Source organism: Scardovia wiggsiae F0424 (genome assembly GCF_000269605.1).
GTDB lineage: Bacteria > Actinomycetota > Actinomycetes > Actinomycetales > Bifidobacteriaceae > Scardovia > Scardovia wiggsiae.
Map to the genome: position 1 here is coordinate 1499459 of NZ_AKCI01000001.1, position 51359 is coordinate 1550817.

General features: G+C 51.1%; 37 protein-coding genes, 2 tRNA genes and 2 rRNA genes (1 of these 41 cut by a window edge). 30 read left to right on the forward strand and 11 right to left on the reverse strand.

What is annotated here, in order from left to right:
• From HMPREF9156_RS0106530 to HMPREF9156_RS0106540, 3 genes are all read left to right on the forward strand, one after another.
• Positions 1-846: the 3' portion of a YhgE/Pip domain-containing protein gene (locus tag HMPREF9156_RS0106530; RefSeq protein WP_007147976.1), read on the forward strand. Its footprint begins 1842 nt before the window's first position; 846 of the gene's 2688 nt are visible here — the last part of the coding sequence; the start codon falls outside the window, past its left edge; its stop codon occupies positions 844-846.
• A complete protein-coding gene (locus HMPREF9156_RS0106535) occupies positions 843-3131 on the forward strand; it encodes a YhgE/Pip domain-containing protein (RefSeq protein WP_007147977.1) in 2289 nt (762 codons plus the stop codon). The genes HMPREF9156_RS0106530 and HMPREF9156_RS0106535 overlap by 4 nt, the downstream gene beginning before the upstream one ends.
• A 102-nt stretch (positions 3132-3233) precedes the next feature.
• On the forward strand, positions 3234-3818 hold the full coding sequence (locus HMPREF9156_RS0106540) for an HdeD family acid-resistance protein (RefSeq protein ID WP_007147978.1): 585 nt from the start codon (positions 3234-3236) through the stop codon (positions 3816-3818).
• A 176-nt stretch (positions 3819-3994) separates the two neighbouring features.
• Here HMPREF9156_RS0106540 and HMPREF9156_RS0106545 read toward each other — a convergent pair.
• The 7 genes from HMPREF9156_RS0106545 to HMPREF9156_RS07325 all read right to left on the reverse strand — a co-directional run bounded on the left by HMPREF9156_RS0106545 (position 3995) and on the right by HMPREF9156_RS07325 (position 10221).
• A tRNA-Leu gene (locus HMPREF9156_RS0106545) sits at positions 3995-4081 on the reverse strand.
• A gap of 101 nt (positions 4082-4182) precedes the next feature.
• A complete protein-coding gene (gene tgt, locus HMPREF9156_RS0106550; RefSeq protein WP_007147979.1) occupies positions 4183-5469 on the reverse strand; it encodes a tRNA guanosine(34) transglycosylase Tgt in 1287 nt (428 codons plus the stop codon).
• Between the two features lie 320 nt (positions 5470-5789).
• Positions 5790-6311 (reverse strand): hypothetical protein, encoded by a 522-nt coding sequence (locus HMPREF9156_RS0106555; RefSeq protein WP_007147980.1) that lies wholly within the window; start codon positions 6309-6311, stop codon positions 5790-5792.
• A gap of 60 nt (positions 6312-6371) precedes the next feature.
• On the reverse strand, positions 6372-7610 hold the full coding sequence (locus HMPREF9156_RS0106560) for a hypothetical protein (RefSeq protein WP_007147981.1): 1239 nt from the start codon (positions 7608-7610) through the stop codon (positions 6372-6374).
• Positions 7607-8845 (reverse strand): YcxB family protein, encoded by a 1239-nt coding sequence (locus tag HMPREF9156_RS0106565; protein WP_007147982.1) that lies wholly within the window; start codon positions 8843-8845, stop codon positions 7607-7609. Before HMPREF9156_RS0106565 ends, HMPREF9156_RS0106560 begins: the two co-directional genes overlap by 4 nt.
• A complete protein-coding gene (locus HMPREF9156_RS0106570; RefSeq protein WP_007147983.1) occupies positions 8842-10077 on the reverse strand; it encodes a hypothetical protein in 1236 nt (411 codons plus the stop codon). The genes HMPREF9156_RS0106565 and HMPREF9156_RS0106570 overlap by 4 nt, the downstream gene beginning before the upstream one ends.
• Positions 10078-10086: 9 nt before the next feature.
• On the reverse strand, positions 10087-10221 hold the full coding sequence (locus HMPREF9156_RS07325) for a hypothetical protein (protein WP_007147984.1): 135 nt from the start codon (positions 10219-10221) through the stop codon (positions 10087-10089).
• A gap of 317 nt (positions 10222-10538) precedes the next feature.
• Here HMPREF9156_RS07325 and HMPREF9156_RS0106580 point away from each other — a divergent pair, with 317 nt between their 5' ends.
• From HMPREF9156_RS0106580 to HMPREF9156_RS0106690, 22 genes are all read left to right on the forward strand, one after another.
• Positions 10539-10832: a WXG100 family type VII secretion target gene (locus tag HMPREF9156_RS0106580; RefSeq protein ID WP_007147985.1), complete on the forward strand. Its 294-nt coding sequence runs from the start codon at positions 10539-10541 to the stop codon at positions 10830-10832.
• A 181-nt stretch (positions 10833-11013) separates the two neighbouring features.
• The gene (gene essC / locus HMPREF9156_RS0106585) at positions 11014-15978 is read left to right on the forward strand and encodes a type VII secretion protein EssC (protein WP_007147986.1); all 4965 of its coding nucleotides are present in this window, start codon (positions 11014-11016) and stop codon (positions 15976-15978) included.
• Complete coding sequence (locus tag HMPREF9156_RS0106590; protein ID WP_007147987.1) at positions 15971-16249, forward strand: hypothetical protein; 279 nt, start codon at positions 15971-15973, stop codon at positions 16247-16249. The genes essC and HMPREF9156_RS0106590 overlap by 8 nt, the downstream gene beginning before the upstream one ends.
• A 174-nt stretch (positions 16250-16423) precedes the next feature.
• The gene (locus tag HMPREF9156_RS07290; protein ID WP_017147601.1) at positions 16424-18487 is read left to right on the forward strand and encodes a hypothetical protein; all 2064 of its coding nucleotides are present in this window, start codon (positions 16424-16426) and stop codon (positions 18485-18487) included.
• Between the two features lie 9 nt (positions 18488-18496).
• Positions 18497-19102, forward strand: coding sequence for a hypothetical protein (locus tag HMPREF9156_RS06960; RefSeq protein ID WP_233417609.1), 606 nt, complete (start codon positions 18497-18499; stop codon positions 19100-19102).
• Between the two features lie 9 nt (positions 19103-19111).
• Positions 19112-19705 (forward strand): hypothetical protein, encoded by a 594-nt coding sequence (locus HMPREF9156_RS0106605; protein WP_233417610.1) that lies wholly within the window; start codon positions 19112-19114, stop codon positions 19703-19705.
• A gap of 77 nt (positions 19706-19782) precedes the next feature.
• Positions 19783-20199 (forward strand): hypothetical protein, encoded by a 417-nt coding sequence (locus tag HMPREF9156_RS0106610; protein WP_007147990.1) that lies wholly within the window; start codon positions 19783-19785, stop codon positions 20197-20199.
• Positions 20200-20284: 85 nt separating this feature from the next.
• Complete coding sequence (locus HMPREF9156_RS0106615; RefSeq protein ID WP_007147991.1) at positions 20285-20554, forward strand: hypothetical protein; 270 nt, start codon at positions 20285-20287, stop codon at positions 20552-20554.
• Between the two features lie 217 nt (positions 20555-20771).
• Positions 20772-21251: a YwqH-like family protein gene (locus HMPREF9156_RS0106620; protein WP_007147992.1), complete on the forward strand. Its 480-nt coding sequence runs from the start codon at positions 20772-20774 to the stop codon at positions 21249-21251.
• Positions 21252-21487: 236 nt separating this feature from the next.
• Positions 21488-22222 (forward strand): WXG100 family type VII secretion target, encoded by a 735-nt coding sequence (locus HMPREF9156_RS0106625; RefSeq protein ID WP_007147993.1) that lies wholly within the window; start codon positions 21488-21490, stop codon positions 22220-22222.
• 44 nt (positions 22223-22266) lie between these two features.
• Positions 22267-23628 (forward strand): hypothetical protein, encoded by a 1362-nt coding sequence (locus HMPREF9156_RS0106630; RefSeq protein ID WP_007147994.1) that lies wholly within the window; start codon positions 22267-22269, stop codon positions 23626-23628.
• Positions 23629-23692: 64 nt separating this feature from the next.
• A complete protein-coding gene (locus HMPREF9156_RS0106635; RefSeq protein ID WP_007147995.1) occupies positions 23693-24157 on the forward strand; it encodes a hypothetical protein in 465 nt (154 codons plus the stop codon).
• Positions 24158-24449: 292 nt separating this feature from the next.
• Complete coding sequence (locus tag HMPREF9156_RS0106640) at positions 24450-25019, forward strand: hypothetical protein (protein ID WP_007147996.1); 570 nt, start codon at positions 24450-24452, stop codon at positions 25017-25019.
• 302 nt (positions 25020-25321) lie between these two features.
• The gene (locus tag HMPREF9156_RS0106645; protein ID WP_017147605.1) at positions 25322-25822 is read left to right on the forward strand and encodes a hypothetical protein; all 501 of its coding nucleotides are present in this window, start codon (positions 25322-25324) and stop codon (positions 25820-25822) included.
• 27 nt (positions 25823-25849) lie between these two features.
• Positions 25850-26560 (forward strand): hypothetical protein, encoded by a 711-nt coding sequence (locus tag HMPREF9156_RS0106650; RefSeq protein WP_017147606.1) that lies wholly within the window; start codon positions 25850-25852, stop codon positions 26558-26560.
• Between the two features lie 101 nt (positions 26561-26661).
• The gene (locus tag HMPREF9156_RS0106655; RefSeq protein ID WP_007148000.1) at positions 26662-28233 is read left to right on the forward strand and encodes an FHA domain-containing protein; all 1572 of its coding nucleotides are present in this window, start codon (positions 26662-26664) and stop codon (positions 28231-28233) included.
• Between the two features lie 59 nt (positions 28234-28292).
• Complete coding sequence (locus HMPREF9156_RS0106660; RefSeq protein WP_007148001.1) at positions 28293-30023, forward strand: serine/threonine protein kinase; 1731 nt, start codon at positions 28293-28295, stop codon at positions 30021-30023.
• Positions 30010-30519, forward strand: coding sequence for a hypothetical protein (locus HMPREF9156_RS0106665; RefSeq protein ID WP_007148002.1), 510 nt, complete (start codon positions 30010-30012; stop codon positions 30517-30519). Before HMPREF9156_RS0106660 ends, HMPREF9156_RS0106665 begins: the two co-directional genes overlap by 14 nt.
• A gap of 33 nt (positions 30520-30552) precedes the next feature.
• Positions 30553-34509, forward strand: coding sequence for an Ig-like domain-containing protein (locus HMPREF9156_RS0106670; protein ID WP_007148003.1), 3957 nt, complete (start codon positions 30553-30555; stop codon positions 34507-34509).
• A gap of 174 nt (positions 34510-34683) precedes the next feature.
• A complete protein-coding gene (locus tag HMPREF9156_RS0106675; RefSeq protein WP_007148004.1) occupies positions 34684-36237 on the forward strand; it encodes a ferredoxin--NADP reductase domain-containing protein in 1554 nt (517 codons plus the stop codon).
• Positions 36238-36245: 8 nt separating this feature from the next.
• Positions 36246-37184, forward strand: coding sequence for a zinc metalloprotease HtpX (gene htpX / locus HMPREF9156_RS06965; protein ID WP_007148005.1), 939 nt, complete (start codon positions 36246-36248; stop codon positions 37182-37184).
• Between the two features lie 220 nt (positions 37185-37404).
• A tRNA-Gly gene (locus HMPREF9156_RS0106690) sits at positions 37405-37478 on the forward strand.
• 20 nt (positions 37479-37498) lie between these two features.
• On the opposite strand, the gene HMPREF9156_RS0106695 is transcribed toward HMPREF9156_RS0106690, so the two are convergent.
• A complete protein-coding gene (locus HMPREF9156_RS0106695; protein WP_007148006.1) occupies positions 37499-38749 on the reverse strand; it encodes a hypothetical protein in 1251 nt (416 codons plus the stop codon).
• A 489-nt stretch (positions 38750-39238) separates the two neighbouring features.
• Complete coding sequence (locus HMPREF9156_RS0106700; RefSeq protein ID WP_007148007.1) at positions 39239-39868, reverse strand: sugar O-acetyltransferase; 630 nt, start codon at positions 39866-39868, stop codon at positions 39239-39241.
• Positions 39869-40115: 247 nt separating this feature from the next.
• On the opposite strand from HMPREF9156_RS0106700, the gene HMPREF9156_RS0106710 reads away from it, so the two are divergent.
• The 3 genes from HMPREF9156_RS0106710 (at position 40116) to HMPREF9156_RS0106720 (ending at position 43183) form a co-directional block, all read left to right on the forward strand.
• Positions 40116-40670: a TM2 domain-containing protein gene (locus tag HMPREF9156_RS0106710; protein WP_007148008.1), complete on the forward strand. Its 555-nt coding sequence runs from the start codon at positions 40116-40118 to the stop codon at positions 40668-40670.
• A gap of 55 nt (positions 40671-40725) precedes the next feature.
• The gene (gene fbaA, locus HMPREF9156_RS0106715) at positions 40726-41784 is read left to right on the forward strand and encodes a class II fructose-bisphosphate aldolase (protein WP_007148009.1); all 1059 of its coding nucleotides are present in this window, start codon (positions 40726-40728) and stop codon (positions 41782-41784) included.
• A gap of 97 nt (positions 41785-41881) precedes the next feature.
• The gene (locus HMPREF9156_RS0106720) at positions 41882-43183 is read left to right on the forward strand and encodes an adenylosuccinate synthase (RefSeq protein ID WP_007148010.1); all 1302 of its coding nucleotides are present in this window, start codon (positions 41882-41884) and stop codon (positions 43181-43183) included.
• A 198-nt stretch (positions 43184-43381) separates the two neighbouring features.
• Here the strand turns inward: HMPREF9156_RS0106720 and HMPREF9156_RS0106725 are convergent, their stop codons facing one another.
• Positions 43382-45091: a ClC family H(+)/Cl(-) exchange transporter gene (locus HMPREF9156_RS0106725; RefSeq protein WP_007148011.1), complete on the reverse strand. Its 1710-nt coding sequence runs from the start codon at positions 45089-45091 to the stop codon at positions 43382-43384.
• 53 nt (positions 45092-45144) lie between these two features.
• Positions 45145-46005, reverse strand: coding sequence for an SIR2 family NAD-dependent protein deacylase (locus HMPREF9156_RS0106730; protein ID WP_007148012.1), 861 nt, complete (start codon positions 46003-46005; stop codon positions 45145-45147).
• A gap of 691 nt (positions 46006-46696) precedes the next feature.
• On the opposite strand from HMPREF9156_RS0106730, the gene HMPREF9156_RS0106735 reads away from it, so the two are divergent.
• Positions 46697-48236, forward strand: a 16S ribosomal RNA gene (locus HMPREF9156_RS0106735).
• A gap of 443 nt (positions 48237-48679) precedes the next feature.
• Positions 48680-51359: ribosomal RNA gene (locus HMPREF9156_RS0106740) — 23S ribosomal RNA — on the forward strand; the annotation flags it as partial.

Consider the following 51359-nt stretch of genomic DNA (forward strand, 5'->3'; position numbering starts at 1 on the left):
TATGCATTGTCAACAACGTTCAAGCATATTGGCAAAGCAATCGGCGTACTTTTAGTGATTGTGCAGATACCGGGCTCTTCGGGGACATACCCCATTGAGCTGATGCCCAAGTTTTTCCGCAATATTGAGCCATGGCTCCCCTTCACGTACGGGATCAACGCGATGCGGGAAACCATCGGAGGCCTGTATAAAGCCGCATATTGGCACAATATCGCGATGCTTCTCCCGTTTATTATCGGCGCGTTCCTTGTGGGCATCTATGTGCGCCCGTATATGCTGAACCTTAATGCTTTATTTGACAGGCGCCTGGGCGAGACTGACCTGTTTATTGCGGAAAAGAATAACCTGACGAATTCCAGGTTCAGGCTGTCCAACATACTGCAGAACCTTTTGGACAGTGCCGGATATAAGGAACGGATACGGAAGAGGTCCCAGGCATTCCTGCGGGTATATCCCCGCCTTATAGCGGGCGGGATCGCTTCCATAATCATCATACCTATTATTTTCCTGGTTCTTATGTTCGTTGTGCCTGTAAAAATAGGTTTCCTTATAGCATGGATAGTTTCCATCATCGTCATAGATATGTTCCTGATAATCCTTGAATATATGCGCGAATCATACACCCGTGAGCTGGGGCTGTCGGAGATGACTGGCGAACGTATGCGGACCAGCGTACTCGACCATATACGCAGGCGCTGGTTCCCTGCGGATGACAGTACGGATGCTCAGGACGGCGCTGATGATGCGGAAAGGGATACGGGCGCCGATACCGGCAGTAGCGGATCCGGAGCTGCCGGTCCGGCCGCAGAAGGCGGCACAGGCAAGGGGAGAGGAGGCCGCTCATGAAACATATCTGGCGGATTTTCGTACGCGACCTGCGCAATGCTACTAAAAACGTTATCGGCATAGTGGTGCTTATGGGGCTGGTGATCGTCCCTGCCATGTACGCATGGTTCAATATTGCGGCCAGCTGGGACCCCTACGGGAATACCAGAAACCTCAAGGTGGCAGTCGCCAATTCCGATAAAGGGTATAAGTCTGACCTCATCCCCGTCACTGTGAATGCGGGCAACACTATTGAAGCCGCCTTGCGCACGAATAAACAGCTAGACTGGCAGTTTGAAAACGAAAAAGACGCGATAGACGGCGTAAAATCAGGGAAATTCTATGCGGCGATCATCATCCCCGGGTCTTTCAGCAAAGATATGATGACCCTCTTCTCGCCCCATGCCACGCGGGCAAAACTGACTTATTACATCAATGAAAAATCGAATGCGATCGCGCCCCATATAACAGATAAAGGGGCGGATTCCATCGTTGCGCAGATAGATTCCACATTCACAAAAACACTGGCAAATATTGCGCTGGACCTGGCAGGTTCGCTATCCAGATATTCCAGTAACGGGAACCTTGATTCGTACGTCACGAACGCCGTCAATAATCTGAATTCTATGGCGGACGGCCTGGAATCAGCATCAAACCAGATGACAGCATATTCCGGGCTGCTGGGCAGCTCTGCAGACCTTATCAAGTCTGCCCAGGACCTTATGAAGCAGACCGGGCAGGGGGCGTCATCCCTGAAAGATGCACTGAAAAACACAGCGGCATCCGCAAAATCTTTGAGATCAGCTCTGAACACTTCCGGATCTGCTATGGAGAAGGCTTTGGATTCCAGCGAGAAAAGCCTGTCGTCGTTAAGCAGCCAGGTTGATACGCTTATGGACGGAGTCTCGGGCAGGGCAGGGACGTGGAGATCGGATCTGGACTCGCTGTCTGCTGCGGTACGGGACCAGGCCGGCAAATATACTGTTGCCGCAGATTCGCTCCAGAGGCTGCGCGATTCGATAGCATCTGATGCATCCCTGAGCGCCGCAGCACGTTCCCAGATGACGGGCGTGCTTGACGCCCAGGTATCGCAGCTTAAATCTGTGGCCCGGGACCATACGGACCTGGCTAAGGCCCTCAGCGATACAGGTACAGCACTCACCACTGCAGATTCGGCTGTCAGCACGCAGCGCGCCCGGATGAAAAAGCAGATAGCAGACATTATTTCTTCTGTCCGGCGTGCAAAAAAAGATTTCAACGATACTGTCAGACCGCAGCTGGACCAGCTGTCCGGCTCTGTTTCCAAGGTTTTCTCAGGCCTTGATTCGATCAATGCCGATATGTCCGGTGTGGCATCGGATATTTCAAACTTCAGCTCTACGACATCATCCAGCATTGCGGATATCCGTAAATCGCTGGATTCAGGTGCGGGCAACCTCAGCAGGACTGCGGCCAGGCTGCGCGCTTTTACAGCAAAAATAGCCAATACAGGGGTCAAGGGGCTTCTTTCGCAGCTCGGCTCAAGTAAGAATATTGATGCATCCCTGCTCGCCAGCCTTCTCGCACAGCCGGTAGGGCTTGAGCGCCATGCCGTATACCCTATGGAGAATTACGGCTCACAGATGGCCCCGTTCTATACAGTCCTGGCTATCTGGGTTGGAAGCGTCATATTGGTGGCAATGATGGAGGCAAAAATCTCTGATGAGGGGAAGGCTGCTGCCCTGAAACTGAAAGAAGTGCCTGTACTGGTGGGCGGTAAACCGCTGCGGGCTGAAACGCCGGGGAATATGCGTTTCCTTGGGCTGCATCTGAACGAAGAATATTTCGGACGCTATATAATATTCATGCTTCTTGCCCTCGCCCAGGCAACACTGATATGCATGGGGGACCTGTGGTTCCTGAAAATACAGTGTGAAAAACCGTGGCAGTTCTTTGTAGCGGGATGGCTGTGCGCATTCGTCTTTTCCAGCCTTATGTATGCGCTTACTGTGGCATTCGGTGCAGCGGGCAAAGCTATAGCTGTAGTCCTTCTTGTCATGCAGGTTGCCGGTACCGGAGGGACATTCCCTATACAGATGCTCCCTGAACCGTTCCAGGTGATCTACCCGCTGTTCCCCTTCCCCTATGCTATCAATGCAATGAGGGAGGCGATAGCAGGCCCCTACCGCGCGAATTACGGCATATATATGGCCCAGCTGTCTATTTTTGCGCTCGCTGCCCTGTTTATAGGTGTTATCCTGCGCAGGCCGTTTATCCTGATGACAACATGGTTCACAAGGCAGGTCGACAGCACCAAAGTATACTGATACTGCCGGCAACACCGGCAGCCGTATGCTGAAGGCCCTGCCTGAGTATCCTGCTGGTACAGCAAATCAGTGATTATATTAGTGACTATAAGGAGGCAAAATATGTCACAGCAATTCGATCATATCCCGGATTTCTTTGAAACGGTTACTGATGAACTCGCCAGAGTCGTCCGCAGGAATACTATTATCCTGAGTATCGTAGCCATTGTGGCAGGTGTCTGCCTGCTGGCCTGGCCGGGGCACACACTTGCAGTTGTTGCTGTTATCATGGGGCTTTATTTTATTGTCGATGCCATTGTGCGCCTGGTGGCATTATTCCGCATCAAAGGCATATCGGATGGATGGAGGGTACTCCAGATACTGCTCAGCATACTTCTGCTGATCGCGGGTATTTCCGTCCTTCGGGCACCGTTCATTTCCGGTGCATGGCTTGCAGTTTATATGACGATTTTTGTTGGAATCTCATGGCTCATTGAAGGTATGATGTCATTCGCTACAGCTGCCACACAGCTTGCACCGGGCTGGTCCATATTCTACGGGCTGCTTTCTGTTATAGCTGGTATCGTTGTTCTGGCATCACCGGCATGGAGCACAGAGTTCTTTATCATCTTTGCGGGTATAGCGCTCATTGTTCTCGGTATCTCTGCAGCAGTGCGGGCTTTTGCAATATCGAAATCGCTGAATTAAATGCTGCTGGCAGTACGATAACAGGATCAGCTGAATGGCTGACCGATAATAACTGGTAATGGATATCTAAGGATGCCCCGGAAATTTTCCCCGGCATCCATTTTATTTATTTAGTGAACTTTTATTTAACGGACTTTTATTTAACGGATACTGGGATATCAGGTGTATACAAATACTGGTGCGCACGGGGGGAGTTGAACCCCCACGGCCTTAACGGCCACTGGCACCTGAAGCCAGCGCGTCTACCATTCCGCCACGTGCGCGTACCTGAAAAACTTTAACACGCACCCACCCCAGACCCTGCATGGGTGCCCGGGCTGGCGTGGCGCGATCTCCGGGACAGTTATTTTCTATGGCCTGTATCTTATCCCCTTGACCCGTGCGCATAAAAACGTGAGAGGGTATCATTTTTGAACTCGGTGAAATACCCGCCGTCGATTGAAGCGCGTATATCATCAAGGAGGCGTATAAAGAATCTTTCATTATGGATCGTTGCCAGCGTTGCGCCGGCCATTTCCCCGGCGTGCAGAAGGTGGCAGACGTAAGCGCGCGAATAGTTTTTGCATGTGTAGCAGTCGCACCCGTCTTCTATCGGCCTGAAATCGTTGCGCATAGCTGAACGCTTTACGTTCCAGCGCCCGTCGCGCGTATAGACTGCACCGTTTCTGGCTGTACGTGCAGGCGCAACGCAGTCGAACGTATCCCCGCCGTTTTCTACACATGCAAAAATGTCATCCACAGCTGCAATGCCGAGGACATGACGGGGCTTGCCCTCGGGCAGTTCGTCGCATATCCATGAACAGATATCGCCGATAATGCGTTTTTCAATGGCCCCGCCGATGCCGAAACCGTCAAATCCTAAAGAACCGATCTGCGAGGCAGCTTTTCTGCGCAGATCCTCGTAATTCGCCCCCTGGACTACACCGAACAGAGCCTGATATGGTTTGCCGGTGCGCTCCGCCGTCAGCTTCTCGTGCTCCGCTATGCATCGTTTCGCCCACCGGAAGGTCCGTTCGACTGATTTCTCCTGATAGTGCCGGGTATTCATCAGCGTTGTCAGCTCGTCAAAAGCAAACATGATGTCTGCGCCGATCTTGTGCTGTATCTGCATAGAGATTTCAGCGGAAAAGCGTTTCTGTGCACCGTTAAGCGGGGATTTGAAGGTTACCCCGTCCTCATCGACGAAAGCCAGCCGGTTCTTGCCTTTGGCTATCACATCGTCGGATTTCTTCCCTTCAGTATCCATTGCCAGCGTCTTCTTGAAACCGGCTCCGAGGGAGAGCACCTGGAAACCGCCGGAATCTGTGTATGTAGGCTTGTCCCAGTGCATGAATTCATTCAGCCCGCCGGCTGCGTCAAGGATATCTTCGCCCGGGCGCTCAAAAAGGTGGAAAGCATTAGACAGCATGCATTGTGCGCCAAGGGCTTCCATCTGTTCGGGGAGCACTGCTTTCATGGTACCCTGAGTGGCGACGGGAACGAACGCGGGAGTGCGGATATCGCCGTGCGGTGTGCGGATCATTCCCGTGCGGCCATGGTGCCCGGGCAGCTGCGTGGAAATCTCAAATCCAAATGCAGAGCGGTCGCCGGGCTGTCCCGGGCGCGCACCCCGCGGTACGGGAAGTTTGGCTGTCTTTTCGTTCTTCATCATTCTGTGTTTCTGTTATTTGTTTTGTTATCTGTTGTTAAGTGCCCTGCGGCTGTCTGCTCCTGCTGTTGAGCAGCTCAGGACTGATCCGGTTCCGGCCCCGGTCTTCTGCAGGCTTCAGGTTTTATGCTTCCTGACTATTGTGCACAAACCCCTCTATTTTATGGCTGCCGGTACCAGGCCTGTGTGCGTTTTTATAGTATCCGGCCGTGTCTGCTCAGATGCTGGTGGTAAAACACGCAGATACAAAAACAGAAATTGTGGAAAACAGCCGGAATGAATTTTGTATCTGCGTGTTTTACCACCAGCAGGTCCGCAGCCGTTCATTCACACACAGTGATCGAATTCGATATGCTCAGGAAATCAACCATTGCCTGATCCGCATCTTCGGCTGTACATACCATATTGATTAGTGCTTCCTTACCGTTGACAGGGAATATAAGAAGGCTTGAATACCAGTCCTGTTCAGGTGTGGCGAATGCATAGCGTATCTGTCCAATATACGCACCGTTTTTATTGAGCTGTTTATAGGTCATATCGTAGTTTTTAAAAAGCGGAAGGCTGCGGGCAAGAAGCGCGGAATACATATTGAGCCTTTCTTCCAGCTTTTCCGAGTGCCAGTCCTCAGGAGTTTCCACTCCGATTATTCTGGTATTTTTATTGCGGGTGCTTTTGAAGCTCAGGCCTGGTGAGGAAACAGGCAGGTTGGCTGCATCCGGATCGCTGCTGTTCGACAGCAGCAATATCAGGGATCCTGAATCTGCCCCAGCTCCGGGCTCTTTAATATCCCACGGTTCGTAGCCTTCAGGAAGCTCAATAGTTACCTGCCCGTTAAACACTTCCATAAATGTCCTCCTTGCTTTCCTATTTTGGAAATCAGATTGTATAAAGGTTTATTAACGTTATTAACGTTTTTGTGAGTCCACTGCAGTTTTCAGGTTGCGCAGGAAGGCCTGTGCGTTAGGTGAGCAGTCCGATTTTCTGATGGCATAAACCGTATTGTAGGTAACGGAAATATAGTAATATCCTTTTGATTCATGGAGGCCATATAAGGTTGTGTAGGGCAGTTTGTGCGTGTACAAAGAATTGAGTTTCCTGTTACGCTGTCCTGCCGGGATGTCAGAGTATGCCAGGTAGATGCCTGATACCGTGTATCCTGAGTCGAATAAGAATATTGAATGTTTCTTTTGTAAAAGCTCGTTGGAATTATGCAATAGCTTTAGTATTGGTCGATACCCCAGCACGAGCAGGATCAATACCGAAAGAATAATCCAAAGGAATATGCATAGTTCATATTCTTTTTCCGCAGTGCAGAACACAGCGAGAATTAACGATACCGGTACATATAAGCCTACAGCTATTTTCCACCACATCGGAAGGGTCGCGCTTACTGATCTGCAGAAGCCTTCAGCTGATGTGTCTATAGGGATAAGGAAATAGTTGGTATCGTCAACTAAGCCAATATCCGGAATATCTGTTCTTGGGATGCTGTTTTCGCTGCCCATCTGGGGAGAGCTGCTTTTTAACGGCAGATCCTGTGCGTTAGCTGTCTGGCGGTTATCCTCAGCAAAGCTGTTTTTCGATTTAGATGTATTATTTTTGAGTGTGCTCAGGAAATCCAGGGCATTAGATGAGCAGTCCTCTTTTTTGATTGTTAAACCGCCATATTGCAGCATAAAGAAATAGAAATCCTTATCTGACTCACTAACGGAGCTGAGGGCACCGTAAGGTGTTATCTGTGAGTATAATTTGCTGAGTATCTTGTCCCGGTCAGATACAGGTATATCAGAATAAGTCAGGTAGTCATCGTTTATTATGAATCCTGAATCGAACAGGAAAACGGAAAATGACTTATTTAGAGAATAAGGACTGATAGAAGCATGAGAATTCTTCTGCCGGTTACGGGTCAAACCCACTACAGATATTATTGTCAGAAAAATAATCCACAGCATCCATCCGGTAAACTGAAAGCCCGAATACACTATAAATATCGTACCGGTAATCGGAAGCAAGGCTAAAAGCAGGCAGAAAATCACTCTGGTTTTAATCGAAGCTGTGTAGGCTGGCCGTCTCTGGAACCCTTCGTATGAGTAGTCTATAGGGACAATGAAATAGGTGGAATCGTCGATAAAACTGGTGTTCATTTCTTTCGTTTCTTCCTTGAATTTACTGCGGTTTTCAGGTTGCGCAGGAAGGCCTGGGCGTTAGGGGAACAGTCTGATTTTCTGATAATGTATCCGCTGTTGCCTGTTGTGAAAAGATAATAGTAATCCTTTGATTCGCGGATACCATGTAAGGTTGTGTAGGGCAGTTTGTGCGAATATAAAGAATTGAGTTTCTTGTTACGCTGTCCTGCCGGGATACCAGAGTATTCCAGGTAGACATTGGGTATGGTGTATCCTGAATCAAAAAGAAGCATCACACATTTCTTTTGCAGGATTTTGCTTGAGTTATAGATTTTGTTTGTCTTTATCCGGTAGAGGATCGGCAAAAGACATAATAACAATAAAGATATCCAGGCGATTGGGCTTAGTTCATATTCTTCTTTATCCAAGGTGCATATAATTGCTAAGAACAGTGATGCCGGTATGCATGTATATACCAATATTTTTATCCATAATGGGATAGCAATACTTCGCATTTTGTAAAATCCCTTAGCGGAAGTATCTATCGGGACAAGAAAATAATTCGTATCATCAATAAATCTGATATCTGAAGGCTTATCTTCCTGCCAGTCATCGTGAGCTATTCCCTGAGAAGATCCACGTATATGCCGGGTCTGCATGCAGGCCTGCTGGTTATTTTCCGCAGGCTGGGGTATTGCTTCGGGGATATTATCTTTAAGTGAGCTAAGGAAACGCAGGGCGCCAGGCGAACAATCTTCCTTTCTGACTGTTAAACCGCCCCGCTCCATTGTAAGAAGATAAAAGTCTTTTTCTGCTTCCTTAATGGAACAGAGATCGCTGTAGGGGGTCCTTTGCAGATACAACTTGTCCAGTATGCTGTCCTTCCTGTCTGCAGGGATACTGGAATAACTTGAATAATTGTCAGTAGCTATAAATCCTGAATCAAATAAAAATAGGTATACCGGATTTGGAAGCTCAATATGATGGTTACCAGGCTTATTTTCCCGTACTCTGAGCAATCCTGCTATAAGTATCAGTATCAGGGACGCGGACAGGACCGTCCAGCCGGCAAGGTGAAAGTTTGTGCATACTATAAGGAATATACCAATGAGCGGCAAGGAGGCCAGGAACAGATATCTGTAAATCCCGACTCTTCGCGGAGTTATATTGGATGCTTGCCTCTGGACCCCTTCGTATGAGTAGTCTACGGGGACAATGAAATAGGTGGAATCGTCGATAAAACTGGTGTTCATTTCTTTCGTTTCTTCCTTGAGCCCACTGCAGTTTTCAGATTGCGCAGAAATTCCAATGCGTTAGGGGAACAGTCTGATTTTCTGACAGCATAGCCACTGTTGATTGATATAAAAAGATAATATTTCTCTTTTGAATCATCGATTGTGTATAAATTCTCATACGGAATGGTATGTGTGTATATCATATTCAGCTCGGTTTCGCGGTGTGCCGGTGGGATGTCGGAGTATGACGAATAAAGATTAGTTACACTGAAACCTGACTCAAAAAGGAAAATAGAGCGTTTCTCCTGTAAGAGTTTACTGGAGTTATAAAGTTCTTTTAATTTTCGCCTATAATACCATGGGGCAAAGCACGATATGAGAAATAACACAAAAAACAGCAAACTGACATTATAATTTTTTTGTAAAACATAGATGACAGTAACAGCCAATAATATGGGTACGCATGCCCACAGAATGGGCTTTAGCCATTTTGGAAGGAAACCGGTAGATAACTTATAAAATCCATTGGCTGAGGTATCCAGCGGAATAAGAAAATAGTTGATATCATCAGCAAACTCCTGTGCGTTTTTCGATATATGGTTATCCTGGCGAAGAGGGCTCTTTGTATCCGATAAGGTATGTAAACGATTAATATTTGTTGCCGGCTGTCTGTTTTCTATTGTATTTATTGCTGTTTGCGGTAGAGAGTATTTGAGGGTGTTTAGGAATTGCAGCGTATTAGGGGAACAGCTAGATTTTTTGATAGTGTACCCTGTACTCTTCGTTTCAAGAAAATAAAAATCATTTTTTGATCGATGGATGGAATAAAGGTTGTTATAAGGTATTGTTTGTGAATACATTCTAGAGAGTATTTTTTCATGTTCATTAGCCGGAATATCGGAATAAGCTAGATAGTCATCACTTAGCGCAAACCCTGTATCAAAGAGGAACATAGATAAAGGCTGCTGGGCCAGCTTATTCGAAGTGTATGATTTTTTTCTTTGCAGCCGAGTTAATCCGATTGCCAATATGCTTATTAAAAAGAAGATACAACTTATCCAACCAATAGAAGGAGAGTTTGAATGAAGTATAAGCGTCAGCCCTAAAACCGGTAAAACCCCTAAACCTGAGTATGCAAAAACCTTTAACCCAACAGGAATTGAAGCGTTCAGTTGCCTTTGGAACCCCTCAGATGAATTATCAATAGGGACAATAAAATAGTTCAGGTCGTCAGTGTAAATTTGGCTCATTATGGTACTTTAATTGTTGTGGTCTTCCTCAAGCTCTTTGATTTTTTGCCGTACCTGGGAAAGTTCGGCGGAATACCCGCTTATCCTCCTGTCAATATCAGTGATCGCCGCCTGCACCTGCTGCGTATATGCAGTATCATCCATACAGCCCCCTTTCCGGTCCTGCCGCGTGGCAGTACCCACTTGAATACTAACGGTATCGCCGTACTTGGCGTGAGAGGGTGACGCTGTGAAAGCCGCAGATACACACCTGTACGTAGAGGCAGTCGAGTGGATTTTTGTGCCGCGAAACGCCCGGCATACCGTGTATGGGGGTGACAATATCGCCCATAGCGGCTAAAATAATACGTGAAGCGGGTACAGTTTGTATCATTTATAGTTGCAGTTTGTGCCATCTTCGTAAAATAATAAGGTATTGTGCTCTTAACGGGGCGCAATCTTACAGGAAGGATTCCGTTAATATGGCAGGACAGATTAGGATTACTCCGGATCAGATGCGTTCTCGTGCAGGCGAGTACCGCGCTCAGGCAAATACGGTCCAGGAAGTTATTTCCAAGATGGACACATTGCTCAATACACTGCAGGGCGAATGGGAAGGCCAGGCCTCGCAGGCGTATGCACAGCGTTTTTCAGAGCTTCGTCCTGGCTTCGTCAAGGCAGAGGATCTGATCAATGAAATTGCTCAGAGCCTGGATGCAGCGGCTCAGACTCTTGAGACCTCGGATCAGAATGTTGCGACCGGATTCCGCGCGTAATCAGCCTTTCTGATTCTAATAATCTATAGTCGCTTGGCTTTAGGGCAAGGTCTGATACGGCAGGTGTTGCCGGATTGGTCTTGCCCTTTTCGTATGTATAACATTTCAGTGCTTCATCAATACTTGACCTGAATTAATAAGTAATTAAGTAATAATAGATCGTTTTAGACAGGCTGCATACATGGATTCTGCATTATTGATCTCGGTATATGATTCCGGCGGGGAAACAACAAATAAATTTATGCTTGGGACAAGTGCCCTGCTCCCGATATATTCCATGGCGGGAACCAGGCATATGGTTGCCAAAATGCATGGCGCCCGTACCGGTGCAGTGCTCGCCGCAGAAAAGGGGTATGAGCTCAGGCAGCTGGACAGCGATCCCGCAGCTGCCCATACTGAGCAGGATAAGGCTTCGGAGCATCAGTTTGCCATAGACCCGTCCAAGCGCGCTGTGTATACCGCTATATACACAGCAGGTGATGCTCCGGCCGGCTTTTCGTCGGGTTCCGGCCAGCAGCCTGCTGTCCCTCAGCCTTCACGTATTTATATCCGCCGGTCTACAAGAGGGATGCGGCATTATCAGAAAGTAGCTTTTACTTCCGATCAGGCTGTCAGGTTCGGTTCTTCGCCGGACAGCGATATGCGGTATTCCCATCCGCTGGTGTCATCAGACAGTTTTACCCTGCAGCTCCGGGAGAGGCATTTCATGCTCCAGCTGCGTGCGGGAGGCGATCCGCTGTATATCAACGGGGTACCTGTTTCAACGCAGGTAGCCTACAAGCTGAATGTTGGCGATGTTATTTCACTGGCAGACCTGAAAATAGGGATAGGGGACAGGTTCATCACCATCAACCAGCCTTCCGGCCTGGAGGCCAGCGAGAGGACAATGTCCCTGCGGCCTTTGCCTCACAAGGATATCTACGCATCCAGCCCCCAGCCGCAGGATGATGATACGGATATAGATGAGGAAGATAACGATGGCAGCAATTTCTTCCCGGCACCCCGCCTGATGCAGAATATCCATAAACGTGTTTTCAAACTGGACGCGCCGCCCACAAAAGAAGGGGAAAAAATCAGCCCCGCGATCATGCAGATAGGGCCTTCTTTTATGATGGGCCTGGCATCAGTCTTTATGGCAGTTGCATCAATATCCCGCCTGAGGTCGGGGGAGAATATCATGAATGTGCTGCCAACTATTGCAATGGCGGGCGCTATGGTCATAGGCATGATCGTGTGGCCTGTTATCAGCAATTTTTACGATAGGCACCGCAGAAAGAAAGCTGAAGAAAAACGTATCAACCGGTTTACGGACTACCTGAACCGTGTTGAGGCGGAACTCCGCCGGGAGAGCGGGCTGCAGGCAGCTATACTCCGCAGCAACCGTGTCCTTCCCGAAACTGTTATGCAGCGCGCTTACAGCAGGTCTCCGGAACTGATGAACCGGAGCTCGGCGCACAGTGATTTTATGGAATTAAGGCTTGGGGTCGGCAGCGAGGAGCTGAAGGCGGAAATCAAATATCCGGAAAACAAATTCACGCTGGACAGCGATATCCTTTCCGACAGGGTGTCTGAAATGCGCAAAAACCGTCCTGCGGTTTCAGACGTTCCCATTGCCCTTGATCTGAAAAAAGACCGTACGGTGGGTTTCGTCGGCACCAGGAACCTGATATGGCCTGTACTGCGAGGCCTTATGGTCCAGCTCAGCGGGCTGTATTCTTATGACGATGTCAAGATCATACTGATTGGCGATAAGGAGGATTCAGGGGAATGGGATTTTGCCAGGCGCCTGCCCCACACATTTTCCGACGACAGGGATATGCGTTTCCTCGCCTGCGAGCCTGAAGATATGATACGGGTCGACCGCTTCCTCCAGAAGCTTTATGATGAGCGTTCTGCACATACCAGGAGCAGCCAGGATACTGTTTTTCCCGGGACATATTATGTTGTTTTCTGCACTGACCGCGATCTGGCATCACGGTCCCCGGCTCTGGCAAAGTGGATGCATGCGGGGAATGATCTCGGGCTGTCAGTGATCTTTAATGCCAATACCCTGAGCGACCTGCCCAGCGAGTGCACAACCGTAGTCAATATTATAGATCCGCAGGAGGCCCGGCAGACCGGCGCTACATCATCTTTCTTCTACAGGGATGATGTGGACGGGACATCCAGGGCATTCATCTGCGACATCATGGTCAGCGCGGCCGAGAGCGAAAAGTATGCTTCTGCCCTCAGCGGCGTAAGGATGCGCCAGGTGGGGACCAAGGATGTCGGACTGCCAACATCCCTCAGCTATATGGATATGCAGAAAGTCGGCAATGTCGGTGATCTGAATGTTGCTGAACGGTGGCGCATGCATGATGCCAGCCGTACCCTGGCCACCCGGATTGGTACCGGCGCCCATGGACAGCCTTTTATCCTTGACCTCCATGAGGACTCCCACGGGCCGCATGGCCTTATAGCAGGGACTACGGGATCCGGCAAATCTGAATTCATCATTACATATATACTTTCTATGGCGCTTGATTATGCACCCGATGAGGCTGCTTTTGTGCTCATCGATTATAAGGGCGGCGGCCTTGCGGGCGCATTCGCCAATGGGCGTTTTGTACTGCCGCATCTGTCCGGGACTATTACCAATCTTGACGGTTCGGCAATCAACCGGTCCCTGTCTGCCATACAAAGCGAGCTGCAGAAACGCCAGCGCCTTTTCAACGTTGCGCGTGAGGCTACAGGCGAACCAACGATGGATATTTATAAATATCTCTCTTATTACCGCCAAGGTGTAGTCAAAGACCCTATGCCTCATCTGTTTATAGTAGCCGATGAGTTCGCTGAATTGAAGCAGCAGGAGCCCGACTTTATGGACGAGCTTATTTCTGCAGCACGCATCGGCCGCTCGCTTGGAGTCCATCTTATACTGGCAACGCAGAAACCATCCGGTGTAGTCAATGACCAGATATGGAGCAACTCCCGCTTCAAGGTCTCCCTGAAAGTTGCGGACGGCCCCGATTCCAAGGAAATGATCAGGCGGCCCGATGCGGCAGAGCTGAAGAACCCCGGGCGTTTCTATCTGCTGGTCGGTTTTAATGATTATTTTGCCCAGGGGCAGAGCGCTTACACAGGGACCCGGTATACCCCGCATCAGGAGTTTGAGGAACATCATGATGATATGGTTACCCTCATCGGGAACACTGCTGAGGCGCTTGCATCGCTGAAACCCCAGACTTCCGGGGAAGCTTCCCGCCTGACTGAGCTTGATGCCGTCCTGGAACAGATATGCGAAACAGCAGATGATATGGATATCCATGCAGAACAGCTGTGGCTGGATCCGCTCCCGGACCAGATAACAGTGGACGAATTCCGCAGCCAGTACCAAGGCGCCATCAGCGAAACCTCTGCTAAAGAAACAGATGCCAATACCTGCGTGGCAAAAATCGGCATTATTGACGATCCGTCACGGCAGAACCAGCATCTTCTGGCGGTTGACTTCGGCAAAGCCGATAACCTTATTATTTACGGCCAGACGTCATATGGTACAGAAAGCATCGTCTCAACCGTTTTTGATTCCCTTATAAGGGATTACAGCGCCGAAGACGTCAATATCTACGGCATGGATATGGGCGACGGCGGGCTTACCGCTTTCAACCAGGCTCCGCAGGTCGGCGGGGTCACGGTTATAGATGACCGTGAGCAGGTGACAAGCCTTATGCATTTTATTTCAAGGAAAATCGCCCACAGGCGCAGGGTCCTCAATGCTTTTGGCGAAAGGTATGACGACTATGTTTTTGAGTACCGTAAGCAGAAAAACGTGCCGTCTGGACAGGCGGATACCTCCGGCAGTGAAGCGCCGCGCGAACCAATGCCGCGTGTTATTGTCGCTTTAACGAATATAGCTGCTTTCAATGAGGCATACCCGCAGTTTACTGATATGCTTACTGATATAGCCCATGAAGGGCCGCGCTATGGTATCCACTTTATTGTGACTTCGGCGAATTTCAATCAGGTAGGCTGGCGTCTGAGGGCACTGTTCGGCATGTCGCTTGTGACAGCTTTCAACAATGTGGATGAGTACGGCAGCGTCTTTGGAAGTATGTCCGGGGTCACGCCGCCGCAGCATTATTTGCGCGGGCTCCTCCTGGAGGGTGATGAGAAACACGAGTACCAGGCTGCTGATGCCGGTACAGGCCGCGAAATACGGGAGCGCTGCCAGGAGCTGGCTTCTAATAATAATGATGATCTGCAGGCTGAGGCGGTCCCCATCCCGCGCCTGCCGCAGTTCGTTACACCGGATATGTTCGTGGGCGATGCCGTAGGGCAGGAACGGGATATCCCGCTTGGCTACGACAAGCAGCAGGTCTATCCGTTCACTGTTGACGGAAGGAAGTCGCCATCATTCATTATTACAGGTAATGATGCTGAAGCCCTGGGATACTGCGCTACTGCCCTGAGTGCCACTTTTGCGCTTATCTCTAAAGATATTGCACGAGGCACCCTTGTTATTGACCCCTCCCATATGGTCAAAGGTGTGCCCGAAGATGCTGAGAATTTCCATCTTGCTTCTGATATAACAGATATCGATATGCGGATACAGCAGGTGATTTCAGGGGAGGTTTCCCCGGCTACGGTAATTTTTACTGATCTCCTCTCAACTTTCGCTAAATTGCCGGCTGAAACTAAAAATAATCTGATGGGGTATATTGAGCGGGACGAATACAGGGATACGACGAATTTTGTTTTCGTCCTGGAACGCTGGCGGCTTGAGAACGTCTATGAGCCGTGGATGAAGGCTATACGCGCAAATCCGCAGGGTGTGTGGGTAGGCGAAGGCATCAAGACCCAGTCGATTTTCCCGAATACGCATATGCCCCCTGAAATGAACCAGGCGCAGGCCCAGACCGACGGCTGGGTATTCTACAGGGGCGGCAGGTACGGCATCCGCCTTATCCACCAGGATGCCGAAGGCGGTACCGACACCAGTACGGGGACTGCTGCCGGTGTAAGTATTGCTGATATTATCCCCGGCGGGAATGTTGCATCTGTATCTGCCGGCGCAGGGCATGCTGCATCTGCGGGTGCAGCAGCCCCCGTGCATGCCGGTAATGGAGATCCGGCAGATATGAGAGTATTGGAGAAGAACAATGAATGAATATATCATCCTTAACGTGCTCCTGCCTGCAACCGGGGAAAGCTACGAGTTCCGTGTCCCTGAGGAGTCAACGGTAGAAGAGTCCATAAGGCTTATCTCCACTATCCTGGCTTCGGTTGAGTCTGAGTTTTATGAAGACAGCCAGGAAGGCGATCTGGTGATCCGCCAGCCCGGGGATACGCAGGGCATTATGCTCAATCCAAAAGAAAACTATCGGAACTTGGTGAAGCAGGGGCTGCTCACCACTGGAGCAAGGCTTATGCTGGCATAGCACTGCAGTACTTATGTGTATTTATGTATAAATATGGGACGGTAGGCGGAAGCTGCAGATGAGAACCGGCATTTCTTAGGGTCACAGTCTTTTAGAGCTGCTACTATAAGTAATAAATTTTTTGCAGATGAAGAATTAAATTGCCGGGGATCCCGGCAGGGGGACAGATATATCATGAGGATTCGGATTGGGGCGTTGAAATCTTCGTTGTCTGAGGAGATCAGTGCTTTGGAGGTGAAGGCTTCTGATTGCCGGGTGTGGTTGGAGAAGATGGGTTCGTTTGATTTGAGTGTGTTTGGTTTGGAGGGTGAGGGTTTTAAGGTGTTGTCTTCGCGTGTACAGGATCAGGGTGTGTATGTGCGCGGGTTTTTCCTTCTTGTTGATGCTGTCCGCCGGGGTGATGAGGCCAATAGGAAGGCTGTGGGGATGTTGGAGCCTTCGGAGCCTGACGGGTCAGTGGATGTGGACCATTTGATGTATTTGGCTGAAGGATGGAGAAAGGTCATGGGTAATCAGAAGAAGCTTCTGGAGGAAGCGGAGGCAGGCCAGCATGGGCAGTGGGGCCCTGTAGTAGCTGAGGGTGCCCGGCGTAATATCGAGCGGTATTCGGTGTTCTTACAGGAGTATGAGCGTAAGTTGGGTAAGGTGGTGGCGTATGAGAAGGCGTCTGAGTCGTTTTATGCGGAGGCTGAATCGTTATCTCCTGTGGTGGGGATGATGGAGGCTGCTATGATAGCGGTGTGCGAGGGAAGGGTTCCCGATCTGTCGTGGCAGAAGGATGTGGATGCCAGGTGGGATAAGTGGGTGCAGGCTAATGGTGATGAGATAAAGAGTTATATGACTGATAGCCAGAAGAAGGCGTTTGATAAGGCATGTGAAAATGGGTGGCAGGAGGCTGATTTTTATCGGGATGGCAAGCTGAATAAGGATTTGTGGCAGGGGCTGGCACGGGTGCCTAAATGGCTCCTCAGCAGCACCATCGCTGCGGCGGCAGTGTGCTCGCAAGAACGGATACTTGAACATAATGATATAGCGCTTCTTCAACAGATTGCTTCATGGATGTATACACCGACAGGAGACAAGCGTGTGACTTCGTTACTCGGTGTGGACGCTAGCCAAAATGTTAATGTAAAGATTTATGGTTATAAAAAATGTGGCTTCTTAGAACGTATGCTTGAGGAATCAAACCGTTTCCTTTCGCTGCAAAATCCTGAAGAGAGGAAAAATGGTACGAATCCAAGATGGAACATTCGCTTGGCTATTAATACATTATTACATATTGAGAATAATGTTAAGCCATTGGCGGGAACAGATCAGGTTTATGGCAAAGGGAAGAATGGGCTGGAAATCAATATAGGTTATTCATTGGATGAGGGGCATCCAGAGTCTTCCTCCCGGATGTTCGTTGTTGCTGTAGAACCCGATATGAAGGTTGCGGACGATCATTTTACATCTTGTATTGCTCCAAGTTTTTCGCCATCGGTATACCGTGTTTATGTTGGTGTTTCAGGAGGGCCTTCTGATGCGGCAACTTTCTTGCATGATTTACAGAATAATGAGGGAATGGATAAATATAACTTCTTCTATAGCGTGGGTTCTTCGGTTCTCAAGGTAGCAGTGAATGAAGCAGTTTCTCGTAGTATAAAGAATATTCCTGTGATTGGCAAATATTTAAGTCAAGCAACTACAGTAGGTAAAGTTATTACATCAATTATTGATTCTGCCTATTCGGATTGGGATGGCCATGAAAGGGCTTCGCGAGTTAATTTACTTAATCGCGCTTCGACTGGGATGGCGAAAAATGATTTGTTTACAGATTCCCAATTTTCTATGGTATTTGCTGGATCTTCAGGTAATCATGAAGGAGATTATACTCATCCTGAGGCCCGTTTTATTTTAGATGATAAAGCAAAGGTGTATGTACAGAAGGCGATAAACGCATATAACAAGCTTCATTCTACGAACTATAACCTGAATAAATTACAGTCTGTTATGGCAAAAAATGCTTTTACCCTCTATGATGTAAATAATCATGAGAATCAGGATACTAAGAAGTTCCTTCAGTGGTGTGCTCAGCCTGCTGATTTGGTGTATAAGCGGGATGTTACTGATGATGATGGGGTTGTCCATCACAAAGGAGAAGAAGTAGTATTGGGGAATCCTCCTAGTAATTATGGATATATGAGGGGTGCAAGCATGGAGTATAGGAATTATGTGTTTGCTTCGGCGGTGAAGTAGGTGAGTGGTGTGACAGTGTGGTTGAGGTCTTATGGGCATCGTGTTGTTGGTGTGGTGGTGTGTGTGCTTGTTGTTGGTGGTGTGCTAGCTGGTGGTGTGTGGTCCCGGTGTGCGGCTCAGCGGCGCCGTGCTGCCAGGGAGAATGCGTATGTGGCGTCGGAGATGATCCGTGAGTTTGTGGGTAGGGGTGTTCCGTTTCGTGATGCTCCGAAGGGGTTTTCGTTTGAGTCGGATCCTTCCCGGTGGCCTGAGGATCCTATTCCTGCTGATCAGGTGGAGGGGGTGAGGGCTGCTGTGTCTTATTATGATTCCCGGTATCCGCAGAGGGCTGTGACGGTGGATAGTTTGCGTAGGGCGTATGGCAGGGATTTTGCTCGTAATATCCGTACCCGCCGTCGTGGTATGTGGGTGTATGACGTGAAGGAGTATGAGTTCATCACATGGTGCAGAAAGCCTGCTGATTTGGTGTATAAACGGGATGTTACTGATGATGATGGGGTTGTCCATCACAAAGGAGAAGAAGTAGTATTGGGGAATCCTCCTAGTAATTATGGATATATGAGGGGTGCAAGCATGGAGTATAGGAATTATGTGTTTGCTTCGGCGGTGAAGTAGGTGAGTGGTGTGACAGTGTGGTTGAGGTCTTATGGGCATCGTGTTGTTGGTGTGGTGGTGTGTGTGCTTGTTGTTGGTGGTGTGCTAGCTGGTGGTGTGTGGTTCCGGTGTGCGGCTCAGCGGCGCCGTGCTGCCAGGGAGAATGCTGTGCTGGTTTCTGAGATGATTGAGGAGTTTCCTAGTAGGAATACTCCGTTTATTAAGGTTCCTGAGAGTTTTGGTGTGGGGTCTGATGTGTCTGAGTGGCCTGAGGATCCTATTGATGCGGGTAAGATGGAGGCTACGGAGAGGGCTGTTTCTTATTATGATTCCCGGTATCCGGAAAGGGCTGTGACGGTGGATAGTTTGCGTAGGGCGTATGGCAGGGATTTTGCGCGTAATATCCGTACCCGCCGTCGTGGTATGTGGGTGTATGACGTGAAGGAGTATGAGTTCATCACATGGTGCAGAAAGCCTGCTGATTTGGTGTATAAGGAGGATTGTTTTGATCAGATTGATGGGAAGTATCATAAGGCTGGTGAGGAGGTTCGTGCGTCGATCTCGAATTATCAGTATGTGACTAATGCTTATACGGTTTATACATTTGCTTCGGAGGTGAAGTAGGTGAGTAGTCGAGTGTAAGCAGCAATAATTATCGCAGATAAAAAAGGTAAGGCTGATGAATACGGAAGGCAAAGACTATGGATAAAGCACTTCAAAAAGAGCATAGCCGGCGGTTCGCTTTGCTGCATGAGAAGTATGCAGCAAAGATGGAAAGTCTGTCAGAGCGTGAAGAAGACTGCAAAAGGATATCCAATAATATAGATCAGCTTAGTGACGAAATAGCCTACAGGCTCCGCTGTGATATGGATTCCCTCCGCGAACAGATAGCTACGGGAGCCCTTGATCCTAAATTCAACAGCGATATCACCGAAATGGAGGCATACTTGCATAAACTCATGGTCCAGGCTGAGGAGGAGAAAGGGAGGCTGGCCTCTGAAATAAAGGGTATCCGCGATGAGATGGCAGATGAGGATATCGCGTATGGCCATGCTGTCCGTTCCCTTGATGAAGAATTTGACAGCAGGAAACGGTCAGGGGGAACTTTAGCACCTTAATCTGGCAACATCTGCTTTATACATAGCCATGCATGCAAAACATTAAAATAAAAATATCAGAATCAAGTATACAAGGAGATCCGCAATGGAAGGGACCATTAAATCAAGTGCAGCTGCGGCAGCTGTTGCCAGGGATAAATTGGGTGACGGCGAGGATACCTTTACCGGCCTGAAAACGAAGAAGCTGTCCGATTCCGGGGAAGTTGAAGGCAACCGTATACATGACGGTAAAATTGCTGAAAAGATGAAAGGGTTCATGAAGGCATGGCATGAACTGGTCGATACTGATAAGAAAAATATCACTGCCGCCGCCGATGCCCTTGAACAGGCAGACCGCAATGCCGCCGTACGTTAACGCGCTGGTACGATGCGGCAAGAAGCTGGAACCAAGGCAACTCAACTCAATGCAACGCTAAGAACGGCATTCCTACGCATACGCTGATTTGCAGGGCGTAGCCCCGCGCCCTGTTTTTTGATAAAATCTTAGCCACACCGTTGTGGATTGTAAGGATTCCCTGTTATAATAGAGCGTGAAAGAATAGAATCTGTAAGAAAAGAGAAAGGGTACTTCCATGGGGGATAACCAGCAGATTCAGGCACAAATTGACGATCTGGCAAGCAGCAGAAGCACTCTGCAGTCAGAAGTTTCAGGCCTCCAGTCGCAGGTAAATGACCTGAATGGCCAAATATCTGCAATCAACGCTAAGCTCACTACTGCGAGAACGTTTCTTAATGATGTCGATACATCATTTACAACGAAAAAGACTAATCTTTCAACTAATCTGGATACGAGTGCGAATCTGTTCCAGACGGCGGTTGACGATACCACAGTCGGTGAGGCTCTGAAGAAGCATAACAGCGATATTGATACGAAGATTTCCGCTGTTAAAACAGCTGTCCAGGCGCTTATTACCCGCCTGCAGAACCAGCTGACCACTGCAACGACAAATCGGGACACAGCACAGAATTCGTTGGATTCAAAACAGTCGCAGCTGAGCTCGACCCAGTCTCAGATCAATGACCTCTCTGACCAGCTGACCACTGCTGAGTAGGTGCGGCTGTTGCTGTAAGCGGCCGCATGCGGCGGGCAGCTCACAAGGCCGGTAGCTTAAGGAGGTAACACTCTGACAGTAATAAAACTTATTGATCTTATCGATAGTGAAACAAAAATATAGGGTACAGCATAATCATCAGGATTAGCATAGGGAAATATTTCTATATGCAGCTGTAACCGTTAACGGCGGAAGCTGTTAACAACCAGCAACAATAATGAAAGCAGGTAGAAGATATGTCCAGTTCAGAAGCAAAAGGCGGAGAATCAGGGTCCTCGGGTTCCTCCGGGTCAGGCGGCGGCGAAAGCAGCAGCGGCTCAACGGGGTCAAAAGGAAAGACTTCCAGCACGATCACCATGAAGCCAGGGGAGGTCAGCGAGGCTGGCGGGGATTTCAAAACGAAGGCAGATGATATAGGTACCCTGGGCACTGACACCCAGGGGCTGACAGATACCCTGTCAGGCTGCGAAGGCGCCGCGTACAATGCCCTTGTTACGCGGATCGGCCAGGTTGCTACAGCTGCTGACGGTATCAAAACCGCGCTGACTACATATTCTACTGCCCTGACTAATGCTGTCACTACTTTCACGAATGCTGACGGGGAGCTCTCTTACCAGTTCAGCTCTTCTGATGGCAAGAATTCCTTCTATGAAGAAGATGGGAATACAATCGTTCGCGGTGCCCACCGAGGGAAGGAAAAATCAACCACATACGATGAGAATGGGAATGTTACTGAGGAGAAAAACAGTGAAACCCGTACATATCGTGACAATGATGGTATGTACTCCACTTCTGAGGAGCGCACAGATACGCATAACCCTGGAACTGGGGAAACAAATGTTTCCACCTCAAGGACTACCCGCACCAGCGGTCCGGACGGGTCAGTTTCAACCCGCAGTGAATCCAACAATACAACTTATCCGGGGCATGGAAGCACCAGTTCACGCCGTTCATCAGGCAAACATAAGTAACTGGACATCATCAGCTAACAGATCTTATTGAAAGGAGTACCACAATGTTTCGTATAAATACGGATAATATCAAATCGGTATCAGATTCCGTCACTGAGGCTAAAACCAGTTATGAAACTAAATTTAGCGATGCCCGGAAGAAGAATATTGAAACTTTGCAGGGGCAGGACGGCAGATGGGCGCAGGCGGCTGAGACCAGCTATAATGCTGCAGATATTAAAATGAACAGCTTCAAGACTGCATACGGCACTTTTGCAACCTCCCTGTCTAACGCGGCTTCGGATGCGACTGATTCTTTACAGCCTAAGTATAAGGACGTGTTTACAGAAGCAGGGACCAGCCCTCAGAATGAAAAGCAGGTTAAGTGCAATCCTGACAGCAATTTTGGCAACAGCCTTGAGGATGCGGCAACTTCTGCTGATTCGTTCGCTACTGAGGCAAATAATTTCGTCACGCGTGCCAGTGAGCTTGATAATGAGCAGGGGGAACGGGACACTATTATTTCTTCCCTTAACGATGTGCACACGTACACTACTGATCAGGCCACCAAATACCGCGATATTAAAACGAAGTGGACTACATTCAGCACGGCTGTCAGCGATTTTGACGGCAAATACTCTTCTGAATTTTCCGGTGAATTTGTTACCCCTGAGATTACCACAGCCGCCCAGCAGGAGACTGCCCAGATGCTTGCTGATAACTTCAGTTTCGATGCCCATGGCGGTACTAAAAAACTGTGCACGGATGGTTCCAAGAGCGGGAGCATAACCGTAGATAAAAATGGGAACATGTCCATTAAAGGTGAGGCTTCAGGGACAGCCACCCTATTCAATGCATCCGGGGAGGCAAGTGCACATGGCAGTGTTTTGGGTATGCGTTCCAGTGCTACGGGCAAAGCGGAATTTGACGTTTCTGCCAAGGGCAGTGCGAGCGGAAGCATAGGTCCCAATGGATTAACCGGGGAAGCTTCAGTTTCTGCCGGAGCAACGGTTTCTGCCGATGGCAGTGTCCACCTTGGAGAAGACCTTCCCTTCGGCGGAGTTGGCGCTTCCGGCCATGCTGAAGGCTTTGCCGGTGCGGAAGCTAACGGCAAGGCAACAGTTGGTAAGGGTGATGACGGGTCGGTTGGTGCTTCTGTAAGCGGTGAAGCCTTTGCCGGTGCGAAGGCTGAGGCCAGCGGCCAGGTTGACCTTGGTCCGCTTTCGCTTTCCGGTGATGCTTCTGCCCGTGCCGGTATAGGCGCCGATGGCCATGCCGGTATTACGTTTAAAGACGGGAAGCTGACTGTCAGCGCCGGAGCCAGCGGTACTCTTGGTGTAGGTGCCGGTGCCCACGGGACAATAAGCCTTGATGTAGGTTCCATAGTTGACGAAGGGGAACATTTCTTCAAGGGATTGTTCAGCTAATCGGAGCTGATCAGAACACAAGTATAAAATATAACTGATAACGCATACTGTATTGGAGGTTTGTATGTTGTTTTTTCCGAGTAAAGAGACAGTGGGTATTCCGGGGTTTTCGTTTGAGATTCCGGAGGGGTGGTCTGTGACGCATCCTGATCATGTGCTGTTTTGTGTTATTCATCCGCAGGAGGTGTTTTCGCCTAATACTGTGGTGGCTTTGGATCGTCGTTCTGGTGATATTGCTGGTGATGTGATTATGGGGGAGATGTCGGAGTATGTTGCTTCGTTGAAGAATTCCCATGTGACTGGCCAGCAGTCTGGTGTTAATGATTTGGGTCAGGAGTGGAGTGTTATTGAGTATACGTATGATCATGAGATTGGTCCGTTGGCGAGTTCTTTGGCGGTGTTGACTGTCCGTCATGATGGTGTTGCTGATGTGTATCGTTTCCATTCTACGGTTGCTGGTGAGGGTGCTGCTGAGGATTTGAAGAAAATCCATGGCTTCCTGTCATCAATCCGCATAGCAGAAAAGTAAAGGATAGGACGAAGCATATAAGGGTGTTCCCGAAGTATACGGAAATTATGTGCTGGCTGGCCTGAGGGTATGCAGTAATTGCAGGCTCCCAGGCCAGCTGTTATCAGGACCCTTTCCGCCTCGCTTCTCTTCCTTTTCCTTTCCCTCCTCTCCACCCTTTCCCCCTCCCTTCGGAGCCGCTGGGAATCGGGAATAGTCAGGATTAGCCTCTTCCGCCAAATTCAGAAAGTAATCAGGAAACTTGTGTATCCTGACAAAGGGTATTAAGTTATATATGAATTTCGGAGGAAAAATGAAAAAATCTTTAATTAAAGTATATGCTGCTGCAGCATCTGTAGCTTTACTGGCAGGATTGGGCGCGTGCAGCATAACATTTACCCCTAATTCGCCATCCTCCAGCTCAGCTGTCCGCGCTCCGAAGGGATGGAAGAAATTCACTTCCACTGAGCTAGGGTATTCCATTTATTTTCCGGGAACTCCTGAGAGGGATACTTATAAGGATAATGGCGGCAGTTATATACGGTATTCAACCCTTGGCGACGGTGAGGATATTAATTATTCTGTATCTTTTACGGGATTTTCTTCCTCGCAGAAGGCAGATGCAGAAAAATTCAATGAAGCGCAGAAAAAGAAAGTCCTTACTAATTTTGCAAAGTTGATCGGCTTAGAGGAGAGCGATATTACTTTCACCACGGTTGACGGGTATCTTGCGTTTACATATGTTTCTCATGCTACAGAAAACTCGTCACTCGTCCTCCGCCGTGCTGTTGTATTCGGCACAAAAGGCCTTTATGGGCTGGAGTCTTTTGGCGTGTCTGAGACCCAGGCCAATACTTTCAGGGATACTTTCCGTATACTGTAGAATCCTCACCAGAACCGCAGATATATAATCCATTGTGAAGGGTCGAATGCCTCTGCGCATCGTTGTTTTCGGCGGGATATGCAAAGAATATATAATTTATACTATAAATTATTTTGTGGCGGATCCTATGGTCTTCATGGGTTTTTGTTGTTTTAACACCGGTTTAGACGGTTGGACAGAATAGGCAGTAATTCTAGATTGGAAATATTATGAAGAAGCAGTTGCAGTTAAAGAGGCAGTTAACGAGAATATTGGCGGTTCTTGTTTCGTTACCGTTGTTTGCTGGTTTGGGTGCGTGCAGTGTGAGGTTTTCTATCGGGTCGCCGCATCCGGTTTCCAGTTCTCCGGTCAATGCCCCGAAGGGGTGGAAGAAATTTATCTCTAAAGAGTATGGATTTTCTATTTATTTCCCCGGAACCCCCATCAAAGATATGTATAAGGATAGTGGCGGCAGTTACAACCGCTACGCGATCGTTGATGATAACAATATGGTGAAATACTCTGCGTCGTATGCCCATTTCCCCGCTGATGATGATGCAGATACGGATACTTTTACTGAGCAGCGGAAAAAAACAATCTTACGTAATTATATAAGGCTCCTCGGCATTAGTGATGATAGAGCTGCCTACACTAATATTGGCGGCCGTACAGCTGTAACATATGCAACTTCGATGGCTGAAGACAATTCAGTAACTGTTTACCGTGCCGTTGTTTTAGGCAGGCATGGTTTTTACGTGCTGGATGCTTTCGGGGTTTCGGAAGTACAGGCGAAGGCTTTCAGGGATACTTTCCGGACTTTATAAAATAGATGAAACAGCAGATTATTTGAAATGGAAAGAGGCATTATGGTTCTCGCTTATCATACTGAATATTCGTATCATGCGGAACAGCCTTTGCCTGCATGGGCTGCAATACTTTTGGGCGTCGTCATGGCGATTGTAATTGGTGGAGCAGCCGTTGCTGCGGTTTTTGGGGTTCGTGCTGCTCGGAGGTCTGGTGGCGGTGGTGTTCGTGTTGCGAATGGGGCGAAGAAGGCGAAGGGGGTTGCCCGTCAGCTGGGTGGGCGTTTTTTGTATAGTGTGGGGAATGCTTTGAGTGGCAGTTATGCCCAGGTGCAGGACCGTCATGCTGCTTTTCATTTTGTGCAGTTGAAGGATAAGTTTGAGGAGTATTGTTTCCGTCAGAAGGTTTGGGTCCCTCTGGGCTACGGGCCTTTTGCTTCAGGGAGTAACCGGTATCTGCTTAATTATGTGGAGGTCCCCCGTCCGTATGGGCATATTGCTGCGTATGAGTTTCGGTATGATGATCCTTCTGTGGACTGGCATTTGGCGGTTGTATATGATATTGCTGTGGATGAGGGGCAGACAGATGCGTCTGTTGCCCATGCTGACAGGGCGGCTTTGGTGGATGCGGCCCGGGAGCATGCGTCGCGGTATTATCCTGTTATGGTGGAGAATGTGGAGGGGCACGATATAATTATGTCTATTGATTGTATGCCGGCGGGTATCAATGCGCATTATGCTGCGCTGCTTGATCTGTAAAACCCAACCAGCACACCAAAAACACAGATGGCAATATACCATGCTACTTGCCGCATACAGGAAGACATAACGCAGTAAAAGGGCGTTAGGGGGACAGCATCATGAAAGTTCGAGTTGTCAGGGACTGGCGTACAAAGGCCAGGACGGTACGTGTCACTCTGACTGGCCGGGAGACCCTTAATTATGCGCTGGCGGAACGGCTGAAGCATACAGATCTGCCCTTTTTGCCGCCTTTCAAATATCAGATAAAAGGCGATTCTGCTGTCCTGTTTTATGATATTACCGGCTGCATGAAAATCAGGAAATTCATGGAGGCAAAGATATCCGTCGGGCAGTACCAGGATATTATCCAGTCCGTAGCAGATATCACCGATATATGCACTGAGGCTTCAGCGCCCACTGAAAGCGTGCTGTGGGATAAAAAGTATATTTATATCAGCCAGCCTGTGCCGCATCCCGTGTATATCATTGTCCCTGCGCACGGAATTGCGCCGGGGCATCCGACTGCCAACGACCTGCTGATGTATCTCAGTGATGCTTCAAAAGTACATTTCCCTAATGACGATGGGAATATTTATGTTGAGATCGTACGTGATTATGTGCGGCGCAATCCGATATTCTCTTCAGTTACGCTGCGGGACTGGATGGTGAAAAAAGGGGTGATAGCGCAGGCGGGTATGTCCTCCGGGCAGTTCCTCAGCCCTGATATGGGTACCGCTGCGCAGAACCGGCAGCCGGCAGCACAGGCGATGCAGCTGCAGCCTCCTCTGCCGGTCCCCCCCGCTGCCTCTGTGCCGGCCGACGGTTTTGCGCAAGAGCCAGGCTGGGATCCTGTAGGGACTGTCCTTGGGGAAAATGGTGCTGTGGAATACGGCTCTTTAGGCGAGTCTGTTGTGAAAGAAGTTTCCCGGGTACCTGATACATCACGGAAAGATGATAATGCATATACTCCGGTTGTGGATTCAGCGCTGCTGACGATGATGCCGTCCGCAGGGGGCGCAGGTTTTGCCCAGGCGGGCAGTACAAGCTCATCGCAGCTTGTTGCCCGGCAGGGCACTGCGCAGGCTTCTGCAGGAGCGGCGCAGGGCAGTCCGGTACAGCAGTATTCCCAGCAGCCATCCTTATACGGCCTGCAGGAATCGCAGCCGATGGTACAGCAGCAGCCTGGCCTGTACGCCTCAGGCGCAGCGGTGCAGGCTCAGCCGCTCCGGCAGCCTGTCTCTCCGTCAGGCGTGCCTGCCCAGGCGGCCCGTCAGGCACCGTTGGCGTATCCACAGATGCCGCAGCAGCAGGTATCGCCTGCGCAGGCACAGCAGCCGCTGCAGGCGGCGCCCCCTGCGGATCAGCATGGCAGCACTCCTGTCCATATTCCGGTTTTTACAGTAATACGCCAGCGCGATGGCTATACAGCCCGCATGAAAGCGCTGAGGGCGACTATCGGGCGTTCTGAAACAGCGGATATCCATATGGGCGGCGAAGCTACAATGAGCCGGATACATGCAATACTTGAGTATCTTAGCGCAGATGCTTTTGCCCTTATTGACAATAACTCGCCGAATGGTACCTTTGTAAAAGGGGTCCGTTTGCCCTCAGGCGGCAGGACAGTTTTGCGGAGCGGTTCGACTTTTTCGCTGTCTGATGTAGAATTTGAAGTAGTAATAACTTTTGACTGAAAACAGCCAGCCAAAAGCGGCACAATAATTAATGGGACAAGAAGTGAAGAGGATTCATTATGACCCGTGAAAATGACATAGTCGGCGGACGGTACCGTATCATCGCACAGATCGGCACCGGCGGAATGTCTACTGTCTACCTGGCAATAGACAAGACCCTTAACAAGCAGTGGGCTGTTAAGGAGATCCGCAATGTCGAAGACAAGCATAAACGCGAGGTAATTGTCCGGAGCCTTGTAGAGGAAGCCAACCTTATCAAAGCCTTTGACCATCCTGCGATCCCCCGCATCGTTGACCTTGTTGACGAGCATGGGAGCCTTTATGTAGTCATGGATTACATTGAGGGCCGGACCTTGCGAGAAGTGCGTCGCGAGAAGCAGCAGTGCACCGAGAAGGAAGTCGTTGACTGGGGTATCCAGCTGTGCAGTGTGCTTGACTATATTCACCGACGTAAGCCCCCTGTCGTTTTCTCAGATATGAAACCGTCCAATGTTATGCTTAAGCCTGACGGTACCGTTATGCTGATCGATTTCGGTATCGCGCATATTTCAGGCAAGCCTGTCCACTCAGCGGAAGAGGCCGCCCAGGGGATACTCAACCTGGGTACACCCGGGTACGGTTCGCCTGAACAGTTCAGTAAAGGTGCCGTTACAGATGCCCGTTCCGATGTGTATTCGCTGGGCATGACCCTGCATTTCCTCCTTACAGGGGTTGACCCTACTCAGCAGGTCTATCCGATCAGGCAGTACAGGCCGGAACTTTCTGAGGGGCTTGAAAAAGTCATCGACAGGGCTATTGATAAAAATCCCGATAAAAGGTATCAGAGCTGTGCAGAATTCGCTTATGCGCTCAGGCATTACAAAGAGGAAGATGACGCGCATATCAGGGCCCTTAAACGTAAGTGGTATTCCTTCGTAGCAGTCCTGGTGGCTTCTGTCCTGTGCGCTGTGCTGGGCCTCGGGGCGCTGGGCGCGGAAGCTATCACAAGGAATAACAGTTTTGACTACTGGATGGGGGCCGCGCGCCAGGAGCCGCGGAAAGCTGAAGCGGTAAATTTCTATAAAAAGGCTGCCGCACTCCGCCCGAAGTCCATAGAACCTTTCGAGGGGATGCTTAAGCGGTACAGGGCTGATGGGAAGTTCACGCCCGATGAGGCTGTCCAGTACACGGATGCAGTCCGGGCTAATGAGGGGGTCCTCAGAACAGATGAAATCCATTGGGCCCAGCTGTGTTATGACACAGGACTGCTGTACTGGTTCTATTATGCGGATGCCCAGTCTGACAGTGCACAGGCGGATCCGATTTCCCTGCAGTATGAACGGATCCGTTATTCGCAGCAGTGGATGCGCTATGCGGCCGACACGGGGGCATTCAAATATCAGAAGCAGGCGCAGACTTATGCAGATATTGCAGCTTTCAATACCCAGGTTGTCCCTGAGATAGTCCAGGGTACGGATAAGGGCAAATTCAGAGGCTATTTCACTGAGCTTGAACAGCTTGTAAATACTGTGCAGAATGAAAGCAACGAAGTTATGCGACTTTATGTTTCCCAGTTCGTCCAGAACGTCCTGAGCACGTATACACGTAAATTCCGTGCAGATAAGATCGACAAATCCCGCATGCTTGCGCTTGCTGAGCGGTGCATGGCAATAGCGAAGGATACTTCAACGACTTCCCATGCCACGGATGAACTGAAAGAGGCCATCCTCAATCAGGAAAACAATACCAGGCAGTCCATTATTGATGGCTTCGTCGACGCCAGGAAAGTAGGTAATAATGAGGCCCGATAGTTGGCATACGATAGCAATAGTCCTTTTCTGCCTTGCCGCAGTCCTGGCAGTTGCTGCCGTTATCCTCTTCTTCGTCCTGAAGATCAGGATAGTGTACAACCGTCTGAGCGGAAAGACGGCTGAGCGTGAGATCTCCAGCCTGAGGCGTGCGCGCCATGCACTGTGGCGTGCAGAGGCCACAGATTCTTCATCCAGGTCAGGGAGCAGGGGATCGGGAACCGGCTCTTCCGGCGGGAAACACAGCCTGATCCAGATGCGCGTGGCTAAAACCGGGCAAAGTTTCCCCAGCCCTTCCCTCTCCGATGATGAGGCGCTGACAAGCATCCCTGATGATAACAGGGATACGGGCGATGAATCTGAAACAGTTATTGGCGTGCCTGTGCGGCCTGCCGGCCCTGATAGTGAAGCGGGGACTGTTGTCAGGATACAGGATCCGCCGCTTTCGGATGACAGTTCTGACGGGACTGATGGGACAGAGGCTGCTGCTTCTGAGTAAATAGAGAAAAGACAAAGATTAAGGAACAGGATAATGAACAGCAAACAGATCAGCCAGATAAAAAAGATACTCCTGCGTGCAGCCGTAATCATGGGTGCAGTGCTCGGCCTGGGGATTTTGGCGTCCCCGGCGCCGGCATCATATGCGGCACCTGATGAACCTGCAATCACAGAGGTCTCGTACTCGATGGCAGATAAGAATAATGCTGTAGGGGCATATCTGGTCTCACCCCTGCATTCGGAACTGAAACTTACCGTATCAGGGGCTTCAAAGCTGTCCGGCGTGAACGCGCGGTACCAGTATACAACTGTTGACAGTGAGGGCAATAAGCATAAAGTCCCGGACCAGCCGCGTACTGTCCCTATGGATGAAGTACGGCAGGAAGCTGATGGGGATAATACAAAAACCTTCCGGCTCGGGCTGGATGACGAAGGCATCTATGCATTCGGCGATATACAGTTCACCCTTACTTACACGGATACTGCGCAGAAAACCAAAAAAACAGTGGTTAAAACTTTGTCCAGCCTTATAGCAGAAAGCAAGTCCTCCCCACAGAACCCGTCCGTGAAGGCCACAGAATCGCTGCAGGGCAGCGGCGTCAGCTCCTTCCTCCTTACAGATACCGATAAAGGCATATCGCTCAATGTAACAGATGCAGACGGCAAAACTGTTGACAATGATGCTACGATTACCGCCGCTTCACGCCTGGACGGGGCTAAGGCTTCTGCAAAAGTCAGCAATACGTATATCAGCAAACTTGATGACCTCAAAAAAGCATGGATCGCAAAGCATACTGTTACAGTGGCTAATAATGACACAGGCGCCCAGGTCCAGCTTTCCGGCGATGACCTGGCAGTCAGCGGGCAGCAGGACGGCAGCTTCACTGTTACCGCACAGCTGTCGAAGGCAAAAGAAAAGCTCGGTGGCTCTTTTGAAGATGCCGCATATACAGTTAAATACGGCATTGGGTCTGATATAGGGAAAACATCAGATTTTACTGTTGACACAGGCACCCCGAAAATATCTGCTGAGGTCCCACATGCTGAGGCGGGCAGGGATCTGGCCGAAAAGGTGAGTATACGCCTGCAGCAGGCTAACGTCCTGATCCGGGGCTCGCAGCCGAAGATCAGGATCACCGTCAATGACGGCGGCGGTATTGATCTGAAAAGCGTAAAAGTTACGGTGAAAAAGGCGGATTCGCTGGATGGCAGTCCCCAGCCGGCAGATGCCTCCTCATGGCTGCGGAAGGTTTCCAGCACACGCAGGAACAGAAAGGTCATTTATGAACTGACACTGCGCGATGACGGGCTTTATAACCTGTCTGATATTGCCATACAGGCGCGCAACAGGGCGGGACGCCCGCTGGTTGCCGACCCTGACGGGCAGACACTGTCAAACAGCGTTGCCAGCAAGCAGTATGACGCTATACTTGTCAACAATGGTGCGGCCGAGTCGCTTAAGCCTGCAATCACCGTACGGCCTTCCGACGGGAATACCCGGCCGAAAGAACATAACGGCGTCAAGTATTACCGGGGTGAAGTCGTTGAGACCGTTACCGTTACAGATAAATGGATAGACGCATACAGGCAGATCACGGGCCTTAAAGTAAAAGTTGCCACAAAGGCTGGTTCTGCAGATCCGCAGGTGTCTGAAATACCGCTGACCGATTTCAAGTTCACATCCCACGATAATACGGTTTCAGCAGCCTATGAGCGCAAGGTCAGTGATGAAGGCAGATACCATGTTTCCGCAAGCCTCCTTGAAGGCGTTAATGATGAAGGCATTGAATTTGTTATTGACCATACTGCGCCGAAGATATCGCGGATGACAGTAGAACCGGCAGGGGATCCGGTGTGGAACTGGCTCTTCTCTGACAGACCCGTGAAAGTTACTTTCAGCGGGATGGCAGACCATCTTTCGGGAATAGACCCGGATGCAACCGGATTCACCAAGTATAACGGGCACGATGCAGACAGCAGCACGCCGAAGCTCAACATAGATGATGACACCATATCGTTTACGCTTGAGAAGAATGGAGACAGGCTGGCATTCGCTGATACCGATATCACCATAACTGACTTTGCCGGCAATACAGCCACATTCAAGCTTTCGGATTTCGTCAAAAATGACAGGAACGAGGCAAAGTATGCTTCCAATATCGCCCAGAAAGGGGTGCGCGGCGTTATTGTGCAGACCGAAAAGCCGGTTATCACTGTTACCTACGATAACGATTCCGTGCGCAACGGAAAGTACTATGCTTCAGGCCGTACTGCAACAGTTACGGTGACCGACCCTGTATTTGACCTGATCATACAGAATGACCCTCAGCGGGCTATCGTTACAGTAGGGCATGATGGCAGCAGCACAACGGTGGCCGCAGAGAAGTTCACACAGGTCCCGGGCAGGCAGGATACGTGGACTGCACAGGTCAAATGCGACAGCGACGGTGAATGGAGGCTGTCGGCACAGCTGACTGATCCAAGCGGGCTTTCAGCTGACCCTTATGAGGCTGAGTTCATCGTTGATGCCACTAAACCGTCTCTGACCCTCACTTTTGACAACAACAGGTCCAAAAACGGCAATTACTATAACGCCAACAGGACGGCAACCGTCACTGTGTCTGACCGCAACTTGGACATGGGCAGCACCCATATCGCTGTAACAGCGAAAGGCGACGACGGACGCCCCCTGCCTGCCCCCGCTGTGAGCCCATGGGCGGTGAAAGACGGCGGCGCAGGCAAGGACAGGACCTACACTGCTACGGTGACCTTTACCGGCGAGGAGCATTACTCCATCTCAGCAGTATCTGCCGATCTTGCCGGCAATGCGTCTGAAAAGGTGGAGGAGCCTGAATTCATTATTGACAAGACGATGCCGAAGCTTGATATCTCCCGGGTCGTTGACAAAACAGCGTATGCGGGTGCTGTAGCGCCTCAGATCAGTTCGTCGGATTCAAACCTCGACGAATACGGGACGACATATACGCTGAAATCATCGCATAATAAAGGGTCTTCGGTGTATGTATATCCGAAAGTGAGTAGTACGCCTACTACCCAGGATGTCACCTATACTGATTTCCCGCATGAGGTCAAGTACGACGATTTCTACACTCTCAGTGCTACTGCGCAGGACAAGGCGGGGAATACGGTCACAAAAACAGTCGTATTCTCTGTCAACAGGTTCGGGTCCGTGTATTCCTTCGATGATTCCACGCAGGACATACGTGGGAAGTACGTCAAGAAAGCCCGGCAGGTGGTGATCCGCGAGACCAACGTCAGCGGGCTGAATGATAACTCGGTACAGGCAAACCTGATCAAAAATTCACGTGTCCTGCCGCTGGATAAATCCCAGTATTCAGTGAACAACAGCCAGGACAAAGGCTGGTCGCTGACTACATATACTTTCCCGGCATCCCTGTTTGAAGGCAACAGCTACTACCGGGTCCAGCTCACGTCTACCGATAAGGCCGGGAATTTGGCCCAGAACACCATGGATAACAAGTCCCCCAACCGCAAAGCGGATGCCGAAGTCAATTTTGCTGTTGATGCAAAGAAACCGGCTGCGGCAGTCCTGGGGCTCAGCAGCAACCAGGTGTATTACGGGCCGTCGCATGACCTTTCCCTTTATGCACGCGATAATATGGCCACTGAGCGGGTAGAGCTTTATGTGGACGGCAGAAAAGTACAGGCGTGGGATAACAGGGACTTCCTGTCGCAGCCGCCAAGTTATACGATGCAGGCTGACGGCGGGAACCATACTGTTACAGTCAAGGCTTATGACCGTGCGGGGAATGCAACGGAAACAACGTACGGGAATGTAACCATTGCGGCTAACTGGTGGCAGTACATAACCAGGACCCCTGGCGTACTCAACCGTGTGATCGCAGGGACTATCGCAGCGCTTGCCCTTATAGCAGGTATCACTGTATTCCTGGTGCGCCGGCACAGGCGGCGCAAGTGGCGCAGGAATCCGTTCAACCGTCTGGCATAATAAGCCGGGAGGCGGCAACGGGTTAACGGACCGGCAAAGGCCAGCTGCCCTTACTGGGGTGGCTGGCTTTTGCCGTATACCTGCCTGCCGTGCCTCTGCCGCAGGGTCCTGCTGCATGGATTCCTGTTCTATGATTTCTATGATAACGGGACTGTATAGGATAGTATAAAAACTATGACTGATGATAAGAGCGTCGCCGGCATGGCAGGCAGGCCGCTGCGGGCGGCCGTTATAGGGGCAGGCCCGGCCGGGATATATTCAGCGGATATTTTGCTTCAGCAGCTCCAGCAGAAGGGTCCGGATCTGGGGCTTCCCGCCGAAGCGTATGTTGATATTTTCGAAAAGCTCCCCGTCCCGTTCGGCCTCGTACGGTATGGTGTTGCCCCGGACCATCCGGCAATCAGGTTCATTACTGCCGCACTCGATAAAACGCTCAGCAACCCGCATATCCGGCTTTTCGCAGACGTCGAATTCGGGAGGGATATAACGCTTGAAGACCTTCAGGGATACTACGATGCTGTGATCTTTTCCACTGGTGCTGTTGACGACCGCCCGCTGGACATTGAAGGGCGTAGCCTGAGAGGCGTATATGGCGCAGCACGTTTTGTAGAGTGGTATGACGGATATCCCGGTACCCCGCCGGTGTGGCCGCTTGACGCTGAAACGGTAGCGGTGATAGGCGGCGGCAATGTAGCGATGGATGTTGCACGCATGCTTATGCGGTATCCTGACGACCTGCTGGGCACGGATATCCCCCAGAATGTTTATGACGGGCTGGCTGCGAACAGGGCCAGGGATATCCATGTTTTTGTGCGCCGCGGAGCTGCCCAGGCAAAATTCTCCGTACAGGAGCTGCGTGAGCTGGAAAAGCTTCCCGGTGTCCAGATAATCGTTGACCGGAAAGATTTTGATATTGATGATGCCGTAATGCGTGAGGCATCGAAAAATAAGCTGGCCCGGCAGATGATAGATGAGCTGTTTGCTGTACGTGACCTGGCAGAGCATATGGCAGGCCCTAACGGGGCTGAAGCTGGGCCCGGCTCCGGATCCGGTGCTGATTTTGAAGGGAAGCCTGCAAAACGGCGGTGCCATCTCCACTTTAATTCCAATCCGGTCCAGATACTCGGCGATTCCGGGAAAGTGCGGGCCATCCGTATCGAGCGGACTGTTACCGCCACCGACGGCGTTATGGCAGGGACCGGGGAATATACTGACTATCCTGTGAAAGCGGTCTACCATGCTATCGGTTATAAGCCTGCAGAGATCAGCGGCATCCCCTACGATGAAGTGCACTATACTGTGAAAAATAAAAATGGGCGTGTTATCTCAGGTAATATCCTTGATGCCTCTGATACCGCGGAGGCAGGCAGCGGTCCCAGGATCCTGCCGTTTGTGTATACGAGCGGATGGGCGAAGCGCGGGCCAGTAGGCCTGATAGGGTCTACAAAATCGGATGCGCTGGAAACTGTGGGGAATATCCTTGAGGACTGGGCACGTGCTGCACAAGCCGGGCAGCTCAGGGCTGAAGATGGAGCCGGCAGTGCTGATAAGCCTGGCAGCATTGGCCAGCTGCTGGCATCACGCGGTATCAGCCCCTTGGGTTATGATGCCTGGCGTCGTATTGATGCCTGCGAAAAAGCCGAAGGGGCGAAAGCGGGCAGGGACCGTGTCAAGATTACCGATGCAGAGGTGATGCGTTCGTGCGGATCCCAACCCTCAGAAAGATAAAGGATACTATGAATAATCAAAGATTTCGGGTGCATGGGCACGCAAACGGGTTGAAAACCATACTCCTTTTCAGCCTTATGTGGGCTGTCATATTTATTATCTGGTTCCTGACCGGGGCACGGCAGTCTACGCTGGCCTATTATGTTGTTATAGCAGTAGTTGTAACAATGGGAAGCTACTGGTTTTCAGACAGGATAGCAACGGCAGCAATGGGGGCACGCGAAGTTTCAGAAGACGAATCCCCGAATCTGTATGCCATAGTGCGCGAGCTGTCACAGAAAGCCGGGAAGCCTATGCCCCGGATATACGTTGCGCCTGCTGAATCGCCGAATGCTTTCGCAACAGGGCGCAATGAACGCCATGCCGTGGTTTGCTGCACGCAGGGGATACTGCAGATACTTGATTACCGGGAGATCCGCGGTGTGCTCGGACACGAGCTGATGCATGTGTATAATCACGATATCCTGACATCCTCCATAGCATCGGCAATGTCTATGGTGATCACATACCTCGGATACTCCCTGATGTATTTCGGCGGCGGGTCAGACCGTGACGGCGGAAGAAGGGGGAACCCCATTGGGGCACTTCTGACTATGGTACTGGCACCGATAGGGGCATCCCTTATCCAGATGGCAATCTCCCGTACCCGTGAATATGATGCCGATGAAGACGGAAGCAGGCTCACCGAAGATCCGCAGGCGCTGGCCAATGCCCTGCGTAAGATCGAAGCAGGCGTAGGGGAGCGCCCTCTGCGCCCGACGAATGCAACCCGTACGATGTCAGCTGTTATGATAGCGAACCCTTTTAATACCCGCACAGTGAGCCGGCTGTTTTCCACCCATCCTCCCACTGAAGACCGTATTGCACGCCTGGAGGAGATGCAGCGCGAGATGTACGGCGAAAGTTCGGTGCAGGACCCTGCTGATGAACAGTATATGCAGCACTAGCCCGCGGTCCTTGGAGCTGGCGGCTATGCTGTGCTGTACCGGCCCGGCCACCGGGCAGCGGGCTGTGATCCATCCGGCCCTGCTGGCTGCGCTTCGCAGAAGCGGAACACGCGCAAACGGTTTTTAGCAAACATAGTGCGCGCATGTGCTACACTAATAACCGTTGCCCAGATGTGGTGCCCCGTATAGCAAGCTATCCGGCCTGCATTAAAGGGCTCCTGCGGATGTAGTTCATTGGTAGAACGACAGCTTCCCAAGCTGTAAAGGCGGGTTCGATTCCCGTCATCCGCTCCATAGATGTTTAGAGAAGCAAGTTATGAGTAATTGGGGTTTACCGCAAAAGATGTTTGAAACAGCCGTTGGCTTTTACCGTTTAAAAGTTCAACAAGTGAGCGCTGTAAAGGTATCTCTTTACCCTGGCGCAGCGTCTTTCTGTCAAGGATACGCAACGAAGTTTGCCGGCTATGTTTGGAATCGGGTGTGAAAAGTGTAAAAATATGCCGCTCGGTTAGATGCATTTCATGGAAAAGAGGTTCCTTGTGCGTATGTTTACCGTTGTCGGGCCTGACCGTCCTGATAATTTTTCCAGTCGATAGTTCTATCTGATAGATTGTGCCGGTACCATTAAACATAAATGTTAGGATCCCATTATCCAAGGAAGCAGCTTCATATGAAAATGGTTCAGAAGTTTCCACTATCAATGTTTTCCCTGATGGCTCTTTTATGGGAATAAACGAATTTTCACCTGTTAACGTATTCCACTTCAATATCTCCCAACTAGCAGCGTACGAATCCTCTTTCTGGCTGGTAATACCGATACCGTAGACTACGTTATTAAGACTTGGCATTGTATCGTCAGAAACGGGAGTAAATCTGTCATCAGGATTTGCTATGGAAAATCCCTTTTCATCGGAGATTTTCCTTGAAATTCTTTGTAGTGTAAGCCGCTCGTGACTGTTCAGCATGAGGTTTTCCAGATCAAGTCCGTAAACCCCTGTATCACAGGAGGCTACTGTGTGAAAGGGGAAATGAACGATTTGACACAGTTGCGTTCCATCTGTATGGTCGAATACCTGCAGAATATTTTTGGGCTTGCCCGATACATTGTCGAATCCCTCATCGAACGTTGCTAGAGGTTTCCCATTTTTCTGCTCTATTATTTGGTTTTGTATATATGTCTTTCTGTTAGGGGTCACTATACCTGTGCTGCCGTTACTATTAAAAAAATAATCATTTTCATAATCTGAAAAGAACAGCCCTTTTTTAGTCCATAGTAATTTTTGCAGGCCCATACCTTTTGTATGGACTAAAGAATACAAGCCATTGTTACGGAGTAAGGCAACATATCCTGTTCTGCGGTCGTGCACCTTATCATATTCAGGATTGATGGCAATAGCAGCAACAACATCTTTTAGACTTGTCTGATCTGCTGATAGTACTTCAGGGTGGGCAGGCCCGCAACCGGTCGAAAGGATAAAAGAAAAGAATAAGCTAATTTTTAGCAGATGGCGGAGAAGAAGATCAACTTTTCCCCGCCATCTGTAAAGTAACTGTTCCGGAGCCATAGCAGCTTCTACCTTACTGTGGCATAAGTAACGGCTTTAGAGGAATCTCTCAGATCCCATGGCCATACTATGTTATCCCCGCCTCGAGTATCCAAGTCAATATGAGCTCCGTACCAATAAGCTGCCCACACCAGTTGACCACAGTGTAAAGCACTGTGGTCATCCTTGTTCCCGTACAGGTATGCGGCGTTATAGTCCCGGCCAATATATTTTCTGGCACGGCTTGCAGCTTTATTTCGAATTGATGCCTTCTTTCCGCTTAATCCGGATAATATCTGGAGATTTTGATGATAATCATCGGTTATTGTGCCTGCAGATGCTACTTGCGGCAGGGAAACAGCCAAAAGTACGCCTGCAATAAGGGGGGGTTATCAGTCCTGAAACCTTTTTTAAATTTTCCATCTCAATATCCTTTAATTGTGTGAATTGAATTATAGTTTTACAAAAACCGCAGCTTTGAGATTTTTGGACGTCTCCGCTCCAGCAGCATCACAGGCCGGTTTTCCATTGCCTGTACCCTTCAGCTTTGCTGTGCCAGTATTCTTTATCTTTATTGGTGATACTGCGGATCATCCGGCATGGATTGCCTGCTGCAACGCTGTGGGACGGGATATCCTTAACGACCACAGAACCGGCCCCGACCACTACGTCATCACCGATAACGACACCCGGGCAGACAGTCACATTGCCGCCGAACCATACATTATTGCCGATCGTGATTGGGAGCGCGCCTTCCAGGTGGCTGTTCCTGGTCTCAGCATCTATGGGGTGGTACGGGGTCAGCAGGTTTACTCGGGGGCCGAAGAATACGTTGTCGCCAATTGTGATGGGCGCAACATCAAGGAAAATGCAGTCCATATTCGCGTAGAAATTACGGCCTATGCTGATATTTGAGCCGTAATCACAGTTAAACGGCGGCTCAAGGAATGCACCATCGCCGAGGCTTTTGAACAGTTCGCGGAACAGGGCCTCGCGTTCGTTGAAAGCATCGTATGCAGAAGTATTTATTGCGTGTACGAGCCGGCGCTTGCGCATATTGTCTTCTTTGAGTTCCGGATCGCTGGCAATATACAGTTCGCCTGCCAGCATGCGTTCTTTTTCACTGGAGAAACCTGCCATACTATAACCTCTTTGCGTGTGTAAAGGTCTGTCCCTCCCCTAAAAGAACAGAGAGGGGCTGCTATAAAGCAGTATATATGGAGGATTATATTGGCTGCAGATATTGCGGGTATCAGGTATGCAGCCGATACACAGTCGGCGTTTATATCAGCATCCGCAGGATACTGCAAGCGGGCATGGTATCTGAGCCTTACCGGCAACAGGGCCAGCGTGTCAGTCTTCCCCTCATTTTGGTACAGTAAAACTTATGTCAGAAGCAAATAATAATCATCCTCAGAACGCTGGGGAGCAGAACGGTTACCAGGGTCCCCAGCAGGGTGCTTCCTATGGGCAGCCGTCTACACAGCAAGGCTACGCTTATCAGCAGCAGCCGGGTACAGGTCCCCAGCCAGGCCAGAGCGGATCTCCTGCCTATACAGGTTCCGGCAATTCCGGCACGTATAATTCAAATTCATATGGGCCGCAGGGCGGTTCTCCCTATAATGCAGGATATAATGCCGGCCCCCAGTATGCGCCGCAGAGCCCTTATGGCACGCAGATGCCGTATGGGGCAGGGACCCATTCTAAAATTGCCGCAGGCCTTTTAGGGATTTTCCTGGGAACCCTCGGCGTCCATAATTTTTATCTGGGGTACACTGGCAAGGCAGTCGCCCAGCTGCTGTTGACCGTTATCGGGTGGATAATCATAATTGGCCCGTTCGTTTCGGCAATATGGAGCTTTGTTGAGGGGATCATAATCCTCTGCTCGAATCCGGGAAGCCCATGGCACAGGGACGCAGCAGGCTACGAGCTCAGGGACTGAAACAAGTCTTTTTCGTGGCCTTCCTTATGTAGGTTAGACGTGGGATAATAGAGCCATGACTATTGCAACACCGGAACGTTATGCTGAAATGCTTGATGCTGCCCGTAAAGGCGGCTATGCTTATCCCGCTATCAATGTGACCAGCACGCAGACCCTTAATGCTGCGCTGCAGGGTTTTGCTGACGCACAGTCTGACGGTATCATCCAGATATCCGTCGGCTCCGCTGCCTACCTGTCCGGGCAAAGGGTGAATGACCGTGTAACAGGGTCGATGGCGCTTGCCCGGTATGCCCATGAAGTTGCGAAACACTACACGCATAATACGGTTGCGCTGCATACGGACCATTGCGCAAAACAGTATCTGGATGAATGGGTGCGGCCTATCCTCGCTATAGAGCAGGATGAGGTTTCCCATGGCCAGGAACCCACGTTCCAGTCGCATATGTGGGACGGGTCGGCAATCAGCCTCGACGAGAATCTTGATATTGCCGAGAAACTTCTGGCAGAATCAGTAAAAGCCCATACTGTCCTGGAAATCGAGATCGGTGCTGTGGGAGGCGAGGAAGACGGCATAACCGGTGCTATAGACGACAAGCTGTATTCTACTCCTGAAGATGCTTTCCAGGTTGCACAGCGCCTTGGTATGGGTGAAAAAGGCCGCTACATGGCGGCGTTTACTTTCGGCAACGTCCACGGATCATATAAGCCGGGATATGTGAAACTGCGCCCGGGGCTGCTGGGGAAGATCCAGTCCGAGACCCAGAAAGTGATCAACAGGGGCCTTATATCCCAGCCATCGGAGGCTCCCGACGGAAAGCCGTTCCTTCTCGTGTTCCATGGAGGCTCAGGGTCGCTCCCTGCAGAAATCGCGGAAGCTGTTTCCTACGGGGTAGTAAAGATGAATGTGGATACTGATACGCAATATGCTTTTACCCGTGCTATTGCAGGGCATATGTTCAGCAATTACGATAAAGTGCTGAAAGTTGACGGCAATATTGGCGATAAAGCTGAGTATGACCCGCGGTCATGGGGACGCGAGGCTGAGGATTCTATGGCTGCCAGGGTCATGGAGGCCTGCACAGGCCTCGGTTCGGCAGGCAAAGCGCTGCGCTGAGCGGCCCGGACCCTGGAATAAAGCGGACTTCTGCCTCTGATACCGGACTGCCGGACTGACCAGGGGCAGAGGAAAATAAAAAGGCAAAGGGGAGCATATGCCTGGGATCGTTTTGGTTGGAGCCCAGTGGGGAGATGAGGGCAAAGGCAAAGCAACCGACCTTATCGGTACGGAAGTCGATTATGTTGCGCGTTTTAACGGCGGAAACAACGCCGGGCATACTGTAGTCGTGGGGGATGAATCCTACGCCCTCCATCTGCTGCCCTCAGGGATCATCAGCCCTAATGTCATTCCTGTGATCGGCAATGGGGTGGTCGTTGATCTTGAAGTCCTGTTCCGGGAGATCGACGGGCTGCAGGAAAGGGGCGTCGACTGCTCCAGGCTGCTGGTCAGCGACAGCGCCCATATCATTGCCCCGTTCAGCCGTGTGATCGATAAAGTAACAGAACGTTTCCTGGGCAAGCATAAGATTGGCACAACGGGAAGGGGGATCGGCCCGACATACGCTGATAAAATAAACCGCGTAGGCATACGTGTCCATGACCTTTACCACCCGGGCCATCTGAGGGATAAAGTCGAGGCCTCCCTGCATCAGAAAAACCAGATGCTTATCAAACTGTATAACCGCAGGGCAATAGGTGTAGATGAAACCACCGATGAACTTCTCCAACTGGGTGAACGCCTGCGCCCGTATGTGGCGAATACGCAGAATGTGCTGAATGCTGCGCTGAATAAGGGCAAGACCGTTCTTTTTGAAGGCGGGCAGGCGACTATGCTTGATATCGACCATGGGACATATCCGTTTGTGACATCATCTAACCCTACGGCTGGAGGAGCCTGCACAGGGACCGGTGTCGGCCCCACGAAAATCAGCAGGGTAATAGGCGTAGCAAAGGCATATATTACACGCGTCGGGGAAGGTCCATTCCCTACCGAGCTGGATGATGCGCAGGGCGAATGGCTGCGGACGCAGGGGCATGAGTATGGCGTCACTACCGGCAGGCCGCGCAGATGCGGATGGTTTGATGCTGTAGTCAGTCGCTATGCAGCTGAAGTCAATGGGCTTACCGATATCGTGCTCACCAAGCTTGATGTGCTGACCGGGCTTGAACGTATCCCTATCTGTACCGCATACGATATCAAAGGGCAGGGTGGTGCTGCTGCAAGGCATACTGCCATGCCGACGGACCAGGAGGCGTTTGCACAGGCTGAGCCTGTATATGAAGAGATGCCGGGATGGGATGAAGATATCAGCGCTGTCCGGAAGTTCGATGATCTCCCCCAGGCTACGCAGGATTATGTCCACAGGCTGGAAGAGTTGTCTGGATGCCGTATCTCTGCGATCGGTGTGGGCGCTGCGCGCGAGCAGATCATTTCCGTGCACAGCCTGCTTGGGTAGTATTTCCCCGTTTCTTCCGGATCCGTCTTCTCAGCCGGATATCTCAGCAGCCGAAAATCCGCGAATATGACCCTGTTATTGCTTTATACCCCTGTACTTTTATACTCCTAGCCTATCTTGGGGAGCCCCAGCGGGCCCGCCCGCCTTGCGGCAGATACTGCAATACTGCGATAGAAGATAAAAAATAGAAGATAAAAATCAGTACCCGTTTTCCGGCATCTCACATATTTCTGATAATGATCGGCGCACGCTGCGCTCATCTTCCCCCGAGAAAATAACGACTATAGCATCCCCTGCACGCAGCATGCTGTCGTGACGGGGCACAAACTCCTGTTCTCCCCGGCGGATGGTAATGACGGAAGTGCTGTCAGGCCAGCTGATGGCGTGTATCCGTTTGCCTGCTGCCATACTGCCGATCTCAATGGGGATCTCCAGCATCCCGCTGTGTACCGGCATGGCTGAGATATCTGTACCCTCATGCTGTTTCATATAGCGTTCAAGCAAGGCAGGGTAGATTGGCCTGATGTGAAGGGCATCAGAGATAAGAAGGGATACGAAAGCTACAGCAGCAACAGGGAACATGTGGACAAGTGATCCGGACATTTCTACAACGAGCAGGATAGAAGTGATCGGTGCTTTTACTGCCGCAGTCAGTGTCCCCGCCATCGCCAGCACGGTGAACGCAGCTGTCCTTTCAGGTGCCAGTACCCCTGCGGAAACCATAGCATGTGCAAAAACGCTTCCCGATAAAGCACCGGCGGCAAGGATCGGCATGAAGATACCGCCAGGAACGCCGCTGCTGTAGCTGATCCCCGTAAACAGTATCCTGACTGCCAGAAGTATGCACAGGATTGCCAGTGTTCCCCGGGCTGTTTCAGCGAATTTGATGGCTTCGGAGCCTCCTCCGAGGGACAGTGGGAGAAGCAGCCCGCATGGCAGGGCAGCTGCCAGGGCTATCATTGGCCTGACAACTGCAGGTATTTTTGAGTAGAGTGTCTGGAATCCCAGGAGGATGCGGTTCATGAGAGCGCCGATGAGGCCGGCAACAATCCCCAGGGGGATGAGCCATGCGTACTGTGCAACCGGTATCTGGCTAACATGGGTAAAATCCAGTACAGGGGTCAGCCCAAACCAGTATTTTGAAACAATGTCGGAAGACAGCGAAGCTGTAACTGCGGTAAGGAGGACTGACGGCGAAAAGCTTTTGTGCACTTCTTCGAGGGCAAACATCATCCCTGACAGAGGGGCACTGAAAGCAGCGGATAATCCCGCTGCCGCCCCGCCGGTGATAAGCGTGTTTTCTTCTATCGCATTGCGGCTCATCCTTCTGCCTGCTGCCTTGGATGCCGCTGCGCCGATCTGGATGGACGGGCCTTCGCGGCCAAGTGACAGGCCGAATAAACTGCAGAGCAGGCCGCCCGCATACCGGACGATGAGGATGCGTCCCCAGCGGAGGGGAAGCCCCCAGAGCAGCGTCCCCTCGGTCTGCGGGATACCGGAACCTGATGCGGAGGGTTCCCACTGCACGAGCCTGGTAATGATCCAGCTGGCTGACAGCACGGCAGCGATCCAGCCGAGGAGGCCCAGCGGATGCCCCTTTAACCAGGCGTAGGCACTTACTGCGAACCGTGTCCCGTATTCAATGCCCACCCGGTACCCGACAACGAGCACACCGGCTATGAGCCCGCAAATGATGCCCCGGGCTGCTATAAGCCAGCGCATCCGGTTTGCGCCGGACAGGAGCTGGAGGGTATGGGAATTATTGCGCAGATGATGGTGCGACGGAGCAGAAGCGTCGGAGCGGAATGCGGCAGCCTTCCGCGGATTGCTGCCTGTCCTGTCCGCATTGCCTGCGCTTCCTGGGCCTTCCGCGGCCCCAGCGCTTCCTGTGCTTTCTGTTTTGTCCATCCTGCCTGCGCCTCCAGCTGCGCCTGTATCTGTATCAGCCGTACCCACCGTACTCACCGCTTTTTATGCATGGCAATAGTTTCCCTGACAAGTTCCGGCAGGGCATCCTGTATCGGTTCGCGTATCAGGCGTGCTGCCAGCGGGTCAAACTGGGTCTCGCCCATGTTCATGATCGTTATGGGTATGCCTGCCCGGGCGGCTACCGGGGCGAGCATTGCTGCAGGGAATACTTCGAGAGTTGAGCCGATCACCCAGAATTCATCAGACTGCCGGACCCGTTCCATGCTTTTTTCCATTGCCCCATCCGGCAGAGCCTCGCCGAAATATGTGACATCTGTTTTTATCAGCCCATTGCACGGCATGTCATTTTTATAGGGCAGCCTGCGCCTGCAGCGGGGGTCGGGGTTCTTATCCAGATCATCCATGATTTCTGCTGTATCGTATTTTTTATGGCATGACATGCAGTGCGAAGTTGCTATAGTGCCGTGGAGGTTGACTATTACGGAATCCGTGTTCCCGGCTTTCTCATGGAGTCCGTCGAAATTCTGCGTTGCCAGGACGCTCAGCATCCCGGCTTTTTCCAGGTCAGCAAGGGCTTTGTGCGCAATACCGGGCTGCGCATTCCAGACTGGCGATTCTTTCTGCCAGCGCCATGAATATTCGCGGTCTTCAGTACTGGTGAGGAATGCTTGGATATCATAAACATCCATCTGTTCGGGATGTTTCGTCCATACGCCGTCAGGACCGCGGAAATCAGGTATCCCTGCGCTGGTGGAAATGCCTGCCCCCGTCAGTACGGCGATTTTATAGGGGCTATTGCCCCTTGAGCTGCCTGTGTGCAGAGCCTCCTGCGGCTCTCCGGAAACTTTGTCCCAGCCGGTATCTGTCCCGGTGCTATGTATATCTGCTGCCATTATCTGCTTTCTTCCGCGGTTTTGTCTGTATAGATTGCAGGGATACTCTGATATTTTATCAGGTGCGGCGGGTATCGGGTTTTGTAAAAGGTGATGCCAATAATAAAAAGAACTAGTAATAAATTGGTGATATTAGCGATGCTGAAGCATGGTATCCATTAGAACAGCTTTCTAGAACGGCTTTTATCTTTCAGGCTTAACGGCAGTGACAGTATGAGGAGGGGCAGCCATCAAACATGAAGCCGGGTGCATGAGGCCGGGCGGGGCATGATACGGAGATAACAGGTTGTGGTTTTTGTGTGTGTGGTGTGCGACACGCCGGGGTTGTGTGGGGTGGGGTGGGGGGTGTATTGTTTTTTGTTGCTGCCTGTTGGGGTGTGCTTCCTGTGTGGGGGTGTGTTCTGGTGTGTGTGGTGGTGGTTTGAGAACTCAAGAGCGTGTTTTGTACTACTTTTATGCTTATATGTTTTGTAAGTTGTGGTCTGATTGAAGGCTGCGCTCTGCTTGTGTGGTGGGGTGTGGTTTTTGGTTGGGTTTTTGATTGCCAGTAGAATGCCTGTGCTCTTTTCGTTGGTGGAGGGGGTGTGGGTGTTTGTTTGTGTGAGGCTGCGCTCTGCTTTGTGGTGGGGTGTGGTTTTGCTCGTTGTTTTTTTATTTTTTTGTGGGCCTGTGTTGGGCTTTCTACGGTTTTTGTGTGGAGGGTTTGATTCTGGCTCAGGACGAACGCTGGCGGCGTGCTTAACACATGCAAGTCGAACGGGATCCACTGGGCTTTTGTTTGGTGGTGAGAGTGGCGAACGGGTGAGTAATGCGTGACTAACCTGCCGTATGGTTGGGGATAGCTCCTGGAAACGGGTGGTAATACCCAATGCTCCAGCTGGATGCATGTCTGGTTGGGAAAGCTTTTTGTGCCATATGATGGGGTCGCGTCCTATCAGCTTGTTGGTGGGGTGATGGCCTACCAAGGCGTCGACGGGTAGCCGGCCTAAGAGGGCGACCGGCCACATTGGGACTGAGATACGGCCCAGACTCCTACGGGAGGCAGCAGTGGGGAATATTGCACAATGGGCGCAAGCCTGATGCAGCGACGCCGCGTGCGGGATGGAGGCCTTCGGGTTGTAAACCGCTTTTATAGGGGGGCAAGCTATGCCTGTGTGGTGTGGTGAGTGGACTTTATGAATAAGCACCGGCTAACTACGTGCCAGCAGCCGCGGTAATACGTAGGGTGCAAGCGTTGTCCGGATTTATTGGGCGTAAAGGGCTCGTAGGCGGTTTGTTGCGTCTGGTGTGAAAGCTTACTGCTTAACGGTAGGTTGCGCTGGATACGGGCAGGCTTGAGTGCAGTAGGGGAGACTGGAATTCTCGGTGTAACGGTGGAATGTGTAGATATCGGGAAGAACACCTATGGCGAAGGCAGGTCTCTGGGCTGTTACTGACGCTGAGGAGCGAAAGCGTGGGGAGCGAACAGGATTAGATACCCTGGTAGTCCATGCTGTAAACGGTGGACGCTGGATGTGGGGCCCATTTCCACGGGTTCTGTGTCGGAGCTAACGCGTTAAGCGTCCCGCCTGGGGAGTACGGCCGCAAGGTTAAAACTCAAAGAAATTGACGGGGGCCCGCACAAGCGGCGGAGCATGCGGATTAATTCGATGCAACGCGAAGAACCTTACCAGGGCTTGACATAACCTGGATGATGCCAGAGATGGTGTGTCCCTTCGGGGCTGGGTTACAGGTGGTGCATGGTCGTCGTCAGCTCGTGTCGTGAGATGTTGGGTTAAGTCCCGCAACGAGCGCAACCCTTGCCTTGTGTTACCAGCGGGTCGTGCCGGGGACTCACAAGGGACCGCCGGGGTTAACTCGGAGGAAGGTGGGGATGACGTCAGATCATCATGCCCCTTACGTCCTGGGCTTCACGCATGCTACAATGGCTGGTACAGCGGGATGCGATACTGTAAGGTGGAGCGGATCCTGTAAAACCGGTCTCAGTTCGGATCGGGGCCTGCAACTCGGCCTCGTGAAGGTGGAGTCGCTAGTAATCGCGGATCAGCAGTGCCGCGGTGAATGCGTTCCCGGGCCTTGTACACACCGCCCGTCAAGTCATGAAAGTGGGCAGCACCCGAAGCCGGTGGCCTAACCTGTTGTGGGGGGAGCCGTCTAAGGTGAGGTTCGCGATTGGGACTAAGTCGTAACAAGGTAGCCGTACCGGAAGGTGCGGCTGGATCACCTCCTTTCTAAGGAGAATATGTGCCCTGCACGGTGGTGTGGGGGAAGATTGGCACCCTGATTAGTTTCCCTTCTTGTGTGGGAGGGGTGGGGTGTGTGGTGTGGAAACAGTCAAAAACTCTTTTACCGGGATTTATGTGATGTGTAAGTAGTGGTGGTGCTGAGCGCGCTGTTGGGTTCCCTGGCCATGACTATGGTTTAGGGTAGTAACCCGCCTCATAGTTCCCTTTCCTCTGGTGGGAGGGGGGGGGGTTGTGGGGTGTGGGGTGGTGGTTTGACAACTGGATAGTGGACGCGAGCATACACCTGCCAGTGTGGTGGGTGTGTGTCTGTAGCCATACCCTTATCGCTCTTTTTTGTGGGGGTGGTGGGGTGTGGCGTGTTTTAGTGTGATCATTTGTGATAATACTTGTAGTGTTGTCTGGGGTTGATAGGCGTGTGTTGTGCTAGGCTGGGTGCTTGGTGTGGCATATGGTGGATGCCTGGGCACGTATGACCGATGAAAGACGTGTGGGGCCGCGATAGGCCTCGGGGAGCTGCCGACAGGGCGTTGATCCGAGGGTGTCTGAATGGGGTAACCTGCCACCTGTTATGGGGTGGTACCGCGTGTAGCGGGGGGTACGCAGGGAAGTGAAACATCTTAGTACCTGCAGGAAAAGATATTCCGTTAGTAGTGGCGAGCGAAAGCGGAGGAGACTAAACCATGCGCGTGGTATAAGCGCCTGCTGGTGCGTGTGTGGTGTTGTGGGGTTTCTTGAGGAGGTCAGGCGGCTTCCTGCCTAGTGATAAAGTCTGGTGTGAGGTGAACATGGTTGAAGACATGACCGTAGAGGGTGATGGTCCCGTAGCTGAAGATGCCAGGCCTGGGAAGAATGTCCCCGAGTAGCACGAGCCTCGTGGAATCTCGTGTGAATCTGCCCTGACCGTGGGGTAAGTCTAAATATATGTACGTGACCGATAGTGGACGAGTACCGTGAGGGAAAGGTGAAAAGTAGCCCGGGAGGGTAGTGAAATAGTTCCTGAAACCATGTGCTTTCAATCCGTCAGAGCCTCTTGTTGGGGGTGATGGCGTGCCTATCGAAAAATGAGTCTGCGAGTCAGTGGCATGTAGCGAGGTTAACCCGTGTGGGGGATCCGTAGCGAAAGCGAGTGTCAATAGCGCGTTTTAGTTGCATGTTCTGGACCCGAAGCGGGATGATCTAGCCGTGAGCAGGTTGAAGCGTGGGTGAGACCGCGTGGAGGACCGAACCCACCTAGGTTGAAAACTGGGGGGATGACTTGTGGTTAGGGGTGAAAGGCCAATCAAATTCCGTGATAGCTGGTTCTCTCCGAAATGCATTTAGGTGCAGCGTTCGTGGTCGCCTTCCGGGGGTAGAGCTACTGGATGCCAAAGGGCCCGTATGGGGTACTGATGGCAACCAAACTCCGAATACCGGTATGGTTGTGCACGGGCAGTGAGTCAGCGGGGGATAAGCTCCGTTGTCGAAAGGGAAACAGCCCAGATCGTCGTTTAAGGTCCCTAAGCGTGTGCTAAGTGGGAAAGGATGTGGAGTCGCATGGACAGCCAGGAGGTTGGCTTAGAAGCAGCTATCCTTGAAAGAGTGCGTAACAGCTCACTGGTCTAGTGTCTCCGCGCCGACAATGTAGCGGGGCTCAAGCACACCACCGAAAACGCGGCAGCCGCCTCTTAGGGGTGGTTGGGTAGGAGAGCGTTCCCTACGGGGTGAAGCCACGGGGTAACCGTGTGGTGGACTGTAGGGAAGTGAGAATGCAGACATGAGTAACGAAACGCGGGTGACAATCCCGCGCGCTGGATGACTAAGGGTTCCGGGGCCACGGTTAACGTCCCCGGGTGAGTCGGGTCCTAAGGCGAGGCCGACAGGCGTAGTCGAATGGATGAACGGGTTGATATTCCCGTACCGGTATCACACCGCCCATACTCGAGGCATTACACGCTAGGCACTGTTTCCTTCCTGTAGGCCCTTTCGGGGGTGTACAGGGGGTGGTGGTGTGTGGTGGTGGGTGTAGTAGGGGAGCAGGGGAGTGACGCATGGGGTAAGCTGGCCTGGCCTGGTGGTTATGGCTGGTTAAGCGTGTAGCAGGTGTCAGAGGCTAATCCCTGACAGGAGACTGTGAGACGTGATGAGCATCACCTGTAAGGGTGGTGTGCTGGTGGTGCCTTGTGCCGAGAAAAGCTTCACTGTTAGGTGTGGTTCCGCTCGTACCCTAAACCGACACAGGTGGTCAGGTAGAGAATACTAAAGCGTTCGAGTGAATCCTGGTCAAGGAACTCGGCAAATTGCTCCCGTGCCTTCGGCATAAGGGAGGCCCTGTGAGATGATCCCGCCTAGCGTGGGTGAGTGTTGTGGGGCGGCACAAAACAGGGGGTAGCGACTGTTTACCAAAAACACAGGTGCATGCCAAGACGTAAGTCGCTGTATATGCACTGACGCCTGCCCGGTGCTGGAAGGTTAAGAGGATCCGTTAACCCGTCTGGGTGACGCGGTGAATTTAAGCCCCAGTAAACGGCGGTGGTAACTATAACCATCCTAAGGTAGCGAAATTCCTTGTCGGGTAAGTTCCGACCTGCACGAATGGCGTAACGACTTCCCCACTGTCTCGACCAGGACCTCGGTGAAATTGCAGTACGAGTAAAGATGCTCGTTAAGCGCAGAAGGACGAAAAGACCCCGGGACCTTTACTATACCTTGGTATTGTCGTTCGCTGCTGGTTGTGTAGAATAGGCGGGAGACTATGAAACCTGGCCGCTAGGCTGGGTGGAGTCATCAAGTGAAATACCGTTCTGCTGGCAGTGGGCGTCTAACCTGAGCATGTTATCCATGCTAGGGACAGTGCCTGGCGGGTAGTTTAACTGGGGCGGTTGCCTCCTAAAGAGTAACGGAGGCGCTCAAAGGTCCGCTCAACCCGGTTGGCAATCGGGTGTTGAGTGTAATCACACAAGCGGGCTTGACTGTGAGACTGACAGGTCGAGCAGGGACGAAAGTCGGAGATAATGATCCGGTGCCGGTGTACGGACGCGGCATCGCTCAACGGATAAAAGGTACCCCGGGGATAACAGGCTGATCATTCCCAAGAGTCCATATCGACGGGATGGTTTGGCACCTCGATGT

What these genes read in the sequence shown, in the direction of transcription:
- HMPREF9156_RS07325 (WP_007147984.1), bottom strand. Translation starts at nt 10,221, where the DNA reads ATGGATGATACTGCATATACGCAGCAGGTGCAGGCGGCGATCACTGAT.
- HMPREF9156_RS0106620 (WP_007147992.1), top strand. Translation starts at nt 20,772, where the DNA reads ATGGGGGATAACCAGCAGATTCAGGCACAAATTGACGATCTGGCAAGC.
- HMPREF9156_RS0106665 (WP_007148002.1), top strand. Translation starts at nt 30,010, where the DNA reads ATGAGGCCCGATAGTTGGCATACGATAGCAATAGTCCTTTTCTGCCTT.
- essC (WP_007147986.1), top strand. Translation starts at nt 11,014, where the DNA reads ATGGATTCTGCATTATTGATCTCGGTATATGATTCCGGCGGGGAAACA.
- HMPREF9156_RS0106535 (WP_007147977.1), top strand. Translation starts at nt 843, where the DNA reads ATGAAACATATCTGGCGGATTTTCGTACGCGACCTGCGCAATGCTACT.
- HMPREF9156_RS0106700 (WP_007148007.1), bottom strand. Translation starts at nt 39,868, where the DNA reads ATGGCAGGTTTCTCCAGTGAAAAAGAACGCATGCTGGCAGGCGAACTG.
- HMPREF9156_RS0106635 (WP_007147995.1), top strand. Translation starts at nt 23,693, where the DNA reads ATGTTGTTTTTTCCGAGTAAAGAGACAGTGGGTATTCCGGGGTTTTCG.
- HMPREF9156_RS0106560 (WP_007147981.1), bottom strand. Translation starts at nt 7,610, where the DNA reads ATGAACACCAGTTTTATCGACGATTCCACCTATTTCATTGTCCCTATA.
- HMPREF9156_RS0106670 (WP_007148003.1), top strand. Translation starts at nt 30,553, where the DNA reads ATGAACAGCAAACAGATCAGCCAGATAAAAAAGATACTCCTGCGTGCA.
- HMPREF9156_RS0106675 (WP_007148004.1), top strand. Translation starts at nt 34,684, where the DNA reads ATGACTGATGATAAGAGCGTCGCCGGCATGGCAGGCAGGCCGCTGCGG.
- HMPREF9156_RS0106730 (WP_007148012.1), bottom strand. Translation starts at nt 46,005, where the DNA reads ATGGCAGCAGATATACATAGCACCGGGACAGATACCGGCTGGGACAAA.
- HMPREF9156_RS07290 (WP_017147601.1), top strand. Translation starts at nt 16,424, where the DNA reads ATGAGGATTCGGATTGGGGCGTTGAAATCTTCGTTGTCTGAGGAGATC.
- HMPREF9156_RS0106625 (WP_007147993.1), top strand. Translation starts at nt 21,488, where the DNA reads ATGTCCAGTTCAGAAGCAAAAGGCGGAGAATCAGGGTCCTCGGGTTCC.
- HMPREF9156_RS0106660 (WP_007148001.1), top strand. Translation starts at nt 28,293, where the DNA reads ATGACCCGTGAAAATGACATAGTCGGCGGACGGTACCGTATCATCGCA.
- htpX (WP_007148005.1), top strand. Translation starts at nt 36,246, where the DNA reads ATGAATAATCAAAGATTTCGGGTGCATGGGCACGCAAACGGGTTGAAA.
- HMPREF9156_RS0106630 (WP_007147994.1), top strand. Translation starts at nt 22,267, where the DNA reads ATGTTTCGTATAAATACGGATAATATCAAATCGGTATCAGATTCCGTC.
- HMPREF9156_RS0106640 (WP_007147996.1), top strand. Translation starts at nt 24,450, where the DNA reads ATGAAAAAATCTTTAATTAAAGTATATGCTGCTGCAGCATCTGTAGCT.
- HMPREF9156_RS0106695 (WP_007148006.1), bottom strand. Translation starts at nt 38,749, where the DNA reads ATGGCTCCGGAACAGTTACTTTACAGATGGCGGGGAAAAGTTGATCTT.
- HMPREF9156_RS0106570 (WP_007147983.1), bottom strand. Translation starts at nt 10,077, where the DNA reads ATGAGCCAAATTTACACTGACGACCTGAACTATTTTATTGTCCCTATT.
- HMPREF9156_RS0106610 (WP_007147990.1), top strand. Translation starts at nt 19,783, where the DNA reads ATGGATAAAGCACTTCAAAAAGAGCATAGCCGGCGGTTCGCTTTGCTG.
- HMPREF9156_RS0106650 (WP_017147606.1), top strand. Translation starts at nt 25,850, where the DNA reads ATGGAAAGAGGCATTATGGTTCTCGCTTATCATACTGAATATTCGTAT.
- HMPREF9156_RS0106725 (WP_007148011.1), bottom strand. Translation starts at nt 45,091, where the DNA reads ATGGACAAAACAGAAAGCACAGGAAGCGCTGGGGCCGCGGAAGGCCCA.
- HMPREF9156_RS0106540 (WP_007147978.1), top strand. Translation starts at nt 3,234, where the DNA reads ATGTCACAGCAATTCGATCATATCCCGGATTTCTTTGAAACGGTTACT.
- HMPREF9156_RS0106615 (WP_007147991.1), top strand. Translation starts at nt 20,285, where the DNA reads ATGGAAGGGACCATTAAATCAAGTGCAGCTGCGGCAGCTGTTGCCAGG.
- tgt (WP_007147979.1), bottom strand. Translation starts at nt 5,469, where the DNA reads ATGATGAAGAACGAAAAGACAGCCAAACTTCCCGTACCGCGGGGTGCG.
- HMPREF9156_RS0106580 (WP_007147985.1), top strand. Translation starts at nt 10,539, where the DNA reads ATGGCAGGACAGATTAGGATTACTCCGGATCAGATGCGTTCTCGTGCA.
- HMPREF9156_RS0106655 (WP_007148000.1), top strand. Translation starts at nt 26,662, where the DNA reads ATGAAAGTTCGAGTTGTCAGGGACTGGCGTACAAAGGCCAGGACGGTA.
- HMPREF9156_RS0106590 (WP_007147987.1), top strand. Translation starts at nt 15,971, where the DNA reads ATGAATGAATATATCATCCTTAACGTGCTCCTGCCTGCAACCGGGGAA.
- HMPREF9156_RS0106555 (WP_007147980.1), bottom strand. Translation starts at nt 6,311, where the DNA reads ATGGAAGTGTTTAACGGGCAGGTAACTATTGAGCTTCCTGAAGGCTAC.
- HMPREF9156_RS0106565 (WP_007147982.1), bottom strand. Translation starts at nt 8,845, where the DNA reads ATGAACACCAGTTTTATCGACGATTCCACCTATTTCATTGTCCCCGTA.
- HMPREF9156_RS0106720 (WP_007148010.1), top strand. Translation starts at nt 41,882, where the DNA reads ATGCCTGGGATCGTTTTGGTTGGAGCCCAGTGGGGAGATGAGGGCAAA.
- HMPREF9156_RS0106710 (WP_007148008.1), top strand. Translation starts at nt 40,116, where the DNA reads ATGTCAGAAGCAAATAATAATCATCCTCAGAACGCTGGGGAGCAGAAC.
- fbaA (WP_007148009.1), top strand. Translation starts at nt 40,726, where the DNA reads ATGACTATTGCAACACCGGAACGTTATGCTGAAATGCTTGATGCTGCC.